The organism is Rhodococcus oryzae (genome assembly GCF_005049235.1).
In the GTDB taxonomy this organism is placed as follows: Bacteria; Actinomycetota; Actinomycetes; order Mycobacteriales; family Mycobacteriaceae; genus Rhodococcus_G; species Rhodococcus_G oryzae.
Map to the genome: position 1 here is coordinate 114,209 of NZ_SUMD01000004.1, position 55,745 is coordinate 169,953.

At 68.7% G+C, this 55,745-nt stretch carries 60 protein-coding genes (1 of these 60 cut by a window edge); 39 read left to right on the plus strand and 21 right to left on the minus strand.

Annotated elements, in window-relative coordinates; all coding sequences use genetic code 11:
- Positions 1-189: 189 nt before the first annotated feature.
- From FCG67_RS09595 to FCG67_RS09685, 19 genes are all read left to right on the plus strand, one after another.
- On the plus strand, positions 190-876 hold the full coding sequence (locus FCG67_RS09595) for a hypothetical protein (RefSeq protein ID WP_136909889.1): 687 nt from the start codon (positions 190-192) through the stop codon (positions 874-876).
- A gap of 5 nt (positions 877-881) precedes the next feature.
- Entirely contained in the window at positions 882-1,919 is a 1,038-nt protein-coding gene (locus FCG67_RS09600; protein WP_136909891.1) for an SRPBCC family protein, read from the plus strand.
- Entirely contained in the window at positions 1,916-2,290 is a 375-nt protein-coding gene (gene gvpJ / locus FCG67_RS09605; RefSeq protein ID WP_136909281.1) for a gas vesicle protein GvpJ, read from the plus strand. Before FCG67_RS09600 ends, gvpJ begins: the two co-directional genes overlap by 4 nt.
- Positions 2,290-3,078, plus strand: a complete 789-nt coding sequence (locus FCG67_RS09610; RefSeq protein WP_136909283.1) for a GvpL/GvpF family gas vesicle protein — start codon at positions 2,290-2,292, stop codon at positions 3,076-3,078. The genes gvpJ and FCG67_RS09610 overlap by 1 nt, the downstream gene beginning before the upstream one ends.
- Before the next feature lie 4 nt (positions 3,079-3,082).
- Positions 3,083-3,334 carry a gas vesicle protein GvpG gene (locus FCG67_RS09615; RefSeq protein ID WP_136909285.1) on the plus strand — a complete coding sequence of 84 codons (252 nt, stop codon included), beginning with the start codon at positions 3,083-3,085 and terminating at the stop codon, positions 3,332-3,334.
- A 7-nt stretch (positions 3,335-3,341) separates the two neighbouring features.
- Positions 3,342-3,632 (plus strand): gas vesicle protein GvpO, encoded by a 291-nt coding sequence (gene gvpO, locus FCG67_RS09620; protein ID WP_136909286.1) that lies wholly within the window; start codon positions 3,342-3,344, stop codon positions 3,630-3,632.
- Positions 3,629-4,042: a gas vesicle protein gene (locus tag FCG67_RS09625; RefSeq protein ID WP_136909288.1), complete on the plus strand. Its 414-nt coding sequence runs from the start codon at positions 3,629-3,631 to the stop codon at positions 4,040-4,042. Before gvpO ends, FCG67_RS09625 begins: the two co-directional genes overlap by 4 nt.
- Entirely contained in the window at positions 4,032-4,820 is a 789-nt protein-coding gene (locus tag FCG67_RS09630; protein ID WP_136909895.1) for a GvpL/GvpF family gas vesicle protein, read from the plus strand. The genes FCG67_RS09625 and FCG67_RS09630 overlap by 11 nt, the downstream gene beginning before the upstream one ends.
- The gene (locus tag FCG67_RS09635; RefSeq protein WP_136909290.1) at positions 4,817-5,035 is read left to right on the plus strand and encodes a gas vesicle protein; all 219 of its coding nucleotides are present in this window, start codon (positions 4,817-4,819) and stop codon (positions 5,033-5,035) included. Before FCG67_RS09630 ends, FCG67_RS09635 begins: the two co-directional genes overlap by 4 nt.
- Positions 5,028-5,369, plus strand: coding sequence for a gas vesicle protein K (locus tag FCG67_RS09640; RefSeq protein WP_246044977.1), 342 nt, complete (start codon positions 5,028-5,030; stop codon positions 5,367-5,369). The genes FCG67_RS09635 and FCG67_RS09640 overlap by 8 nt, the downstream gene beginning before the upstream one ends.
- The gene (locus FCG67_RS09645) at positions 5,366-5,680 is read left to right on the plus strand and encodes a hypothetical protein (protein WP_136909292.1); all 315 of its coding nucleotides are present in this window, start codon (positions 5,366-5,368) and stop codon (positions 5,678-5,680) included. Before FCG67_RS09640 ends, FCG67_RS09645 begins: the two co-directional genes overlap by 4 nt.
- Before the next feature lie 11 nt (positions 5,681-5,691).
- Positions 5,692-6,375 (plus strand): ribulose-phosphate 3-epimerase, encoded by a 684-nt coding sequence (rpe, locus tag FCG67_RS09650; RefSeq protein WP_097209880.1) that lies wholly within the window; start codon positions 5,692-5,694, stop codon positions 6,373-6,375.
- A gap of 58 nt (positions 6,376-6,433) precedes the next feature.
- A complete protein-coding gene (gene ribD, locus FCG67_RS09655) occupies positions 6,434-7,468 on the plus strand; it encodes a bifunctional diaminohydroxyphosphoribosylaminopyrimidine deaminase/5-amino-6-(5-phosphoribosylamino)uracil reductase RibD (RefSeq protein ID WP_425467820.1) in 1,035 nt (344 codons plus the stop codon).
- A 13-nt stretch (positions 7,469-7,481) separates the two neighbouring features.
- The gene (locus FCG67_RS09660; protein WP_136909296.1) at positions 7,482-8,093 is read left to right on the plus strand and encodes a riboflavin synthase; all 612 of its coding nucleotides are present in this window, start codon (positions 7,482-7,484) and stop codon (positions 8,091-8,093) included.
- A gap of 93 nt (positions 8,094-8,186) precedes the next feature.
- Positions 8,187-9,440, plus strand: coding sequence for a bifunctional 3,4-dihydroxy-2-butanone-4-phosphate synthase/GTP cyclohydrolase II (locus FCG67_RS09665; protein WP_136909298.1), 1,254 nt, complete (start codon positions 8,187-8,189; stop codon positions 9,438-9,440).
- The gene (ribH, locus tag FCG67_RS09670; protein WP_027499691.1) at positions 9,437-9,934 is read left to right on the plus strand and encodes a 6,7-dimethyl-8-ribityllumazine synthase; all 498 of its coding nucleotides are present in this window, start codon (positions 9,437-9,439) and stop codon (positions 9,932-9,934) included. The genes FCG67_RS09665 and ribH overlap by 4 nt, the downstream gene beginning before the upstream one ends.
- Positions 9,931-10,380, plus strand: a complete 450-nt coding sequence (locus FCG67_RS09675) for a PH domain-containing protein (RefSeq protein WP_136909300.1) — start codon at positions 9,931-9,933, stop codon at positions 10,378-10,380. Before ribH ends, FCG67_RS09675 begins: the two co-directional genes overlap by 4 nt.
- Before the next feature lie 99 nt (positions 10,381-10,479).
- The gene (locus tag FCG67_RS09680) at positions 10,480-10,680 is read left to right on the plus strand and encodes a dodecin family protein (protein WP_136909302.1); all 201 of its coding nucleotides are present in this window, start codon (positions 10,480-10,482) and stop codon (positions 10,678-10,680) included.
- 215 nt (positions 10,681-10,895) lie between these two features.
- Entirely contained in the window at positions 10,896-11,156 is a 261-nt protein-coding gene (locus tag FCG67_RS09685) for a hypothetical protein (protein ID WP_136909304.1), read from the plus strand.
- Between the two features lie 48 nt (positions 11,157-11,204).
- On the opposite strand, the gene ggt is transcribed toward FCG67_RS09685, so the two are convergent.
- Positions 11,205-13,130, minus strand: coding sequence for a gamma-glutamyltransferase (gene ggt / locus FCG67_RS09690; RefSeq protein ID WP_136909897.1), 1,926 nt, complete (start codon positions 13,128-13,130; stop codon positions 11,205-11,207).
- 132 nt (positions 13,131-13,262) lie between these two features.
- Here ggt and uvrC point away from each other — a divergent pair, with 132 nt between their 5' ends.
- From uvrC to FCG67_RS09730, 8 genes are all read left to right on the plus strand, one after another.
- Positions 13,263-15,404, plus strand: a complete 2,142-nt coding sequence (uvrC, locus tag FCG67_RS09695; protein ID WP_136909306.1) for an excinuclease ABC subunit UvrC — start codon at positions 13,263-13,265, stop codon at positions 15,402-15,404.
- 29 nt (positions 15,405-15,433) lie between these two features.
- Positions 15,434-16,300, plus strand: coding sequence for an RNase adapter RapZ (gene rapZ, locus FCG67_RS09700; protein WP_077041525.1), 867 nt, complete (start codon positions 15,434-15,436; stop codon positions 16,298-16,300).
- Positions 16,297-17,313 (plus strand): gluconeogenesis factor YvcK family protein, encoded by a 1,017-nt coding sequence (locus tag FCG67_RS09705; protein WP_136909308.1) that lies wholly within the window; start codon positions 16,297-16,299, stop codon positions 17,311-17,313. Before rapZ ends, FCG67_RS09705 begins: the two co-directional genes overlap by 4 nt.
- On the plus strand, positions 17,304-18,287 hold the full coding sequence (gene whiA / locus FCG67_RS09710; protein ID WP_077041526.1) for a DNA-binding protein WhiA: 984 nt from the start codon (positions 17,304-17,306) through the stop codon (positions 18,285-18,287). Before FCG67_RS09705 ends, whiA begins: the two co-directional genes overlap by 10 nt.
- 176 nt (positions 18,288-18,463) lie before the next feature.
- A complete protein-coding gene (gene gap / locus FCG67_RS09715; RefSeq protein ID WP_077041527.1) occupies positions 18,464-19,483 on the plus strand; it encodes a type I glyceraldehyde-3-phosphate dehydrogenase in 1,020 nt (339 codons plus the stop codon).
- A gap of 5 nt (positions 19,484-19,488) precedes the next feature.
- Complete coding sequence (locus FCG67_RS09720) at positions 19,489-20,700, plus strand: phosphoglycerate kinase (protein ID WP_136909310.1); 1,212 nt, start codon at positions 19,489-19,491, stop codon at positions 20,698-20,700.
- Between the two features lie 3 nt (positions 20,701-20,703).
- Entirely contained in the window at positions 20,704-21,489 is a 786-nt protein-coding gene (gene tpiA / locus FCG67_RS09725; RefSeq protein ID WP_097209870.1) for a triose-phosphate isomerase, read from the plus strand.
- A 148-nt stretch (positions 21,490-21,637) separates the two neighbouring features.
- Entirely contained in the window at positions 21,638-22,087 is a 450-nt protein-coding gene (locus tag FCG67_RS09730; RefSeq protein ID WP_246044978.1) for a nitroreductase family deazaflavin-dependent oxidoreductase, read from the plus strand.
- A 68-nt stretch (positions 22,088-22,155) separates the two neighbouring features.
- Here the strand turns inward: FCG67_RS09730 and FCG67_RS09735 are convergent, their stop codons facing one another.
- Positions 22,156-23,049, minus strand: a complete 894-nt coding sequence (locus FCG67_RS09735; RefSeq protein ID WP_246044979.1) for a tyrosine-protein phosphatase — start codon at positions 23,047-23,049, stop codon at positions 22,156-22,158.
- Between the two features lie 253 nt (positions 23,050-23,302).
- On the opposite strand from FCG67_RS09735, the gene secG reads away from it, so the two are divergent.
- The 3 genes from secG to FCG67_RS09750 all read left to right on the plus strand — a co-directional run bounded on the left by secG (position 23,303) and on the right by FCG67_RS09750 (position 27,075).
- A complete protein-coding gene (gene secG / locus FCG67_RS09740) occupies positions 23,303-23,536 on the plus strand; it encodes a preprotein translocase subunit SecG (protein ID WP_136909314.1) in 234 nt (77 codons plus the stop codon).
- A gap of 64 nt (positions 23,537-23,600) precedes the next feature.
- Positions 23,601-26,417, plus strand: a complete 2,817-nt coding sequence (gene ppc, locus FCG67_RS09745; protein ID WP_136909316.1) for a phosphoenolpyruvate carboxylase — start codon at positions 23,601-23,603, stop codon at positions 26,415-26,417.
- Between the two features lie 37 nt (positions 26,418-26,454).
- Positions 26,455-27,075: an isochorismatase family protein gene (locus FCG67_RS09750; protein ID WP_136909318.1), complete on the plus strand. Its 621-nt coding sequence runs from the start codon at positions 26,455-26,457 to the stop codon at positions 27,073-27,075.
- Positions 27,076-27,088: 13 nt separating this feature from the next.
- Here FCG67_RS09750 and FCG67_RS09755 read toward each other — a convergent pair whose 3' ends face one another.
- The 6 genes from FCG67_RS09755 to tkt form a co-directional block, all read right to left on the minus strand.
- Complete coding sequence (locus tag FCG67_RS09755; RefSeq protein ID WP_169310485.1) at positions 27,089-28,483, minus strand: HNH endonuclease signature motif containing protein; 1,395 nt, start codon at positions 28,481-28,483, stop codon at positions 27,089-27,091.
- 351 nt (positions 28,484-28,834) lie between these two features.
- Positions 28,835-29,584: a 6-phosphogluconolactonase gene (pgl, locus tag FCG67_RS09760; RefSeq protein ID WP_077041533.1), complete on the minus strand. Its 750-nt coding sequence runs from the start codon at positions 29,582-29,584 to the stop codon at positions 28,835-28,837.
- Complete coding sequence (gene opcA, locus FCG67_RS09765; protein WP_211243160.1) at positions 29,577-30,485, minus strand: glucose-6-phosphate dehydrogenase assembly protein OpcA; 909 nt, start codon at positions 30,483-30,485, stop codon at positions 29,577-29,579. Before opcA ends, pgl begins: the two co-directional genes overlap by 8 nt.
- On the minus strand, positions 30,482-32,086 hold the full coding sequence (zwf, locus tag FCG67_RS09770; protein WP_425467813.1) for a glucose-6-phosphate dehydrogenase: 1,605 nt from the start codon (positions 32,084-32,086) through the stop codon (positions 30,482-30,484). Before zwf ends, opcA begins: the two co-directional genes overlap by 4 nt.
- A complete protein-coding gene (gene tal / locus FCG67_RS09775) occupies positions 32,031-33,164 on the minus strand; it encodes a transaldolase (protein ID WP_136909327.1) in 1,134 nt (377 codons plus the stop codon). The genes zwf and tal overlap by 56 nt, the downstream gene beginning before the upstream one ends.
- 5 nt (positions 33,165-33,169) lie before the next feature.
- Entirely contained in the window at positions 33,170-35,272 is a 2,103-nt protein-coding gene (tkt, locus tag FCG67_RS09780) for a transketolase (RefSeq protein WP_136909328.1), read from the minus strand.
- Positions 35,273-35,536: 264 nt separating this feature from the next.
- Between tkt and FCG67_RS09785 the strand changes: the two genes are divergently transcribed.
- Positions 35,537-36,520: a heme o synthase gene (locus FCG67_RS09785; protein ID WP_097209858.1), complete on the plus strand. Its 984-nt coding sequence runs from the start codon at positions 35,537-35,539 to the stop codon at positions 36,518-36,520.
- A gap of 521 nt (positions 36,521-37,041) precedes the next feature.
- Here the strand turns inward: FCG67_RS09785 and FCG67_RS09795 are convergent.
- Positions 37,042-38,007 (minus strand): quinone oxidoreductase family protein, encoded by a 966-nt coding sequence (locus tag FCG67_RS09795; protein WP_136909330.1) that lies wholly within the window; start codon positions 38,005-38,007, stop codon positions 37,042-37,044.
- 33 nt (positions 38,008-38,040) lie between these two features.
- Here FCG67_RS09795 and FCG67_RS09800 point away from each other — a divergent pair, with 33 nt between their 5' ends.
- Positions 38,041-38,406: a hypothetical protein gene (locus tag FCG67_RS09800; RefSeq protein WP_136909332.1), complete on the plus strand. Its 366-nt coding sequence runs from the start codon at positions 38,041-38,043 to the stop codon at positions 38,404-38,406.
- Positions 38,407-38,478: 72 nt separating this feature from the next.
- Here FCG67_RS09800 and FCG67_RS09805 read toward each other — a convergent pair whose 3' ends face one another.
- The 6 genes from FCG67_RS09805 to mptB form a co-directional block, all read right to left on the minus strand.
- Entirely contained in the window at positions 38,479-38,886 is a 408-nt protein-coding gene (locus FCG67_RS09805) for a hypothetical protein (protein ID WP_246044980.1), read from the minus strand.
- Positions 38,887-38,937: 51 nt separating this feature from the next.
- Positions 38,938-39,912: a COX15/CtaA family protein gene (locus FCG67_RS09810; protein WP_136909334.1), complete on the minus strand. Its 975-nt coding sequence runs from the start codon at positions 39,910-39,912 to the stop codon at positions 38,938-38,940.
- Between the two features lie 63 nt (positions 39,913-39,975).
- A complete protein-coding gene (locus tag FCG67_RS09815) occupies positions 39,976-41,394 on the minus strand; it encodes a hypothetical protein (RefSeq protein ID WP_136909900.1) in 1,419 nt (472 codons plus the stop codon).
- Positions 41,395-41,480: 86 nt separating this feature from the next.
- The gene (locus FCG67_RS09820; RefSeq protein ID WP_136909336.1) at positions 41,481-42,272 is read right to left on the minus strand and encodes an ABC transporter permease; all 792 of its coding nucleotides are present in this window, start codon (positions 42,270-42,272) and stop codon (positions 41,481-41,483) included.
- The gene (locus FCG67_RS09825) at positions 42,269-43,213 is read right to left on the minus strand and encodes an ABC transporter ATP-binding protein (protein WP_136909338.1); all 945 of its coding nucleotides are present in this window, start codon (positions 43,211-43,213) and stop codon (positions 42,269-42,271) included. The genes FCG67_RS09820 and FCG67_RS09825 overlap by 4 nt, the downstream gene beginning before the upstream one ends.
- Positions 43,210-44,877, minus strand: coding sequence for a polyprenol phosphomannose-dependent alpha 1,6 mannosyltransferase MptB (mptB, locus tag FCG67_RS09830; RefSeq protein WP_425467821.1), 1,668 nt, complete (start codon positions 44,875-44,877; stop codon positions 43,210-43,212). Before mptB ends, FCG67_RS09825 begins: the two co-directional genes overlap by 4 nt.
- A gap of 265 nt (positions 44,878-45,142) precedes the next feature.
- Here mptB and FCG67_RS09835 point away from each other — a divergent pair, with 265 nt between their 5' ends.
- From FCG67_RS09835 to FCG67_RS09865, 7 genes are all read left to right on the plus strand, one after another.
- Positions 45,143-45,823, plus strand: a complete 681-nt coding sequence (locus tag FCG67_RS09835; RefSeq protein WP_246045007.1) for a helix-turn-helix transcriptional regulator — start codon at positions 45,143-45,145, stop codon at positions 45,821-45,823.
- 62 nt (positions 45,824-45,885) lie between these two features.
- Positions 45,886-47,343 (plus strand): Fe-S cluster assembly protein SufB, encoded by a 1,458-nt coding sequence (gene sufB, locus FCG67_RS09840; RefSeq protein WP_136909342.1) that lies wholly within the window; start codon positions 45,886-45,888, stop codon positions 47,341-47,343.
- Positions 47,343-48,542 (plus strand): Fe-S cluster assembly protein SufD, encoded by a 1,200-nt coding sequence (sufD, locus tag FCG67_RS09845; protein WP_077041546.1) that lies wholly within the window; start codon positions 47,343-47,345, stop codon positions 48,540-48,542. Before sufB ends, sufD begins: the two co-directional genes overlap by 1 nt.
- Positions 48,543-48,577: 35 nt before the next feature.
- Complete coding sequence (gene sufC / locus FCG67_RS09850; protein ID WP_097209849.1) at positions 48,578-49,369, plus strand: Fe-S cluster assembly ATPase SufC; 792 nt, start codon at positions 48,578-48,580, stop codon at positions 49,367-49,369.
- Positions 49,370-49,373: 4 nt separating this feature from the next.
- A complete protein-coding gene (locus FCG67_RS09855; RefSeq protein WP_097209848.1) occupies positions 49,374-50,669 on the plus strand; it encodes a cysteine desulfurase in 1,296 nt (431 codons plus the stop codon).
- 3 nt (positions 50,670-50,672) lie between these two features.
- Entirely contained in the window at positions 50,673-51,182 is a 510-nt protein-coding gene (gene sufU, locus FCG67_RS09860) for a Fe-S cluster assembly sulfur transfer protein SufU (protein ID WP_136909344.1), read from the plus strand.
- Positions 51,179-51,598 (plus strand): metal-sulfur cluster assembly factor, encoded by a 420-nt coding sequence (locus FCG67_RS09865; protein WP_136909346.1) that lies wholly within the window; start codon positions 51,179-51,181, stop codon positions 51,596-51,598. The genes sufU and FCG67_RS09865 overlap by 4 nt, the downstream gene beginning before the upstream one ends.
- A gap of 71 nt (positions 51,599-51,669) precedes the next feature.
- Here the strand turns inward: FCG67_RS09865 and FCG67_RS09870 are convergent, their stop codons facing one another.
- The 6 genes from FCG67_RS09870 to FCG67_RS09895 form a co-directional block, all read right to left on the minus strand.
- Positions 51,670-52,023 carry a hypothetical protein gene (locus FCG67_RS09870; protein WP_246044981.1) on the minus strand — a complete coding sequence of 118 codons (354 nt, stop codon included), beginning with the start codon at positions 52,021-52,023 and terminating at the stop codon, positions 51,670-51,672.
- Between the two features lie 270 nt (positions 52,024-52,293).
- Positions 52,294-52,677 carry a fumarate reductase subunit FrdD gene (gene frdD / locus FCG67_RS09875; protein WP_136909350.1) on the minus strand — a complete coding sequence of 128 codons (384 nt, stop codon included), beginning with the start codon at positions 52,675-52,677 and terminating at the stop codon, positions 52,294-52,296.
- Positions 52,674-53,084, minus strand: a complete 411-nt coding sequence (locus tag FCG67_RS09880) for a fumarate reductase subunit C (protein ID WP_136909352.1) — start codon at positions 53,082-53,084, stop codon at positions 52,674-52,676. Before FCG67_RS09880 ends, frdD begins: the two co-directional genes overlap by 4 nt.
- Positions 53,081-53,830: a succinate dehydrogenase/fumarate reductase iron-sulfur subunit gene (locus FCG67_RS09885; protein WP_136909354.1), complete on the minus strand. Its 750-nt coding sequence runs from the start codon at positions 53,828-53,830 to the stop codon at positions 53,081-53,083. The genes FCG67_RS09880 and FCG67_RS09885 overlap by 4 nt, the downstream gene beginning before the upstream one ends.
- Before the next feature lie 3 nt (positions 53,831-53,833).
- Complete coding sequence (gene frdA / locus FCG67_RS09890; protein ID WP_136909356.1) at positions 53,834-55,591, minus strand: fumarate reductase (quinol) flavoprotein subunit; 1,758 nt, start codon at positions 55,589-55,591, stop codon at positions 53,834-53,836.
- Positions 55,592-55,594: 3 nt separating this feature from the next.
- A protein-coding gene (locus tag FCG67_RS09895) for a hypothetical protein (protein ID WP_136909358.1) crosses the window boundary here: on the minus strand, positions 55,595-55,745 show its 3' portion. It continues 83 nt past the right edge of the window; only the last 151 of its 234 coding nucleotides appear in the window; the start codon falls outside the window, past its right edge; the stop codon is at positions 55,595-55,597.

Below are 55,745 nucleotides of genomic sequence, written 5' to 3' on the forward strand. Positions count from 1 at the left end.
CGAGGTCCTTGCTCGACGATGTTGGCCGAAAATGTGTTGTGGCGGTGGTTGAGCGTTGCCGGGTTGGGGTAGTCCGACACTGCACACGCCGACCGCGCACGGTCTTGCGACACATCACCGAAGGCCGCGACGCGCTGCCGAAGTCAGCGTGGGGTGCGTGGCGACTACTCGGGTAAAAGGGGTTCGACGATGAAGACCAAAGGTCAGGTGGCTGTGGCTGTCGGCGCGGGATATCTACTGGGCCGGACACGCAGAATGAAGATGGCGATGATGCTCGCGGCCGCGGGCGCAACCGGACGCTTCCCCGGAGGACCGCGAGATTTGCTGGAACGCGGCACGAAAATGCTGGCGCACTCCCCGGAGCTCGCGAAGATCGGCGACACGGTCCGAGGAGAATTGGTGAACGCAGCGAAGGCAGCGGCGGTCACTGCTGCCAGCCAGCGCATCGACTCGCTGAGCAACCGGCTCCAATCGGGTGGCCAGGTGGTCACGGGAACCGTCAGTGACGTCACGGACACTGTCGATGATGTCACCAAAGTGGGGAGATTCGGGCGCAAGAAGCGCGCTCGTTCGCGGGCCGACGAGGAGGCCACTGCCGACGAACAGCCGGAGAACGACTACGCGGACGAAGAAGACGAGGCCGACGACTACGAGGAGCCTGACGACGACGAGGTCGACGAGGAACCGACCCCACCCAAACGCCCTGCGGCGCGCCGCAGGAGGACAAGCGGCAGCACCCGGCCCACCAGCAAGTCGGGGACCACGAAGTCCGACGAAGACCGCGATGACGATGACGAAGCGGCTCCTGCCCGCAAACACAGGACTCGGGCCAAGGCCACGACGGACTCTGCGCCCGTCCGACGGGCACGGAGGTGATGGCGATGACGAACGCCACAAACAAGCTACGAGAGGCCGGACCAGGCGACGGGAACGGCTCGTCGAGCGTGCTGCAGGACGCGGTGCAGAGGTTGTTCGGCACTGTCGCGGACAAAGCGCTGTCCTCGGTCTCGGACAAGGTGCTGAACACCTCCGGTCGGCTCACTGAGTACGCCGAGGGCGGCGGCGGAGGTTTGCTCGCCGCGGTCACCGGTTCCGAGAAACTGGCCGAGGGCCAATCGCCGCTCAAAGCCGCACTCAATGGGGGCTGGGAGGGCACCAAGAACAAGGTCAAGGACAAGGTCAAGGACAAGGTCTCCGACGTCAAGGACGCGGTCACCGGCGGCCGCAATGGCGATGACGACGGTGGCAAGGGGAAGGGCAAGGGCAAGAAACTCAAGATCACCAACATCGTCGAATCGATCGACGTCGGTGTCCCCGTGCAACTCGCGTACGACCAATGGACGCAGTTCGCCGACTTCCCGTCATTCATGAAGAAGCTCGAACTGGTCGAGCAGGTCTCCGACGAAAAGCTGCAATGGAAGGCGCAGGTCTTCTGGTCGCACCGCACCTGGGAATCGATGATCATCGAGCAGGTCCCCGCCGAACGGATCGTCTGGCGTTCGAAGGGCGCCAAGGGATACGTCGACGGCGCCGTGACGTTCCACGAGCTGACTCCCGATCTCACCCGCATCCTCGTCGTGCTCGAGTATCACCCGCAGGGCTTCTTCGAAAAGACGGGAAACATTTGGCGAGCCCAGGGTCGGCGAATGCGATTGGAGCTGAAGAACTTCCAACGTCATGTCATGACAAGTACGGTTCTACATCCCGACGACGTCGAGGGCTGGCCCGGGGAAATCCGGGACGGTGAGGTGGTCGAGCCAGAGCAGGACGAGTACGAAATGGACACGGACGAGGACGCAGTCGAAGAGGACGAGGGCGCCGCTGAGGAGGACGAGGCGCCGCCGCCGAAACGCCGAGGCCGCCCGCGCAAGACCGCGGCCGCGCAGTCCGCCGGCTCAAAGCAAGGAGCCTCCCGATGACCACCGGTGGGCCCAGCTCGAGCAGCCTCGCCGACGTCATCGACACCATCCTCGACAAAGGCATGGTCATCGACGCGTACGTGCGGGTCTCGCTGGTCGGCATCGAGCTGCTGACGATCGACGCCCGCGTCGTCGTCGCCAGCGTCGACACGTATCTGCGATTCGCGGAGGCGGTGAACCGGCTCGAGATCGGCAGCGAGCCCAATGGCCTGACGGATCTGGTGGGGTCCGTGACCGAAGGCGGTGCCAGGTCGAAAACCAGGGGCGCGCTCGAGGCCGCCGGCGACAAACTCGGCGATCTCCTCGGCGGCGGAGACGAGGAATCCGAAGGCGAGCGAGTGCCGCGTAAATCCAGCCGAGAGGACACGTGATGTCCGCGTCCAACAAGGCCACCGATGCGTCTGCGGAGCCGCACCCCACCGGCATCTACGTCTACGGCATCGTGCCCGCGGACGTGGCGACCGAAGACGGCGCCGTCGGGGTCGACGACTCGCCGGTGATCACCATCAGACACGGCGACATCGCGGCGCTGGTCAGTGATATATCGGTGGACCGGCCGCTCGGTGAACCCGCGGACCTCCAGGCCCACGCACGCCTGCTGGACGGAACCGCACGGGTGGCACCGGTGCTTCCCCTGCGCTTCGGTGCGGTCCTGACCGACACCGACGCGGTGAAGGACGAATTACTCACCGCGCACGCCGACGAGTTCGCCGCCGCCATGGAGCAACTCGAGGGTAAAGCGCAGTTCGTCGTGAAGGGCCGATACGTCGAACAGGCCCTTCTGTGGGAAGTGATCGGTGAGAACGAGCAGGCCAGCGCACTGAGGGAGACGATCCGCGACCAGCCGGAGGCCGCCACCCGCGACGCGCGGATGGCCCTCGGCGAAATCGTGGCCAACGCCATCGTCGCGAAACGCGAGGACGACACCCGCACGGTGGTTGATGCACTCGACTCGCTGGCCGACTCGGTCAAAGTCCGCGAACCCACCCATGAAGAGGATGCCGCACACGTTGCGGTCCTCGTCGAGGTCGCCCGGCAGGACGAGCTCGAGCACGCGGTGGGAGCGTTGGCGGAGCAGTGGGACGGCAGGGTTGAGATGCGTCTACTCGGACCGCTTGCCGCCTATGACTTCGTGATGACCCAGCCCCCGGAGGGCTGAGGCGATGGGACTGCTGTCGTTCATTGTCACGCTGCCACTGGCGCCGGTGCGTGGAGTGGTCTCGCTCGCCGAGTTGATCCAGCGACAGGTCGAGGAGGAACTGCACGACCCCGCCACCGCCCGCCGCGAGCTCGAGGAGTTGGAAGATGCCCGCGCGGCGGGAGAAATCTCCACCGAGGCGGAAGAGCAAGCGCAGCAGGCCATCCTGGACCGGATGACCGCGGCAGACCCGGCCACCACCGCGGAGAAGGAGTGAGGAGGTCATGGAGCAGAAGGAGCCACCGGACATGTCGGCTCACGAAATCGGCGCCCTCGCGCTGAGGGACATCACCGAGCTCACGGGAAAGAAACCGCTCGGTGCGACGTCGGTGATGCCGACCGACGACGGGTGGACCGTCGAAGTCGAAGTTGTCGAGGATCGGCGCGTCCCTTCCTCGACGGACATGCTCGCCCTGTACGAGGTGGTGTTGGATCTGGACGGAGAGTTGCTGTCCTACCGCAGAACCCGCCGCTACAGCCGCGGTGCTGGTGACAGCGCGGGGGGGCAGCGATGACCCTCTCCCCGCGCGACAACTACGACCGCCTCCCGCAGAGCCCCGGTGCGGGGCTGGCCGGCGGACACCAGTCGACGAACCTCGGGGACATCCTCGAGCGGGTGCTGGACAAGGGTCTCGTCATTGCCGGCGACATCCAGGTCAATCTCCTCGACATCGAGCTGCTGACGATCAAGGTGCGGTTGGTCATCGCCTCGCTGGAGACGGCGAGGGAGGTGGGGATCAACTGGTGGGAGAACGATCCCTGGTTGACCGGCAAGAGCAGCGACCTCGAGCTTGAGAACCGAAAGCTCAAGGAGAAGATCGCTGCCCTCGAGTCCGACCGGTCGGTGCGTCTCGAGGTGGAGTCAGGTACGCCGATCGAGGTGGAGGGTAACCGGCGAGGCGAAGACGATGACGATGAGCGATAGTGACGGCGTGTGGCTGTATGGCATCGCGTCCGAGGGCGTCGACGATGCACAACTGGCCGGGGTGACCGGTGTGGCCGGCGAATCGGTCCGGTCGGTGACATCGGCCGGCTTGGTCGCGGTGGTGGGCTCGGTGAGTCTGAGTGAGTTCGGGGAGGGCCCGCTGCAGCGCAACCTCGAGGACCTCGACTGGCTTGCGGCGACCGCGCGAGCCCACGACGGTGTGGTGGCTGCCGTCCTGCGCTGTGGGCCCACGATTCCGCTGCGCCTAGCCACTCTGTACCTCGACGATGATCGGATTCGCGCCCTTCTCGACGAACGGCAGCAAGATTTCGCTGCCGCACTCAGGCAGGTCACCGGGCGAAGCGAATGGGGAGTCAAGGCCTACGGTGACGCGAAATTGCTCGCGCAGCCACCCGCCGAGGAGCCCGGCTCGCAGGGCGGACGCGGGAAAGGGACTGCGTACCTGCTGCGCAGGCGAGCGGAGTTGACGGCGCAACAGGACATCGAGCGCAGGGCGGCCGCCCATGCGCAGGAGATCCATTCCGCCCTCGGTCATCATGCCGTCGACTGCCGGCGCCAGCAGGTGACCGATCCGGTGATCACCGGTAAACGCGCCTGGATGATCTTCAACGGTACCTACCTGGTGGACGACAAGCTCGCCGACGAATTCGCTTCGGTCGTCGCGGCACTCGATACCGAGCATCAGGGTGTGGCACTGGAACTGACCGGACCGTGGCCTCCGTACTCCTTCTCGGGGATCGATCAGGCGAACCCATGAGCGACACGGCCCCCCCGGTCCCAGCGGACGACACTCGCCGTATCGCTCTGGTCGATCTGCTCGACCGGGTGCTGGGCGGCGGAGTCGTCATCACCGGCGAGGTCACGCTGTCGCTGGCGGACGTGGACATGGTGCGGATCTCGCTGCGCACCCTCATCGCGTCGGTCAGCGCACTGGAGCTTGCCCCGGATGCGCCGGACACCACCGATGACTGATCCAGGAAGCCAGCCCGAATCGGTCGAGCTGAATGCCCTGACCGGAGAGGGACACCGTGTTCTGCCGCAACGCATCGACGCGGACCCCGAATCGGTCGAGCGCGGCCTGGTCACCCTGGTTCTCACGCTCGTCGAATTGTTGCGTCAGCTGATGGAGCGGCAGGCACTGCGCAGGGTCGAGCACGGAGATCTCAGCGACGAGCAGATCGAGCGGATCGGGACGACACTGATGCTCCTCGAGGAACGCATGGCCGAACTGCGGGAACATTTCGGGTTGGCCCCCGAGGATCTCAACATCGACCTCGGGCCGCTGGGTCCGCTGTTGCCTCCGTGACGCCACTGACCGGCATAGGCATCAGCCGCCGCCATGCGGGCCTTGGCTTCCGCTTTTATCGCCATGCGCACCACGTCTACGGCTTCACCCGGGTCGCGCAGGGCACGGCGCTGCCACACGGCGCCGTTGCCGAGCTCGAGCTGGCGGCGCAGCAGGGTATGAACTCGGTGTCACTCGCCGAGTTCGTCCAGGTCGACCTGGAACGGGTGGATCGGCAACAGCTGATCGAACTCGTGGCCGAGGCCTGGCGGATCCGGTCATCGGCGAGGTTGCGCAAGCGCCAGGGTGAGGAGGGTTCGCGCACCAACTAGGCTGGCGACTTGTGGCTCACCCGATGATCGCTCCGTCCATTCTTTCCGCAGACTTCGCCCGGCTCGCCGAGGAGGCCGCCGCCGTGGCCGGTTCCGACTGGCTGCACGTCGATGTCATGGATGCGCACTTCGTGCCGAACCTGACGCTCGGGCTCCCGGTCGTGCAGAGCCTGCTCAAGGCGACCGACATCCCGCTCGACTGCCACCTGATGATCGACAACCCCGGCCGCTGGGCGCCGCCGTACGCGGAGGCGGGCGCACACAACGTCACCTTCCACGCCGAGGCCACCGACGATCCGATCGCCGTCGCGCGCGACATCAGGGCGGCGGGCGCGAAGGCGGGCCTCAGCGTCAAGCCCGGCACCCCGATCGAGCCCTACCTGGAGATCCTCAAGGAGTTCGACACCCTGCTCGTGATGAGCGTCGAGCCCGGCTTCGGTGGGCAGTCCTTCATGGCCGAGGTGCTGAGCAAGGCGCGCGCCGTGCGCAAGTTGGTCGATTCGGGTGAGCTGACCCTGCTGGTCGAGATCGACGGCGGGATCAACACCGACACCGTCGAGGCGGCCGCGGAGGCGGGCGTCGACTGCTTCGTCGCAGGCTCGGCCGTCTACGGGGCCTCGGACCCGGCTGAGGCCGTTCGCGCGCTGCGCGCGCAGGCCGCGTCGGCCTCGCCGCACCTGACCCTGGCCCACTAACGTGCCCGGTCCCCGTCGCGCCCCCGGGGCGGAGCCGACCGCGTCCGAGGCGGCGGCATTGCGGCTCGCCGTCGATGCCGCCGAGCGGGTGCGCGGGACCACCAGCCCCAATCCGCCGGTCGGCGCGGTGATCCTCGACGAGACCGGAGCGGTCGTCGGCGTCGGGGCGACCAGCCCGGTCGGCGGACCGCACGCCGAGGTGATGGCGCTGCGCGTCGCGGGCAGCCGGGCAAGGGGCGGCACCGCGGTGGTCACCCTCGAGCCGTGCAACCATCAGGGCCGGACCGGCCCGTGCGCGCTCGCCCTGATCGAGGCGGGGGTGTCCCGGGTGCTGTTCGCGGTGGACGATCCCCATCCGCAGGCCGCGGGCGGTGCGCAGACCCTGCGATCGGCGGGGATCGACGTGCTGCCCGGTTTCGGTGCCCAGGACGTCGAACTCGGGCCGCTGCGCGCGTGGCTGCACCGCCAACGCACCGGCCGATCCCATGTCACCTGGAAGTTCGCCGCGAGCCTCGACGGACGCAGCGCGGCGGCCGACGGCACCAGCCAGTGGATCACCGGCCCCGAGGCAAGGGCGCGGGTACACGGGGAGCGCGCCAAGCTGGACGCCATCGTGGTCGGCACAGGCACCGTCCTCGCCGACGACCCGTGGCTGACCGCCCGCAATCCGGACGGCAGCCTCGCCGGTCACCAGCCGGTGCGAGTGGTGGTGGGGGAGCGCGAGATCCCGGCCTCGGCCCGGGTGCTCGACGACGCGGCGCCGACCCTGGTGCTGCGGACCCGCAACCCCCGCGAGGTGGTCGCGGCGCTGGCCGATCTGCCCGATGTCCTGCTCGAGGGCGGACCCCGTCTGGCCGGGGCGTTCCTCGAGGCGGGATTGGTGGACCGGATCCTGGCGTTCCTCTCACCGGTACTCCTCGGCGCGGGGGCGGCCGCCGTAGAGGATGCTGGGGTCACGAACATCGCGCAGGCACTCCGGTTCCACCGGGAGTCCGTCGAGACGCTCGGGCCGGATCTGCTGCTGAGCCTGACGCCCGGCGACGGCGGTGTGCGAGCCGAGGACGAGAATGAACAGAACAGCACCAACAACTGAGGAGCGGACTGAAGTGTTCACCGGGATCGTCGAAGAACTGGGTGAGATCGTCGGCAAGGAGGACCTGGCCGATGCCGCCCGCTTCATCGTGCGTGGCGCGCTGGTGACCTCCGATGCCGGGCACGGCGACTCGATCGCGGTCAACGGCGTCTGCCTGACCGTGGTGGAGGTGCTCGGCGGCGACTCATTCACCGCCGACGTGATGGCGGAGACGCTGAACCGCTCCAGCCTCGGCGCGTTGGATGTGGGCAGCCGGGTGAACCTGGAGCGGGCCGCGGCGCTGAACAGCCGCCTCGGCGGCCACCTGGTGCAGGGACACGTCGACGCCACCGGGTCCGTCATCAGCCGGTCTCCGTCGGAGAACTGGGAGGTCGTCCGGATCTCGCTGCCCGACACGATCGCCCGCTACGTGGTGGAGAAGGGCTCGATCACCGTCGACGGCGTCTCGCTGACGGTGTCCGCCCTGGGACGGGGCGAGGACGGTGGCGAGTTCTTCGAGATCTCGCTGATCCCCACCACCCTCGAGATGACCACCCTCGGCGGTGCCGCCCCCGGCACGCCGGTGAACCTGGAGGTGGACGTGATCGCGAAGTACGTCGAGCGTCTGCAGACCGCCGGCCGGTAGCCGAATTTCGGGCCCGAGGAGTCGGGGTCGTACTGTTGAGGTGCACTTACGGGTGCACGGAGAGCTATTCATGACTTTGATGGAGCGCACCACGTGACCAGGTTCGACAGTATCGAGCGCGCAGTCGCCGATATCGCCGCAGGCAAGGCCGTCGTCGTCGTCGATGACGAGGACCGCGAGAACGAGGGCGACCTCATCTTCGCCGCCGAGAAGGCGACCCCGGAGCTGGTGGCCTTCATGGTCCGCTACACCTCCGGTTACCTCTGCGTCCCGCTCGACGGCGACGACTGCGACCGGCTCGGCCTGCCGCCGATGTTCTCCAGCAACCAGGACAAGCACGGCACCGCGTACACGGTGACGGTCGACGCCAAGGAAGGCATCGGCACCGGCATCTCGGCCTCCGACCGCGCCGCCACGATGCGCCTGCTCGCCGACCCGGACTCGGGCGCGAGCGACTTCACCCGTCCCGGCCACGTGGTGCCCTTACGCGCCAAGGAGGGCGGCGTGCTGCGCAGGCCCGGCCACACCGAGGCGGCCGTAGACCTGGCCCGGATGGCTGACCTGCGTCCCGCCGGCGTCATCTGCGAGATCGTCAGCCAGAAGGACGAGGGCCACATGGCCCAGACCGACGAGCTCCGGGTCTTCGCCGACGATCACAACCTGGCCATGATCTCGATCGCGGATCTCATCGCCTGGCGCCGCAAGCACGAGAAGCACGTGGTGCGGATCGCCGAGGCGCGGATCCCGACCAACCACGGCGAGTTCAAGGCCGTCGGCTACCAGAGCATCTACGACGAGGTCGAGCACGTGGCCCTCGTGCGCGGCGACCTGGCGGGTCCGGACGGCGACGGCAGCGACGTGCTGGTCCGCGTGCACTCGGAGTGCCTGACCGGAGACGTGTTCGGCTCGCTGCGGTGCGACTGCGGCCCGCAGCTCGACGCTGCGCTCGACATGGTCGCCCAGGAGGGTCGCGGCGTCGTCCTGTACATGCGCGGTCACGAGGGCCGGGGCATCGGCCTCATGCACAAGCTGCAGGCGTACCAGCTGCAGGACGCGGGATCCGACACCGTCGACGCGAACCTGGAACTCGGGCTGCCCGCGGATGCCCGCGACTACGGCATCGGCGCGCAGATCCTCGTCGATCTCGGCATCTCTTCCATGCGGCTGCTGACGAACAACCCGGCCAAGCGGGTCGGGCTGGACGGCTACGGCCTGCAGATCACCGAGCGGGTCCCGATGCCGTTGCGCGCCAACGCCGAGAACCTCACCTACCTGCGCACCAAGCGGGACCGGATGGGGCACGACCTGATCGGTCTCGACGACTTCGAGACCGGGGGCGCGGTATGAGCGGCGAGGGGCTGCCACAGCTCCAGCTCGACGAGGCGAAGGACCTCAAGCTCGCAATCGTTGCCGGGCAGTGGCACGCCGAGATCTCCGAGGCCCTCATCGCGGGCGCGCAGCGGGTGGCCGAGCAGGCCCAGCTCGAGGACGTCACGCTCGTCCGCGTCGCCGGTGCCATCGAGCTGCCGGTGGTGGCGCAGGCGCTGGCCCGCACCCACGACGCGGTGGTCGCGCTCGGCGTCGTGATCCGCGGCGGCACGCCGCATTTCGAGTACGTCTGCGACGCAGTCACCGCCGGCCTCACCCGGGTCTCCCTGGACGAGAGCACCCCGGTCGGCAACGGGGTGCTCACCACCGACACCGAGCAGCAGGCGAGGGATCGCTCCGGCCTCCCCGGCTCCGTCGAGGACAAGGGCGGTCAGGCCTGTGCCGCCGCGCTCGACACCGCGGTGACGCTCCGTCACCTGCGTCAGCCCTGGACCGAGCAGTCGTTCCGATGAGCGCGTGGGAGATGGACGTACGGTCCAAGCGGTCCGCCCGCTACGCGATGGCGGTCGCGGCCGTGTTCGTGCTGGTGTTCGTCGTGCTCGCGGTGCTGTTGCGCAGCTCGGCGACGGGTGTGTACTTCCGGCTGATCGATCAGCTCGCGATGGTCGGCATCGGCGGGATCCTCGCCGGCGGCGCGCTGCTGCTGACCCGCCCGCGGCTGCGCGCCAACGCCAGTGGCGTCTCGGTGCGCAATGCGTTCACCGAGCGGTTCGTCGAGTGGGATCTGGTGCGCGGCCTGACCTTCCCGGACGGGGCGGCCTGGGCGCGGATCGAGCTGCCCGACGACGAGTACATCCCGGCGATGGCGATCCAGGCGAACGACCGCGAGTACGCCGTGAACGCGGTCAGGAAGTTCCGCGAACTCGAATCGAAATACGCGCAGGCGGACGCCGAATAGATGGGCCGTGCGGGGGAACTGGGCAAGCCGTCCTGAATCTCCGCGTTTCGTGACACGATTGACCGCGCCATGATCGCTCCACCACAGAGGAGACGAACAATGTCGGTCGCGAAAGTTCTTGAGATTTCAGCTAGTTCCACCGTGAGTTCGGACGATGCGGTCAAGCAGGGCATCGCGAAGGCCGCGGAGACTGTGCACGGCATCACGGCCGCATGGGTGCAGGACACCCAGGTGGTCGTCGAGAACAGCAAGGTCACCGAGTGGCGCGTCAACCTGAAGATCACGTTCGTGCTCGAGTAGGCGCCCCGGCTCGACCACCGCGGCCCGACGTGCCAAGAGCGCGTCGGGCCGTTCTCGTATCCGAAAAGGTGTGTCCCATCCCACGTCCGGATCGGCCCGAGTTCACGCGGCCGTGACCTTTTGGTACGTCCAGCCCACTAATGTGGATCGGGTCGAGTACTTCGAATTCGAGACCGCTCGAATCGGGTGCCCGACTCAATTGCATTGGAGGTCCAGTGGAAATCCTCCTCGTCCTCGCATGCGGCCCGATCATCATGGCCGCCATCTACGTCGCGATCAGCGCGGTCTATTTCGTCGAGCTCCGCCGGCTCGACCGCGCAAGCGCCGGAATGACCGCCTCACCCCAGCCGTCCGGGTGTCAGCCGTCCCAGCGGCTGGCCGACCTCCGTCGGGCCGACGGTCGCCGCGCCCCCGCGGGGCGTGGCAACCACCCGCACGCGCCGAGTCAGCGCAAGCTGGTCTCCACCTCCGCGTAAGTCGCTGCGCCCCGGGCACTTCGACGGGCCTGTAGTAGAGGCCCGCCTCTATCCGACGACGTCGCCGGTCACCGCGCCCTCCCGGCGCGGGTCCGCGCCGCCGATCCAGCCCTCGTCGTGACGCCCCAGCACGCTCAGCCCACTCGATTGCGGTTCCGTCGAAACCTGGTGGCCCATCTCGGTCAACGCCCGCACCAGTGGGTCCGTGGCGCCGTTGTCGGCCGCTTCGATATTGGGGTGCTCGCCGCCGACGTTCGTCCTCGGTGTGTTCGCCGCGCCGAAATCGACCATGGACACGGCCTGTTGCGGATCGAGTTCCCAGTCGAGCATGCCGACCAGCGTCTTGACCACGAACTGGATGATCACCGATCCACCGGGGGACCCCACGGCCAGCAGAACCTCGCCGCGGTGCCCGTTGCCCCGCTCGAACACCAGGGTCGGGGCCATCGAACTGCGCGGCCGCTTTCCCGGCTCCACCCGGTTGGCGAGCGGCGAACCGTCCGGCGCGGTCGGCTGCGCGGAGAAGTCGGTCAACTGGTTGTTGAGCAGGAAGCCGTCGACCATGTGGAAGGAGCCGAACGCCGACTCGATGGTGGTGGTCATGGCCGCGACGTTGCCGTACCGGTCGGCCACCGTGATCTGGCTGGTGCCGTGGTCGTTGCCCGGCTGCGTACCCATGGCGACCGGGCCGAAGTCGCCGGGCTCGGCGGTGCCCATGCTCCGGCGCGGGTCGATCAGCGCCGAACGGCCGCGCAGGTAATCCGGATCGATCAGGGTGTCGGGGGAGTTGCCCGGCAGCGGCACGAAGTCCGAGTCGGCGACGTACTTGTCCCGGTCCGCGTAGGCCAGTCGCTCCGCCTCGGCGATCAGGTGCACGCCCGTGGCATCGGGTTCGCCGCCGTCCGCGTCGAGCGCCGTCGGCCGGTACGCCGACAGGTCGAAGTTGCTCAGGATCCCCAGCGTGGCGGCCACCGCGGTGCCGCCGGACGACGGGCTCGGCATCCCGCACACCTCGCGCCCTCGGTAGTCCGTACACAGCGCGGTGCGCTTCTTGGCCTGGTATCCGGCGAGGTCCGCGGTGGTCATCGCGCCGGGGGTGCGACCTCCGCTCGGGTCGTCGGTCGCCGCCACTATCGCCTCGGCAATGGGCCCCGCGTAGAACGCGTCGGCACCCTCCGCGGCGATCACCCCCAACGTCTTCGCCATCGCCGGGTTCGTCAACACGGTGCCCTCCGGTTTCGGTGACCCGTTCGGATTGAGGAAGTACGTCCGCGCGTTCTCGTCGACGGCGAGGTCGCTGGCCGAGCCCGCGATCGAGCTCGCCATCCGGGGACTGATCTCGACCCCGTTGTCCGCGAGCTCGATCGCGGGCTCGAACAGGGTGTCCCATGGCTGCTTTCCGTGCTCGCGATGGCTCATCTCCAGCATGCGCAGCACCCCGGGAACGCCGATCGAGCGGCCGCTCGCCCGCGCCGAGGGTGCCGGCTCGGTCCGGTTGGTGTCGTCGATGAAGCGCAGGTAGTTCTCGGTGGCGGCCATCGGTGCGGTCTCACGTCCGTCGTAGGCGTCGACGGTCCCGGTCGCCGCGTCGTGGTACAGCAGGAAGGCCCCGCCGCCGATGCCAGACGACTGCGGCTCGACCAGGCCGAGCACGGTCTGCGCAGCGATCAGGGCGTCCGCGGCGGTGCCGCCGTCGTCGAGTACCCGGCAGGCTGCCTCGGTGGCGACGGGGTTCGCGGTGGACACCGCGAACCTGGCCGTCGTGACCGGCGTCATCCCGGCGCGGTATCCGGTGGCGATCTCCGGATGGGTGGACAGGTTCGCGCTGGTGGGCGGCTGGGTCAGGGGTGCGGCGGCGATGGGGGTGCCGTTAGCCGCGATGGTGCACGGGCCGGCCGCGCCGTCGTCGGTGGCGGAGCATCCGACCGCCAGGGCCAGGGTCAGGACCGTCGCGGTCGCCGCCGCGAGACGCATCGCGTCGCCTGTGCTCACACCGATCACCCCAGAACGAGTGGCCTACGTGCCCCGGCTTCCGACGCTAGCAGGCGAACGGGCCCCTCGGTGCGGCTGTCCTGGGTGGTCGGTGGGGACGACTAGCCTGGTGTTGTGCCCGATCCAGCCACCTATCGCCCCGCCCCGGGAACCATTCCGGTGGCGCCCGGCGTCTACAAGTTTCGCGATCCCCACGGCCGGGTCATCTACGTCGGCAAGGCGAAGAGCCTGCGGAGCCGGTTGAGCTCCTATTTCGCGGACGTCGCGTCCCTGCATCCGCGCACCCGGCAGATGGTCACCACCGCGGGCAGCGTGGAGTGGACCGTGGTCGGCACCGAGGTCGAGGCGCTGCAGCTCGAGTACAACTGGATCAAGGAATTCGATCCACGCTTCAACGTCCGCTACCGGGACGACAAGACCTATCCGGTGCTGGCGGTGACCCTGAACGAGGAGTATCCGCGGCTTTTCGTGTACCGCGGGCCGCGCCGCAAGGGTGTGCGGTACTTCGGTCCGTACGCGCACGCCTGGGCGATCCGCGAGACGCTCGATCTGCTGCTCCGGGTGTTCCCGGCCCGCACCTGCTCGGCCGGTGTGTTCAAGCGGCACAACCAGATCGGCAGGCCCTGCCTGCTCGGCTACATCGATAAATGCTCGGCCCCGTGCATCGGTCGGGTCAGCGCCGATGAGCATCGGCGCATCGTCGAGGATTTCTGCGACTTCCTGTCCGGGCGCACCGACAAGCTGGTGCGCGAGCTCGAGGCGAAGATGCTGCGCGCTTCCGACGATCTGGACTTCGAGAGCGCAGCGCGGCTGCGCGACGATCTCGGGGCGCTGCGCAAGGCGCTGGAGAAGCAGGCCGTGGTGCTCGGCGACGGGACCGACGCCGACGTGGTGGCCTTCGCGGCCGACGAGCTCGAGGCCGCGGTCCAGGTGTTCCATGTCCGGGGCGGCCGGGTGCGCGGTCAGCGCGGCTGGGTGGTCGAGCGGTCCGGGGAGAGTGGATCCGAGGACCTGGTCGAACAGTTCCTGACCCAGTTCTACGGCGAACAGGCCGCGATGACCGATCAGCCCGGGCTGACCGCGGACAAGACGACGGTGGTGCCGCGCGAGGTGCTGGTTCCGGAGTTGCCGCCGAACGCCGAGGAACTCCAGGTCTGGCTCAGTGGCCTGCGGGGGTCGGCGGTGACCCTGCGGGTGCCGCAGCGCGGCGACAAGAAGGCCCTCGCCGAAACGGTGCAGCGCAACGCCCAGGAGTCGCTCGCGCAGCACAAGCTCCGCAGGGCGGGCGATCTCACGTCCAGATCGGCGGCGCTGCAAGGGATTCAGGAAGCGCTCGACCTCGACCAGGCGCCGCTGCGGATCGAGTGCGTGGACATCAGTCATGTCCAGGGCACCGACGTGGTCGCCTCGTTGGTGGTCTTCGAGGACGGCCTGCCCCGCAAGTCCGACTACCGGCACTACTCGATCAAAGAGGCTGCGGGGGAAGGGCGTTCGGATGACGTGGCCAGCATCGCCGAGGTCACGCGTCGACGTTTCCTGCGGCACGCAGCGGACGTGGCCGGTTCGGACGCTGCCGCCCCGGCGGACGCGGGCGACGGGGGAGACCAGGCGCCCGAAGCGGCCCTCGACCCGCAGACCGGTAGGCCGCGGCGGTTCGCCTATCCGCCGAACCTGTTCGTCGTCGACGGTGGCGCCCCACAGGTTGCGGCGGCAGCGGCCGTCCTCGACGAATTGGGGATCACCGATGTCGCCGTCGTCGGCCTCGCGAAGCGGCTCGAGGAGGTCTGGGTGCCGGGCGACGAGGACCCGGTGATCCTGCCGCGCACCAGTGAATCGCTGTACCTGCTGCAGCGGGTCCGCGACGAGGCGCACCGATTCGCGATCACCTTCCATCGGAGCAAGCGTTCGCGCCGGATGACGGCCTCGGCACTCGACTCTGTCCGTGGGCTCGGCGAGGCCAGGCGTACCGCGCTGGTCACCCATTTCGGGTCGGTGGCCAAGCTCAAGCAGGCGAGCGTGGAGGAGATCATCGAGGTGCCCGGTATCGGGGTCACCACCGCGAAGGCGGTGCTGGTCGCGCTCGGGGCCGAACCCGATCCGGCACAAGCCGCGACATCAATGGGCGCGGATGACCCGGTGGTGGACGCCGCGGTGGGGGATGATGGTCCCAGCGTGACCGCCACGACGGCGGGTGCGGGTGAGTTCGGGGGCTCCGACCAGCACGGAAACGGACTGAGGAGGGCGGGAGTCGAGTGAGTGATGCGACCGGGCAGGGGGAGTCGGACATGGAGGTGGCACTGGTCACCGGCCTGTCCGGCGCCGGAATGAGTACCGCGGCGAACGTGCTCGAGGACCTCGGGTGGTACGTCGCGGACAACCTGCCGCCCGAACTGATCTCCCGGATGGTCGACCTCGGCCTCGAACCCGGATCGCGGATCCCCAAGCTCGCCGTCGTGATCGATGTCCGGAGTCGCCGGTTCACCGGCGACCTCGTCTCGGTCATCAAAGAGGTGGAATCGAAGGCGACGCGGACCAGGGTGCTGTTCCTCGAGGCGACCGATCAGGTGCTGGTCCGACGGTTCGAGCAGGTCCGGCGCAGCCACCCGCTGCAGCAGGACGGCGTCGACGGCACCCTGATCGAGGGGATCGAGGCCGAGCGGGTGCAGCTCGCACCGGTCAAGGCCGACGCGGACCTGGTGATCGACACCTCGTCGCTGTCGGTGCACGAGCTGCGGCAGAAGATCGAGTCCGCGTTCGGCGGCGAGACGACCGGGGCGATCGCGATCACCGTGCAGTCCTTCGGTTTCAAATACGGGCTGCCGATGGATGCGGATCTCGTGTGCGACGTGCGATTCCTGCCGAATCCGCACTGGATCCCGGAACTGCGCGAACACACCGGGCGGGACGCGGCGGTGAGCGACTACGTGCTCTCCCAGGACGGTGCCAGGGACTACCTGGACACCTACCGGCATTTGTTGGAGTTGACGACCAACGGATACCGTCGGGAAGGCAAGCGTTACATGACAATTGCGGTGGGGTGCACCGGCGGGAAACATCGGAGTGTGGCAATGACTGAGGCCCTTGCGGGCATGTTGGAGCGGGAGCAGGGTGTGACCGTCAAGGTCGTGCACCGGGACTTGGGGCGCGAATGACGTCCGACTCCTTCCCGGAGGTTCCCGCCGGCCCCACGATCGTTGCCCTCGGCGGCGGTCACGGTCTCTACGCCACCCTCGGTGCCGCGAGGCGAGTGAGCTCCGACGTCACCGCGGTCGTGACGGTCGCCGACGACGGCGGTTCCTCGGGTCGACTGCGGTCCGAACTCGGCGTGATCCCGCCCGGCGACCTGCGGATGGCGCTGGCCGCGTTGGCGGCGGACACGCCCGAGGTGCAGACCTGGACGGCGACGCTGCAGCACCGTTTCGGCGGCACCGGCGCGCTCGCGGGTCACTCGGTCGGCAACCTCATCCTGGCCGGGCTGAGCGAGGTGATGGGCGGCACCGTCGCCGCCCTCGACGAGATGGGCCGGGTGCTCGGCATCCACGGTCGCGTGCTGCCGATGTCCCCGATCGCGCTCGACATCGAGGCCGACGTGGTGGGCCTGGAGTCCGACCCCCGGGTCAGTCGGTGCATCCGCGGGCAGGTGGCCGTCGCCACCACTCCCGGGAAGGTGCGGCGCGTGCGGCTGCTGCCGCCGGATCCGCCCGCCTGCCCCGAGGCGGTCGCCGCCATCGAGCAGGCCGACTTGGTCCTGCTCGGTCCCGGATCCTGGTTCTCCAGCGTCATCCCGCACGTGCTCGTGCCCGAGCTGGTGCAGGCCCTGATGGAGACCAGGGCGCGCAAGACGCTGATCCTGAACCTGGTGGCCGAGCCGGGCGAGACGACGGGTTTCTCCGCGGAGCGGCATCTGCACGTACTGTCCCAGCATGCGCCCGAGCTGACGGTCGACGACATCATCGTCGACTCGGCATCGGTGCCCGAGGGCAGCGAACGTGACTATCTTCACCGGGCCGCCCAGCTCCTGGGGGCCGAACTGACCTACGCCGACGTTGCGGACAACGGCGGTGCCACACACCACGCGGGCAAGCTCGCCGCGGTCCTCGACCGCCTCGCGGTGCCGAAGGAACGCCAGACAACCCCCGGAAGGGAGACCACTTCGTGGCAATGACAGCGGAGGTCAAGGACGAGCTGAGCCGGCTTGCGGTGACCCAGGTCTCCGCCCGCAAGGCCGAGGTCTCGTCCCTGCTTCGGTTCGCGGGCGGGCTGCACATCGTCGGTGGGCGCGTGGTGGTCGAGGCGGAGGTGGACCTCGGCAACACCGCTCGCCGGCTCCGCCGGGAGATCTTCGACCTGTACGGCTACTCCTCGGACGTGCACGTACTCGGCGCGGGCGGGCTGCGCAAGAGCTCCCGCTACATCGTGCGGGTGGCGAAGGAGGGCGAGGCCCTCGCCCGCCAGACGGGTCTGCTGGACCTGCGTGGCCGTCCGGTGCGCGGGCTGCCCGCCCAGGTCGTCGGAGGCAGCGTCGTCGACTCGGAGGCGGCGTGGCGGGGTGCGTTCCTCGCGCACGGTTCGCTGACCGAGCCCGGTCGTTCCTCGGCGCTGGAGATCAGCTGCCCCGGGCCGGAGGCGGCGCTCGCACTGGTCGGCGCGGCCCGCAGGCTCGGTGTCGCGGCCAAGGCCAGGGAGGTCCGCGGCACGGATCGGGTCGTCGTGCGCGACGGCGAGGCGATCGGCGCGCTGCTCACCCGGATGGGCGCCCAGGACACGAGGCTGACCTGGGAGGAGCGCCGGATGCGCCGGGAGGTCCGGGCCACGGCGAACCGGCTGGCGAACTTCGACGATGCGAACCTGCGGCGTTCGGCGCGGGCCGCGGTCGCCGCGGCGGCGCGGGTCGAGCGGGCCCTGGAGATCCTCGGTGACGACGTGCCCGATCATCTTGCCGCCGCGGGCAGCCTTCGGGTGCAGCACCGGCAGGCCTCGCTGGAGGAGCTCGGTCAGCTGGCCGATCCGCCGATGACGAAGGACGCGGTCGCGGGCCGGATCCGTCGCCTGCTGTCGATGGCGGACCGCAAGGCGAAGGACACGGGTATCCCGGACACGGAGTCCGCGGTGACCGCGGACCTGCTGGACGAGGCGTAGCGCAGCGGAGCCGACCATCGGTACCGAGGCGTAGCGCGACGGGTGTATCGAGGTTCACCTCGGGCGCAGTGGGTGATCCATCCCACTGGGCCACCTGTCTTTGCGTCCCGCGCGGAGCACTAGTGTGGGGCACACATCTGATCGATGAACACTGAGAATGGTCAAAGGAGCGAATTGTGACTGTCCGGGTAGGCGTGAACGGCTTCGGTCGTATCGGACGTAACTTCTTCAGGGCGGTCGATGCGCAGAAGGCGCTCGGCACCACCGACATCGAGATCGTGGCGGTCAACGACCTGACCGACAACGCGACCCTCGCCCACCTGCTCAAGTACGACTCGATCCTGGGCCGTCTGCCGTACGACGTCTCCCTCGACGGTGACGACACCATCGTCGTCGGCGATCAGCGGATCAAGGCGCTTGCGCACCGCGGCCCGCTGGACGAGCTGCCCTGGGGCGACCTGGGCGTCGACGTGGTCGTCGAGTCCACCGGCATCTTCACCGATGCGGCCAAGGCCAAGGGTCACCTCGAGGCCGGCGCCAAGAAGGTCATCATCTCCGCGCCCGCCAAGGGCGAGGACATCACCATCGTGATGGGCGTCAACGACGACAAGTACGACGGCAGCCAGAACATCATCTCCAACGCCTCGTGCACCACCAACTGCCTCGGCCCGATCGCCAAGGTCCTCGATGACGAGTTCGGCATCGTCAAGGGTCTGATGACGACGATCCACGCGTATACGCAGGACCAGAACCTGCAGGACGCCCCGCACAGCGACCTGCGTCGCGCCCGCGCGGCCGCCCTGAACATCGTTCCCACCGGCACCGGTGCGGCCAAGGCCATCGGCCTGGTCCTCCCGCAGCTGCTCGGCAAGCTCGACGGCTACGCGCTGCGGGTTCCGATCCCCACCGGCTCGGTCACCGACCTCACCGCGAACCTGCGCAAGTCGGCCACCGCCGACGAGATCAACGCCGCGATGAAGGCTGCCGCCGAGGGCCCCCTCAAGGGCATCCTCAAGTACACCGACGCGCCGATCGTGTCCTCGGACATCGTCACCGACCCGCACTCGTCGATCTTCGACTCGGGCCTGACCAAGGTGATCGACGACCAGGTCAAGATCGTCTCCTGGTACGACAACGAGTGGGGCTACTCCAACCGTCTGGCGGACCTCATCGGTCTCGTCGCGAAGTCCCTCTGATCCACGTGGCTGTTCAGACACTGAAGGATCTGCTGGACGCCGGGGTCGCGGGCCGCACCGTGCTGGTGCGCTCGGACCTCAACGTCCCGCTGGACAACGGCACCATCACCGACCCGGGCCGCATCATCGCGTCCGCGCCGACGATCCGCACGCTGGCCGAGGCCGGCGCCAAGGTCATCGTGATGGCGCACCTGGGCCGCCCGAAGGGCGAGCCCGACGCGGCGCTGTCGCTGGCCCCGGTCGCGGCCCGGCTCGGCGAGGAGCTCGGACGCAACGTGCAGCTGGCCGGCGATGTCGTCGGGCAGGATGCGCTTGCCCGTTCCGAGGGACTCACCGACGGCGACGTGCTCCTGCTGGAGAACATCCGCTTCGATCCCCGTGAGACCAGCAAGGACGACGCCGAGCGGGAAGCCCTCGCCAAGGCGCTCGTGGAGCTGGTCGACGGCGACGGCGCGTTCGTCTCCGACGGATTCGGTGTGGTGCACCGCAAGCAGGCGTCGGTCTACGACGTGGCGAAGCTGCTGCCGCACTACGCGGGCGCCCTGGTCGCCACCGAGGTCGAGGTGCTGCAGAAGCTGACCGAGGACTCCGAGCGGCCGTACGCGGTTGTGCTCGGCGGCTCGAAGGTCTCCGACAAGCTGGCCGTGATCGAGGCGTTGGCCACCAAGGCCGACACCCTGGTCATCGGCGGCGGCATGTTCTACACCTTCCTCGCCGCGCAGGGGGTGTCCGTCGGTAACTCGCTGTGCGAGGAGTCGATGATCGACACCTGCAAGTCGCTGCTCGAGCGGTACGCCGACGTCATCCACATCCCGCAGGACGTGGTGATCGCCGACTCGTTCTCCGCCGACGCGGAGTCGAAGACGGTGTCGGTGCTCGAGATCCCGGACGGCTGGATGGGCCTGGACATCGGACCGGAGTCGGTGGAGCGCTTCGCGGCGATCCTGTCCGGCGCCAAGACGGTGTTCTGGAACGGGCCGATGGGCGTGTTCGAGTTCGAGAAGTTCTCGGCAGGCACCAAGGGTGTCGCCGAGGCGATCATCGGGGCCACCGGCAGGGGTGCGTTCAGCGTCGTCGGCGGCGGCGATTCCGCGGCCGCGGTGCGGCTGCTCGGCCTGCCCGAGGACGGCTTCTCGCACATCTCGACCGGCGGCGGCGCGTCCCTGGAGTACCTCGAGGGCAAGTCCCTTCCGGGCATCGAAGCGCTGGAGGGCTGAGCGATGGCACGTAAGCCGCTCATCGCGGGCAACTGGAAGATGAACCTCAACCACTTCGAGGCCATCGCCCTGGTGCAGAAGATCGCGTTCTCGCTGCCCGCGAAGTACTTCGACAAGGTCGACGTGACGGTGATCCCGCCGTTCACGGACATCCGCAGCGTGCAGACGCTGGTCGAGGGCGACAAGCTCCTGCTCACCTACGGTGCGCAGGATGTCTCCGCGCACGATTCCGGCGCGTACACCGGTGAGATCAGCGGTGCCATGCTGGCCAAGCTGGGCTGCACCTTCGCGGTGGTGGGCCACTCGGAGCGTCGCACCCTGCACGGGGAGTCGAACGAGACGGTGCTCGCCAAGACCAAGGCAGCGCTGAAGAACGGCCTGACCCCCATCGTGTGCATCGGTGAGGGCCTGGAGATCCGCGAGGCAGGAAACCAGGTGGAGTACAACCTGGAGCAGCTGCGTGGATCCCTCGCCGGGCTTTCCGCGGACGAGATCGCCAAGGTCGTCGTCGCGTACGAGCCGGTGTGGGCCATCGGCACCGGCCGGGTGGCGACTCCGGCGGATGCGCAGGAGGTCTGCAAGGCGGTTCGCGGCGAGCTCGCGACGCTGGCGTCGGCCGAGGTCGCGGCGGGCGTTCGCGTCCTCTACGGCGGCTCGGTGAACGCGAAGAACGTCGGCGAGATCGTCGGCCAGTCGGACGTGGACGGTGCCCTCGTTGGCGGCGCCTCGCTCAAGGCTGACGAGTTCGCGACGCTCTCGGCGATCGCTGCGGGCGGTCCGCTGCCGTGAACGGCACAGTGATGCTGCCCTGATCGGGGCGGCATTGATCTGCTGCACAATTCAACGCCGGTGGGCGCGTGGTCTTCGGATCGCGCGCCCACCGGCGTTTCATGTGTCGAGAGGTAACATGTAGTTCAGTCGACAAGAGGAGCGTCCGGTGAAGTTCGAGGAGATCCCCACGGTCAAGAAGATCGGGATCCAGGTGCTGAAGGCGCATCAGTGGGTCTACGAGCGCACGAACGGTCGGATCGGCCACCGGATCCTCGGCGTGCCATGCCTGCTGCTGGACACCGTCGGCGCGAAGACCGGGCAGGCGCGGGTCAACAGCCTCACCTATGTGCAGGACGGCCGGGACTACGTGGTGGTGGCCTCCAACGGCGGCGCACCGCGATCGCCCGGCTGGTACTTCAACCTGCGGGCACGTCCGGACGCCTCGGTCCGGGTCGGCACAACCACGGTTCCGGTCACCGCCCGCCTGATCGGGCCGGACGACGCGGACTACGCGCGGCTGTTCGCCGCCGCCGACGCGAACAATGGCGGCCGCTACAGCGGCTACCAGCGGCACACCGACCGCCCGATCCCGCTGGTCGTGCTCGCACCGCGGTAGGGAACGCAGAACGCCGGTGGGCGCGTGGCTTCGAGCCGCGCGCCCACCGGCGTTTCGCGTGGGTCACATCAGCGGAGCAGCTTGGCCTTCAGCTTGCCGATGGTGGCCTGATCCAGGCCGAGGCCGTCGGTCAGGTACTTGTCGACGGTGCCGTAGTCCGCCTTGACCTGGTCCAGGCCGGCCTGCAGGTAGCTGGCCTCGACGCCGAACAGCGGATCGAAGAGCTTGGCGACCTCTTCGCCCTTGGTGGCGACGATGTAGGCGCGCGTCTTGGCGGCCCATTCCTTGTTGTACTCGTTGGTGAGCAGGTAGTCGCTCATGATGGTCGCGTCGTTGACGCCTGCGATGCTCTGCAGCAGCATCGAGGTCCAGCCGGTGCGGTCCTTGCCCGCGGTGCAGTGATAGACCTGTGCGCCGGGGGTGTTCGCCAGCTCGGTGAGCAGCTGCTTGAAGCCGTCCTTCTCGTTCGCTCCGGTGACGAACGCCTGGTTCATCTGCCGCATCATGTTGCGGGCGTCCTCGGGGGTCTTGATCAGGCCGACCATGTCGTTGATGTTGCCGGACAGGATCGGGATGCGGACGTACTCGGCGCCGGCGGGCACGCGATCGGCCTTGTCGTGGACCTCCTGGTCCGAGCGCAGGTCGTAGACCGCCGAGAGCTTCAGGCCCTCGAGGGTGGTCAGGTCGGCGTCGTTCGGCACGATCGCGTCGGCGCGGTAGAAGACACCCTTGTTGAGGTTCTTTCCGTTGGCGCCCGCGTAGCCGGCGCCGGTGCCCGCGACGTCGCGGAAGTTGGGCACGCTGGCGAGCCGGGGGGCGTCCGGTGCGGTCTGGCCCGCGCCGACGCTACCGAGGCCGGCGGACCCGGAGTTGAGCAGTTCGGCGAGCGCCGGGGGAAGGACCGGGTCGGCCTGCGCGAGCCCGGCGCCGCTGAAACCGGCGAGCAGCACTCCGCTCGTCACCAGCAGAGATCCTGCGATCCTGGAACCGTGTCGAGACATGAAGAACCTTCCGATCGGATGTGTGAGGTCTGTCGGGAGGCGAAGGTAGTCACGTGGGCGATCCGCTGTCTCGAATGACGGCCGTTCCTCCCGCTCAGCGGTCACAATTCGTGTTGGGAGGCTCACAATCCGGTCCGATACGAGTCCATGGCGGGCCAAACGGTAGGCTTGGGCGACTTGTGGCCGTATCCGTCAGCGAAGGCGTGGAGATTACATGGAACTGTTCCTGGACATCCTGCTGGTGATCACCAGCCTGCTGCTGATCGTGCTGGTGCTGCTGCACCGTGGTAAGGGCGGCGGCCTGTCCAGCCTGTTCGGTGGCGGCGTGCAGTCCAGCCTGTCCGGTTCCACGGTCGTGGAGAAGAACCTCGACCGGATCACCGTGTTCACGGCCATCGTCTGGCTGATCGCTATCCTCGGCATCGGTCTCCAGATCAAGTACAGCTGACGACACCACCGGATCTGGACGTCTTGATCCTGCCGGGACGGGGCTGAGCACCGATACTGGTTCCATGAACCCGTTGCCCGTGCACGAGGGTCCGCGTCCCCACCACCCGGCCGAGCCTCCGCGGGAGGCCACCGAACCGCTGCGCGAGGACATCCGGCTGCTCGGCGGGATTCTCGGCGAGATCATCCGCGAGCAGGCGGGCGACGAGGTCTTCGAGCTGGTCGAGCGCGCGCGAGTCGAGTCATTCAGGGTGCGCCGATCGGAGATCGATCGTGCCGAGCTGGCCGCCCTGTTCTCGAGCGTCGATGTCGGCGTCGCGATCCCGGTCATCCGCGCCTTCAGTCACTTCGCCCTGCTGGCCAACCTCGCGGAGGACCTGCACCGCGAGCGGCGCCGAGCGGTCCACGTCCGGTCGGGCGAGCCGCCGCAGGACAGCAGCCTCGCCTCGACCTACCGGAAACTCGATGCGGCGCAACTCGATCCGGCGACCGTGTCCCACGAGCTCGAGGGCGCATCGGTGGTGCCGGTGATCACCGCACACCCGACCGAGACCCGCCGCCGTACCGTCTTCGAGACCCAGCACCGGATCACCGAGCTGATGCGATTCCGCGAGCGCACGGAGCTGGACCCGGGCGAACTGGCTGGGGTCGACCGCGACCTGCACCGGCAGATCCTCATCCTGTGGCAGACCGCCCTGATCCGGCTGTCGCGGTTGCGGATCCAGGACGAGATCGAGGTGGGCCTGAGGTATTACGACGCGGCTCTGTTCGAGGTGGTCCCGAGGATCAATGCCCAGCTGCGCGCGGAACTCCGGCGCCGGTGGCCGGATGCGAACCTGCTGGCCGAGCCGATGCTCACCCTCGGATCCTGGATCGGCGGCGACCGCGACGGGAATCCCTTCGTGACGGCGGAGGTGGTGCGCCGGGCGACCCGGCGGGCCGCGGCCACCGCGCTCGAGCACCATCTCGGCGAACTCGAGCTGCTCGAGCGGGAACTGTCCATGTCGGATCGGCTGGTCGACTCCTCGGCGGCACTGCGGGCCCTCGCGGACGCGTCGGGCGACGACTCGCCGTTCCGGTCGGACGAGTCGTATCGGCGTGCGCTGCGCGGGATCCGGGGGCGGCTCACGGCGACCGCGGTCCGCATTCTCGGCGGGGCCGAGGTCGCGCTGTCGAGGTCCGCCCTTCATCAGGCGGGCCTGGAGCCGTTCGGCACGGCGGCAGAGCTGCTCGCCGACCTCGACGTGATCGACGCGTCGCTGCGCGGGCACGGCGATGAGCTGGTTGCCGAGGATCGGCTCGCGACGATGCGGGAGTCGGTGCAGGCGTTCGGGTTCCACCTGTCCGGACTGGACATGCGGCAGAACTCGGAGGTGCATGAACAGGTGATCGCGGAGCTGTTCGCCTGGGCGGGTGTGCATCCGGACTATCGGGCGCTGTCCGAGCAGGAGCGGGTCGCGTTGTTGACCGCGGAGCTCGGGATGCGGCGGCCGCTGGTGGGTCCCGGGGCCCGGTTCGGCGAGTTGACCACCTCCGAACTGGCGATCCTGGCCGCGGGGGCGGAGGCCGTCAAGAGCATCGGGGCAGGGTCGATCCCGAACTACATCATCAGCATGTGCACCTCCGTCAGCGACATGCTGGAGGCTGCGGTGCTGCTCAAGGAGGTCGGCCTGCTCGATCCGGGGGCGAACGGGTCCGCGCCGTCGTGCCCGGTCGGGATCGTGCCGCTGTTCGAGACCATCGAGGACCTGCAGGGCGGAGCGGCGACGTTGACCGCGGTGCTGGACGTGCCGGTGTACCGCGCACTGCTGACCGCCCGCGGCGGCCGGCAGGAGGTGATGCTGGGGTACTCGGACTCGAACAAGGACGGCGGATACCTCGCGGCGAACTGGGCGTTGTACCGGGCCGAGCTCGACCTGGTGGACGCGGCCCGGTCGGCGGGAATTCGGCTGCGGCTCTTCCACGGCCGCGGCGGCACCGTCGGGCGCGGTGGGGGACCGAGCTACGAGGCGATCCTCGCGCAGCCGCCGGGCGCGGTGGCGGGGTCGCTCCGTATCACCGAGCAGGGCGAGGTGATCGCCGCGAAGTACGCCGAACCCCGACTGGCGCACCGCAATCTGGAGACCCTGCTCGCGGCGACGCTCGAGTCCACGCTGCTGGATGTGGAGGGGCTCGGCACGGATGCGGAACCTGCGTACGCGGTGCTCGACGAGCTGGCCGCGGCGGCCCGGGTCGCGTACAGCGACCTGGTGCACGACACGCCTGGGTTCGTGGAGTACTTCACCACCTCGACGCCGGTCGCCGAGATCGGCGCGCTGAACATCGGCAGCCGGCCGGCCTCGCGCAAGGCCACCAAGTCGATCGCGGACCTGCGGGCGATCCCGTGGGTGTTGTCCTGGAGCCAGTCCCGCGTGATGCTGCCGGGCTGGTACGGCACGGGGACGGCGTTCGAGGAGTGGGTCGGCGGCGATCCGGAACGCCTGGCCAGGCTCACCGAGTTGTACGAGCGGTGGCCGTTCTTCCGTACCGTGCTCTCGAACATGGCGATGGTGATGTCGAAGTCGGACATGGGCCTGGCGGCGCGGTACGCGGAGCTGGTGCCGGATGTGGCGTTGCGGGAGAGGGTGTTCGGCAAGATCACCGCAGAGCACGCGCGGACGATCGCGATGTACAAGGCGATCACCGGCAACGACGACCTGCTCGCCGACAACCCGGGACTGCGGAGGTCGGTGCACAACCGGTTCCCGTACCTCGAGCCGCTGAACCACCTGCAGGTGGAGTTGCTGCGCCGGTATCGTTCCGGCGACGACAGCGACCTGGTGCGGCGCGGCATCCAGCTGACGATGAACGGACTGGCCACGGCGCTGCGCAACAGCGGGTAGCGCATCGGGGTTCCGGGGAGGGGAGGACGATCCGCCGATGGCGACCTTTGACGCGACGGTCGAGGACTACGATTCGCGCGATCTGCTCGCGATGTCCGGAGGCCCGGCGTGGACGCTCGACGTCGAGCGGTCGGCGCTGCTCGTCCACGACCTCCAGCCCTACTACGCGGATGTGCTGGCGAGCGGGGTTCGTTCGCGAGTGGTCGCCGAGACATCCAGACTTGTGGACTGGGCCGCAGCCCGGGGAGTGCCCGTGATCGGGAGCGCCCCTCGCGCGGCCACCGAGCCGAGGCAACGCGGCCTGCTCGGAGAACTGTGGGGGATGGGTCCGACGGAGTGGCAATCGGCCGAGACGGCGATCGACTCGCTCGAATCGGGCGTGACGTGGGTGAAGAAGCGCAGCTACAGCGCCTTCTTCGCAACCGACCTCGCCGAGGAGTTGCGCCGAACCGGTCGTGACCAGTTGGTCGTCGCGGGCGTCTTCGCGTCGGCGGGCATCCTCGCAACGACCTTCGACGCGTTCGCGCGCGATGTGCAGTGCTTCGTTGCGGTCGAGGCGACAGCCGACCATACGAAGGACCTGCACGCGACAGCGCTTGGACTCATTGCGGAGCTCACCGGCCGGGTGGTGTCGGTTGCGGAGATTGTCGCGAGGTGAGGGTGTCCGACGCTCAAGCGGCGAAGGTGAATCGGTTCTGCCGGTTGTGAGCCGGCCTGGGTGATCGTTGGGAGTCGATCCACCTGGGTGGGCGGAACCACGGGTGTCCGTCGTCTCCGATGAAGACTTCCCAATCGTTCTTGTGGATGAGCTGATGGTGAAATCGGCAGAGTAGTACCAGGTTCGACAGTTTGGTGTGGCCGCCGTTGGACCAATGTTTGATGTGATGCGCCTCGGTCCAGGCGGCGGGTCTGGTGCAGCCGGGGAAGGCACATCCGCCGTCGCGGGCATGGAGTGCTCGACGCATTCTCCTGTTGACGAGGCGGGTGCTGCGGCCGACATCGAGTGGGGTGCCCTCGTCGTCCATGGTGATGGGGGTGATGACGGCATCGCAGGAGATGCGGGCGGCGAGTCGCTGTGAGATCGGGCCGAGCCACGGCATCCATGCTGGCCCGCGCTTACTGGCGGCTGATCTGTGGGGTGAGTGACCGTCGGGTTCTGGCGCGTCCTCGGGGGTTCTGGAGGCGGAGGCGAGGTCGTTGGCATCGACGAATACCGTGAGATTGGGCCGTTCGCCGCCTTCGTCGGGTGCCTGGCCGGAGTTCAGATAGGCGCGAACGATGTCGGTGAGTGCCTCGGCCCGGCGTTGCGCTGGGGTGCGGTCGTCCCGGTCGCTGGCTCCGTCTCTGCTGGTGGCGCCGGGTCGCGGTTTGGAGAGCGCCGACAGCGCGGTGAGAAGGAGTTCGCCGGACTCGGCGTCCAGGGTTCCTTTGAGGTGGACGCGCCCGCCGAGAGTGGGTGAGGCGAAGAACTCGTTGAGGTCGGGGTTCTCTGCGTCTCTGGGCTTTCCTTCATCCTCGGATTCGATGATCTGCTTGAGTGCGCGGGCTCGTTTGGCGAGTACGAGTGAGTCTTCGCCGTGTGCCGCGAAGAGCAGGTACTCCGCGCACGCAGTGGCCGCGTCGACGTCGGCAGCGTTCCACGGGAGATCGGCATCGTCCGTATCTGTGCCCGTGGGGTCGTGATCAGCCGGGAACCGGTCGGCGAGATTGTCAGGAAGCGAAGCGAGAAACCCCAGTATCACGCGCACATGGTCGATATCGATCGCCCCGGCATCGAACGCGGTCGCGACGGCCGGATTCCGCACCAACTGATTCCCGAGCGTGACGACCTGATTGGCGCGACCCGGCGTCATTCCTGTGGTCCCTGCCAGCCATGCTCCGGGCGAGGACGCCCCGGCATTCTCGGCAGCACAGCGCTGATCGATCTCGTGCATCATCCGAACCCGGAGCGCCTCGCACCGCCGCATCATCAACGACAAGGCAGGAACAAGGTCCAGCAACTCGGACTCGTCGAGGCGCCAGGCCGCCACATCCTGTGGCGCATCCAGCAACTCGTTGAGTTCCATAACGCCGATTCTACTCGAATACATGTTCGAACGTCGCGGGATCTGGTTGCTGTTGTGGAGGCCTACATGTGCGCCAAACTCCATAGCTGACCTAACGGTGGAACCGCAGCGCTCGCCCCCGCGTCAAACTCCCCAACGGTCGCAAAAGGCCGAGGAGGGAGTCCCGCGATGACCGACTGCTCAGGAGCGCAGGCAGCATGGCGTGGGGGAATCGACAAGCGGTCACGTAACCGCCCCGCGATCCGCAGCGGCTGCCGATCGGCGGCGTTGCCGCGCGAGGTGTGGGGTGCGCCCGAGATACATCCGGTCCGTCCTCCCGTCGTGGAGGACGAACCGGATGAGGGCTGAGCGTCAGCTGGCGGGCAGGTCCGCGGCAGCGGCCTTGTCGAGCATCCAGATGGTCGACTCGGAACCGATCGCACCGGCCGACGGGATGTCCACGGGGCGGGCGCCGGTCAGCGCCGCGCTCACGGCTTCGGCCTTGTCCGCGCCCGCGACCAGCAGCCACACGCGCTTGGCCCGCCGCACGGCCGGAAGCGTCAGGGTGACCCGCTGCGCCGGCGGCTTGGGGGAGTCGGTGACCCCCACGACGAACCGCTTGTCCTCGCGGACGGCATCGGTGTCCGGGAACAGCGAATTGATGTGGCCCTCGCCGCCCATGCCGAGCAGGTGGACGTCGAACTCGGGGATCGAGTTCGACCCGGCGTGCGCGCTGAGCAGGTGGCTGTAGGCGACGGCCGCGGCATCGGGGTCGCCCGCGTACAGCCCGTCGCCGTACGGCATCGGGTGCAGGCGCGCAGGCGTCACCGGCACGTGGTCGAGCAGTGCCTCGTGCGCCTGGACCTCGTTGCGGTCCGGATGGCCACGGGGCAGGAATCGCTCATCGCCCCAGTAGAAGTCGACCTTGGACCAGTCGACGGCGCCCGGATTCTCCCGGACCTTGCGCAGCAGCCCGATCCCGTTCCCTCCGCCGGTGAGCACCACCGCGGCCTCGCCGCGCTCGGCCTGCGCGGCGACGATCACGTCGACGAACTGGGCGGCCGCGGCCGTCACCAGTTCATCGGAATCGGCGTAGGTCTGCACGCTCACGTTGTCACTCATAGTTCACCTTCGTCAGCCCCGAGAGCGCCGCGTGGTAGATCTCGTCCGGGTCGAGGCGGCGCAGCTCCTCGGCCAGGCAGTCGCGGGTCTCTCGGCGAGCAAGCGAGACAAGGGAATCCGGCGCCCCGAGTCTGCTCAGGGTCGCGGTCTTGCCGGTCTGCGGCCTGCTGAGCGTCACCGATCCACTCTCGCGTTCCAGCACGACCCTCAGCTCGCCCGCCACCCGTCGGACCGGCCCGTCGATGCGGCTGGCCAGCCACCCGGCGATCATGTCGACGGCGGGTTCCTCGGCGAGGCCGGACACCGTCGCCGAGACGATCCGCTCGTACGGCGGCTGATCGAGGGCGGAGGTGAGCAGCGCCCGCCAGTAGGTGATGCGACTCCACGCGAGGTCGGTGTCGCCCGCGGTGTACGACTGCAGCCGCGACTTGATGGTGGCCAGCGGGTCCCGTGCCCCGGTCGCATCCGTGATGCGGCGGATCGCCAACCGCCCCACCGGATCCTGCGCGGGGAACGGCGGGCTCTTGTCGGGCCACCACGCGACCACCGGGGTGTCCGGCAGCAGGAACGGAACGACCACGCTGCTCTCGTGGTCGGCCAGCTCGCCGTGCAGCCGCAGTACCACGACCTCCGAGGCGCCGGCGTCGCCGCCGACTCGGATCTGCGCGTCGAGCCGCGTCTCGGCCGACCGGTCGCCGCGTGCGACCACGATCACCCGACACGGATGCTCGCGACTCGCCTCGTTGGCCGCGTCGATGACGTCCTCGGCGTTCTCGCTGTCCAGGGTGCAGACGACGAGCGTCAGCACCCGACCGAGGGTCACCGCACCGCCGGTCTCGCGGACCTCGACGAGCTTCTTGTTGATCTTCTCGGTGGTCGTCGAGGGGATGTCGATGATCACGGCCTTCTCCATTCACGTCCGGTGCGACGGAGCATCTCCTGCGCCGAATCCGGACCCCAGGTGCCGGCCTCGTACGGTTCGGGCTTGCCGGACTCGGCCCAGTGCTCGAGCACCGGGTCGAGGATCTTCCAGGACAGCTCGACCTCGGCGTTGACGGGGAACAGCGACGGCTCGCCGAGCAGCACGTCGAGGATCAGGCGCTCGTAGGCCTCGGGGGAGGACTCGGTGAACGCCTGGCCGTAGCTGAAGTCCATGTTGACGTCGCGGACCTCCATGGAGGATCCGGGCACCTTGGAGCCGAACCGCATCGTCACGCCCTCGTCCGGCTGCACCCGGATCACCAGTGCGTTCTGGCCGAGCTCCTCGGTCATGGTCTTGTCGAACGGCAGGTGTGGTGCCCGCTTGAACACCACCGCGATCTCGGTGACCCTGCGGCCCAAACGTTTTCCGGTGCGGAGGTAGAACGGGACGCCCGCCCAACGGCGCGTGTCCACCTCGAGGGTGATCGCGGCGAAGGTCTCCGTGGTGGAGTCCTTCGAGAAGCCCTCCTCGTCGAGCAGGCCGACCACCCGCTGGCCGCCCTGCCACCCGCCCGCGTACTGACCGCGCGCGGTGGTCTCGTCGAGGGGCTCCGCGAGCCTGGTCGCGGAGAGCACCTTGATCTTCTCGGACTGCAGCTCGGAGGGCTCGAAGCTGACGGGCTCCTCCATCGCGGTGAAGGCGAGCAGCTGCAGCAGGTGGTTCTGGATGACGTCACGGGCGGCACCGATGCCGTCGTAGTACCCGGCCCGGCCGCCGAGTCCGATGTCCTCCGCCATGGTGATCTGCACGTGGTCGACGTAGTGCGCGTTCCAGATGGGGTCGAACAGCTGGTTTGCGAAGCGCAGCGCCAGGATGTTCTGCACCGTCTCCTTGCCGAGGTAGTGGTCGATGCGGAACACCGAGTCCTCGGGGAAGACCGTGTTGACGACCGCGTTGAGCTCCTTCGCGCTCTCCAGGTCGTGCCCGAACGGCTTCTCGATGACCACCCGTCGCCACTGGTCCTGCACCGGCTGCGCGAGCCCGGACTTGGACAGCTGCTCGCACACGGTGGGGAACGCGGCGGGCGGAATGGCCAGGTAGAACGCGTGGTTGCCGCCGGTGCCGCGCTCCTCGTCGAGATCACGCAGGGTCTTGGTCAGCTCGACGAACGCCGCATCGTCGTCGAAGCTGCCCTGCACGAACCGAATTCCCTCGGCGAGCCGCTCCCACACCTCCTCGCGGAAGGGGGTGCGGGAGTGCTGCTTGACCGCGTCGTGCACGACCTTGCCGAAGTCCTCGGCCGCCCAGTCCCTTCGCGCGAAGCCGACCAGGGCGAAGCCGGGCGGCAACAGGCCCCGGTTGGCCAGGTCGTACACGGCCGGCATCAGCTTCTTGCGCGCGAGATCGCCGGTGACCCCGAAGATCACCAGTGCGCACGGGCCCGCGATTCGCGGCAGTCGTTTGTCCCTCTCGTCCCGGAGTGGGTTGTCCCACCGCGGCGCGGAGCCCGTGCCCGGCACCGGGTCAGCCCTTGTCGGACGCGGCCGCGAGTTCCCCGGAAATGGCTTCGAGCAGCTCATTCCAGGAGACCTCGAACTTGTCGACTCCTTCGGTTTCCAGCTTCTCGAACACCTCGGGAAGCGAGACGCCGACCGCGGCAATCGCATCGAAGACCTGCTGCGAGGCGGCGGCGGTGCCGGTGATGGTGTCGCCGGTGATGACGCCGTGATCGGCCACCGCATCCATCGTCTTCTCCGGCATCGTGTTCACCGTGTTCGGTGCGACCAGCTCCGTCACGTAGAGCGTGTCGGAGTAGTCGGGGTTCTTCACGCCGGTCGAGGCCCACAGCGGACGCTGCACGCGGGCGCCCGCGGCCGCCAGTGCCGCGTAGGTGCTGCCGCCCTCGAACACCTCCTGGTAGGCCGCGTAGGCGAGGCGCGCGTTCGCGAGCCCGGCCTTGCCGCGCAGGGCCAGCGCCTCCTCGGTGCCGATGGCCTCGAGGCGGGCGTCGATCTCCGAGTCCACGCGGGAGACGAAGAACGAGGCGACCGAATGGATCTCGGAGAGGTCGTGGCCCGCGGCCTTCGCGGCCTCGAGGCCGGCCAGGTACGCGTCCATGACGGCCTTGTGCCGCTCCACCGAGAAGATCAGCGTGACGTTGACGCTGATGCCCTCCGCGATCACCCGGGTGATCGCGGGGAGCCCGGCCAGGGTGGCCGGGATCTTGATGAGCAGGTTCGGGCGGTCGACGATCTTCCACAGCTCGATCGCCTGCGCGACGGTCGCGTCCGTCTCGTGCGCCAGTCGCGGATCGACCTCGATCGAGACGCGGCCGTCCACGCCCGCGCTGGCCTCGAACTGCGGGGCCAGCACGTCGCAGGCGTCGCGGACGTCGTCGGTGGTCAGCGCGCGGACCGTGTCATCCACGTTCGCGCCCCGGCCGGCGAGTTCCTTGAGCTGGATCGTGTACTCGTGACCCTTGGTGATGGCGCCCTGGAAGATGGTCGGGTTGGTGGTGACACCGACGACGCTCTTCTCCCGGACGAGTGCCGCGAGATTGCCGGACTCGAGGCGGCCACGGGACAGGTCGTCGAGCCACACCGACACCCCGGCCTGCGACAGCGCGGCGAGATTGGCGTTCTGTACTGAATCGCTCATCGAGATCAACCCTTCACTCGGTCGAGGGTGCGGCGGGCAGCGGCGGTGACGGCCTCGGCCGTGAAACCGAACTCACGGAACAGCGTCTTGTGGTCGGCGGACGCACCGAAGTGCTCGATCGAGACGGCCTCGCCGGCGTCGCCGATGATCCGGTACCACGGCATCGCGATGCCGGCCTCGACGGAGACTCGGGCGCGGACCGCGGGCGGCAGCACCGAATCGCGGTACTCCTGGTCCTGCTCCTGGAACCAGTCCAGGCAGGGGACCGAGACGACCCGGGTGCCGATGCCCTCGGCCTCGAGCGCCTCCCTGGCCTCGACGGCCAGGTACAGCTCGGAGCCGCTGGCCAGCAGGATGACCTCCGGCGTGCCGGTGGAGGCCTCTGCGAGGACGTAGGCGCCGCGCGCCACGCCGTCGACGGATCCGGCCTTGGTGCCCTCGAGCACCGGGATGTCCTGGCGGGTCAGGGCGAGCGCGGTCGGCCCGGTCTTGTTCTCCAGGGCGGTCTTCCACGCGTGCGCCGTCTCGTTGGCGTCACCCGGACGGATCACCGCGAGGTTCGGGATCGCGCGCAGCGCGGCGAGGTGCTCGATCGGCTGGTGGGTCGGGCCGTCCTCGCCGAGTCCGATGGAATCGTGCGTCCAGACGTAGATCGAGGGCGTCTTCATCAGCGCGGCCAGTCGGACGGCCGGACGCATGTAGTCGCTGAACACCATGAAGGTGCCGCCGTACGGGCGGGTCGGGCCGTGCAGCGCGATGCCGTTGAGGATCGAGCCCATCGCGTGCTCGCGGATGCCGAAGTGCAGGGTGCGGCCGTACGGCTGCGCGGTCCAGTCCTTCGTCGAGATCGACGCCGGGCCGAAGGAATCCGAGCCGTCGATGGTGGTGTTGTTGCTGCCCGCGAGGTCGGCGGAGCCGCCCCACAGTTCGGGCAGGATCGGGCCGAGCGCGTTGAGCACCTTGGCGGAGGCCTTGCGGGTGGCGGCGCCCTTGGCGTCGGGCTCCCAGGTCGGCAGGATGTCGGTCCAGCCGGCGGGGAACTCGCCTGCCTGCAGGCGGTCGAAGAGCGCCTTGCGCTCGGGCTCGCGAGCCGCCCAGTCCGCGAACTCGGAATCCCAGGCCGCACGCGCGGCGGCACCGCGGACCGCGACCTCGCGAGCGTGGGCCAGTGCGGCCGGGTCGACCTCGAACGACTTCTCGGGATCGAAGCCGAGCGCCACCTTGACGCCCGCGACCTCGTCCGCACCGAGCGCCGCGCCGTGCACGTCGCCGGTGTTCATCTTGGTCGGGGCGGGGTAGCCGATGATGGTGCGCAGCACGATGATCGACGGCTTGTCGGTCACGGCCTGCGCGGCGGCGACGGCGTCGAGCATCGCGGAGACGTTCTCGCCGCCCTCCACGCGCTGCACGTGCCAGCCGTACGCCTCGTAGCGCTTGGCGACGTCCTCGCCGAACGCGATGGCGGTGTCGTGCTCGATGGAGATCTCGTTGTCGTCGTAGAAGACGATCAGGTTGCCGAGCTGCTGGACACCCGCGAGCGAGGAGGCCTCGGAGGTGACGCCCTCCTGCAGGTCACCGTCGGAGGCGATGACGTAGATGTTGTGGTCGAACGGGCTGGCGCCCGCGGCGGTGTCCGGGTCGAACAGCCCGCGCTCGCGGCGTGCCGCCATCGCCATGCCGACGGCCGAGGCCAGACCCTGGCCGAGCGGGCCGGTGGTCATCTCGACGCCGACGGTGTGGCCGTACTCGGGGTGGCCGGGGGTCAGCGAACCCCAGGTGCGCAGCGCCTCGATGTCGGAGAGCTCGAGGCCGTAGCCCGACAAGTAGAGCTGCAGGTACAGGGTGAGGCTGCTGTGTCCACAGGAAAGGACGAAGCGGTCACGGCCGACCCATTCGGCGTCCGACGGGTCGTGCCGCATGACGCGCTGGAACAGCGTGTACGCGAGCGGCGCGAGGCTCATCGCGGTGCCGGGGTGGCCGTTCCCCACCTTCTGCACGGCGTCGGCGGCGAGGACACGGGCGGTGTCCACGGCCTTGGTGTCTAGCTCCGTCCAGTCGGTGGGGTGCACCGGCTGGGTGAGGACGCGGATCTCGTCTGTGATCGACACGAGCAGAAGTCTCCTGACAGTGGGGGTACGGCGACGCGGTAACGCCAAGGGTAGTTCCGCGACAACACTAGTGCTCGGGCGCATCCCGGTCGATCGGTCGAAGGGCCGTGTCGAGACCGGGCGGTCGGTGCCGAACCGGCGTTAGTGCGACCTGCGGTTCGGATCTGTTCGCCGTGCCGTCTACCATCTTGTGTAGTAGTGCGAAGTCAGGCGCGCAGCGGTGCGCGACAGGATCAGGTGGTCACTCGCGTGTCGCAAGGAGAAATGGTGCGGATTGTGGAGCATGGCGGACACGGTCTCGCTGGTGGCTCCGAGCCCACCCAGGTGAAAAGGCCCGACACCCTCTGGGGCCGGGCGATCGGGAAGGTTCTCGCCTATCTCGCCCTGACCAAGCCGCGGGTGATCGAGCTGCTGCTGGTCGCGACGATCCCGGCGATGCTGCTCGCGGATCGCGGCAATGTGAACTTCCCGCTCATCCTGAGCACGCTGTTCGGCGGCTGGATGGGCGCGGCCAGCGCCAACACGCTGAACTGTGTGGTCGATGCGGACATCGACAAGGTGATGAAGCGGACCGCCCGCAGGCCACTGGCCCGCCTGGCGGTGCCGACCTCCCACGCGCTCGTCTTCGGACTCGTCCTCGGCGCAGGCTCCTTCGCCTGGCTGTGGTGGGCGACGAACCTGCTGGCGGCCGTGCTGATCGTGCTGACCATCGCGTTCTACGTGCTGGTGTACACGATGATCCTCAAGCGCCGGACCTGGCAGAACGTGATCTGGGGCGGTGCCGCCGGTTGCATGCCGGTGATGGTCGGGTGGGCCGCGGTCACCGGCTCGATCAGCTGGGAGCCGATCGTGCTGTTCCTGGTGATCTTCTTCTGGACGCCGCCGCACACCTGGGCGCTCGCCATGCGCTACAAGGAGGACTACAAGGCGGCAGGCGTGCCGATGCTCCCGGTCATCGCGACCGAGGAGCGCGTCACCAAGCAGATCCTCGTCTACACCTGGCTGACCGTGCTGACCACGCTGGCCCTGGTGCCCGCCGCAGGCGTCGTCTACGCCGCCATCGCTCTGGTCGCGGGTGCCTGGTTCCTGCTGATGGCACACCAGCTGTACGCCGGCGTGCGCCGCGGCGAGCCGGTGAAGCCGCTGCGCCTGTTCCTGCAGTCGAACAACTACCTCGCCGTGGTGTTCTGTGGACTCGCGGTGGACTCGGTGCTGGGCATGGACACGATCGGCTCCTTCTTCAGCTGATCGCGGGGCAGTCGCTTCGTCCCTTCACCTCTCCCGAGCGTCCCTGCACCCGGTGGTGCATAGGTCCACCGGCTCACTCTTGCCCGGGACGTGCGTGTACAAGGCCATATCCGTGCGCCCGAGCCGTTCACTCACCGATCGCATCGACAGACCTCAGCCATCCCGGCCTCGTCCGCCACGTCGACCGCGGGTCCGCGACGATTTCGTCCAGGGTCAGCCCTGGCTTGGGACCTGGTCCGGTTCTCGGGTCGCCGGCGGCTGGCGCCGGCCGCAGCAGCGCGATAGATCGCGCGGAATCGACCTGACCTGCAAATACACTCGCTGGCAGTGTCTCTTTACGACGTAAGGGATCGGTGCTTTACATCGTAAGGAGATTGCGAGGCCACGCGTGTCCGGGTCCCACCCCTGCGAGCACACCTTCTGACAAGAACGCACACATACGGCAGGCCCAAAGGGGGTGCGATGCTGTCACAAGGTGTGCGCCGACGGCTGGCGCCGCGTCAGTTGTGTGGCCGTCGCGCCTAGGGGACCAGCACGATCGAGCCGGTGGTGCGGCGACCCTGCAGATCGCGATGCGCCCGCTCGGCCTCGTCGAGTGGATACTGCGCGCCGATCCGGATCTTCAGGGAGCCGTCCCTGATCGCTTCGAACACCTCGCCCGAGCGCCACAGCAGCTCGTCGCGGTCGCGGGTGTAGTGCGCGAGGGTGGGTCGGGTCAGGAACACCGAGCCGGCCGGGTTCAGCCGTTGCGGATCGAACGGCGGCACCGGCCCGCTGGCCGCGCCGAAGAGGGCGAGCGTGCCCCGGATCCGGACCGACGCCAGGCTGGCCTCGAAGGTGTCGGCGCCGACCCCGTCGAACGCCGCCGCCACGCCCTCCCCGTCGGTGAGCGCCCGGACCTGCTGCGCGAGGTCGTCGGAGTAGCGCAGCACCTCCGCCGCGCCTGCCTCCCGGGACAGCAGTTCCTTCTCGTCCGAGGACACGGTGGTGATCACGCGCGCGCCCCTGGCGACCGCGAGCTGCGTCAGCACCAGACCGACCCCGCCCGCGCCCGCGTGCACGAGCACGGTGTCGCCCGGCTCGACGTAGTAGACCGAGTTCATCAGGTAGTGCGCCGTCATGCCCTGCAGGAGCACCGAGGCGGCCTCGGGGGCGCCGACGCCCTCCGGTACCGGGACAGCCACCGCGGCGGGCACCACGACCCTCTCCGCGTAGCTGCCAGGCGCCGAGGACCACGCCACGCGGTCGCCGACGCGGACGCCGGTGACGTCGGAGCCCACCGCCTCGACCACGCCGCTGCCCTCGAGCCCGGGGACGTACGGCAGGTCCACGGCATAGGCGCCGGTCCGGTAATAGGTGTCGATGTAGTTCACGCCGATTGCGTCCGTGCGGACCAGCAGGCCCGCGGCGCCAGGTGCCGGGTCGGGGATCTCGGACATTCGGAGTACATCGGGGCCGCCGAACTCGGTCACGGTGATTGCGCGCATGACCCTATTTCTACTCTCCAGTATTCTGACGCCATGACTGTGGACACCCAGGACTCCGGCGCGAGCGCCCCGGCCGTATCGCTGCCCCCGCGGACCGTCGCCGCGGTCAAGAAGTTCGTTGCCGAGCACGGCGGATCGGCCTCGGCCGTGATCCAGCCGGTCGGTCTCGACGGCGTTCGGATCACCCTCGTCGGCGCCGACGGCGTCCTCGGCGATCAGGTCGTCGACGACCTCGCGACGGCGAACGCCGTGGTGGCCGCCGTCGACAATGTCACCGTCTCCGAGTGGGAGCGCGCGATCACCAGCATCGTCACCCCGCGTGTCGGTCACTGGCGGAAGATGGCCGGCTGGGTGGCGAGCCAGACCCGCTTCCCGAAGGCGCGCAACGGCCTCGGCTGAGCACGACCGACAACGAATGCGGGCCCCGGTCATGGACCGGGGCCCGCATTCGTCGCGGACCGCGATGTCGAATCAGGGAACGAAGAAGGTCCCGAAGCCTGGTGTCGCGATCGCCTGTGGGTCGACGAACGCAACTACCTGACCAGCGCCCGGATGGATGGTCACGGGCGCAGCATTCAAGGTCGGAAACGACGCGGACCCTGATGCGCCGGTGGCGAGACTGACCCAGTGGACAACCGCGCTGTGCGGGTTTCCGCTCTCGGGAGTTCTCAGCACACTCAAGGTGGCGACGCCCGGTTGTTCGCCCACGGTCGCGGCGAGCCTGGGAGTGGGTAGCTCGACAAGTGGGATAAAGGGACTGACCTGGAACGGAATGGTGCTCGGCGCTGCTGCCGCTGGGCCCACCGCCAGCAGACCGACGGTCGAGAAGGACAGGGCTGCGGCGATGGCGACACGCTTGACTGCTCTGGATCGGGTCATGCGGGTTGACGGTACCCGCGCCCGCCAGGTCTGTCGTTTCTTCGGCCGTGACTACCGGATTGTCGACTTCATGGGCTTCTGCTCGGCCGGGGCGAGCTCGCGAACACGACCGGAGGCATAAAGCGCCGCGGTCGCGGCCGTGCAGGCGCCCGCGAGTGCGACGTGCACGGTCACCAGGACGGCGGGGACGTGGGTCCAGAACTGGACCAGGCCGACGCAGGCCTGCGCGACCACGACGCCCACCACCACCTTGAGCCGCAGGGTCACCGCGGCCCTGGCACCGACCGCGTACAAGCCGAAGCCGAGGCCCACCAGCAGCGCGAGGTAGGCGACCAGCAGTTCGGCGTGCAGGTGCACCAGATTCGTGATGTCGAGGTTCAGCCGCTCGACCGTGCGCTCGGGGTTCTTGTCGCCCGCGTGCGGTCCGGCGCCCGTCACCATGGTGCCCGCGACCAGTGTCCCGGCCAGCGCGACGCCGGACAGCGCGGTCAGCCAGCGCAGCTGCTTCGGCACGGCGATGACGTCGACGCCGTCGTCGGGCTGGTCGATCTTGTGGTACAGGATCACCGACAGCCACACCATCGCCATCGACACCAGCAGGTGTACCGCGACGGTCCACCAGAGCAGCCCGGTGAGCACGGTGATGCCGCCGATCACCGCCTGCGCGACGGTCGAGAGCGGCATCAGCCAGGCGTAGGCGAGCACCTCGCGGCGGCGGGCGGCGCGGGTCACCGCGAGCACCACGGCCGCCGCCGTCGCCACCACCAGGAATGTCAGCATCCGGTTGCCGAACTCGATGGCCTGGTGGAACCACGGCGCCGTCGCGGTCCCGGTGGGCACGAAGCTGCCCGGGTGGCACTGCGGCCAGGTGGTGCAGCCGAGGCCCGACGCGGTCACCCGGACCACGGCGCCGGTCACGGCGATACCGCCCTGGGACAGGATCACCGCGACGGCGATCCATTTCTGCACCGCCAAAGAGGGGAGCGGCAGACGGTTGACCAGGCTCAGGAACCCTCGATACAGCACGCCCCCGATGGTAGATGCCCGTCAACTACAGAGCGTCGTTGGGGGCTGGCCGCACCCGGAACCTCAGCTTCCTGAGCTCCCCGCACTGCCGAGGCTGCCGGAACCGTTCGCGCCGACCTTGAGGATGCCGGTGATGGTGCCCTGCAGGTAGTCGCCCTGCCCGGTGATGAGCGCCGACATCTGCAGGGTGTCGTTCGCCGTGGTGCCGGGGAGCCCGGTGCGCTTCAGGATCGAGCCGGTGCTCGGGTCGATGACCGCGAACGCATACCCGTCGAGCGGGCCGCCGGTGCCGTCCCGCAGCACCGTGTAGAGATGGCCGTCCGCGGTCGACAGGTGCGGCACCGCGGAGCTGCGGAGCGCGTTGTCCCACACCTGATGGCAGCCGGCCCCGTCGAGGTCGACGCGGGTCATGCCGCCGGTGAACGGGGCGGTCGCGGGCACGGCCGGTCCGGCGCCCTCGGGCACCTTCGGGTAGGGGTAGCCGTAGGTGCCCGCGATGAACACGGAGTTGCCCACGCCGATCGGGGAGTTCTCGCTGCCGGGTCCGCCGGCGCCGAGCACCGGGATCTTGCAGACCTCCTGCCCGGTGTCGGTGCGGTGCACCAGCAGGTTCACCCGGGTGTCGGCGCTGTCCACGATCGCGACGTACTCGTAGCCGTTGGTGGGACCGAAATAGGTGGGGGTGGACCCGGTGCCCCAGCTCAGCTGCCCGGGTTTGCGGGCCGAACCCCGGTCGTACTCGCGGCGCCAATCGATCTTCGGGGTGCCGTCCGCGGCGAGGCTCAGCTGGTACAGGGCATGGGTGGTGGCCACCGACGTGCCCGCCGGGGAGGTGGAGATGCTGTTCTGCACCTGCTCGCCCGCCGGTACCGCGACGGTCTTGGCGACGCCCGCCGTGTCGACGGAGCCGATCACCCCGCCGCCGGTCGCGAACCAGACGTTGCCCTGCCAGTCCGGCGCGAGGCCCGTCACCGCGTCGCCGTCGGGGATGGCCCCGGACAGGTCGACGGTCGAGTCGATGAACAGCGCGTTGTTCGCGTGGCCGACCCGCTGGAGCTTGCGGTCACCGTCGACGGCGACCAGTCGGTTCTGGTTGTCCAGGAACGCGTACACCCCGCCGAGCAGGCTGCCCTTGGTCAGCTTGAGCTGGGCGAGCGATCCACCGACCGGCACTGCCGGTGCGGCCGGATCGATCAGGTGCACGGTCGGGTCCTGGCCGAGCACCGAGGTGCACAGCGCGACCACCAGTCCGTCGGAGCCCTGCAGCACGGTCGGGCACGCGGCCAGGAGCGGGTACGAGGTCACCCCGACGGCTCCGTCGCCTGGGCCCGCCAGCGGCGTCGCGTCCGAGGATCCGGCGTCGCCGTGCATCGTCGAGGTGCCCATCGGCCCGAGGAACGGGTTCGGCGGCGCGAGCGGGCCCCAGGTGGGCTGGGCGGAGGCGAGTCCGCCGCCGAGGGTGATCGCGGAGACGGCGGCCATGCAGGCGAGGGCGCGGAGAGTTTTCGGCACGGCTTCGCATATTGCCGCCTCCCGGCGGAAATGAATACGTTTTGAAACGATCCGAATCAGGTGAATTTGAAGTAGCGGGTCGCCAGCCACGCCGCGACCGAACCCCAGACCACGAGCACCGCGACCGCGAACAGGTCGAGCGAGCCGCCGATCGCCTGTTGCAGGGCCTCGGCCAGGGCGCCGGACGGGATCAGCCGGGCGGCCGTGTGCAGCGGTCCGGGGATGTCATCGGAGAACACGACGGAGCCGATGCCCGCCATCACGAACCAGAGGACGTTCGCCAGCGCGAGCACGATCTCGGCCCGCAGGGTGCCGCCGAGCAACAGCCCGAGCGAGGCGAACGTGACGGTCCCGAGCGCGATGATCAGCGCGCCCAACAACAGGCCGGTCGGCTCGGGTCGCCAGCCGAGCGCGAAGGCGATGCCGCCCAGGATGACCGATTGCATGGCGACCACGATGATGACCGCAGCGCTCTTGCCCACGATGATCCCCCAGCGCGGGAGGGGGGTAGCACCGAGCCGCTTGAGCGCGCCGTAGCGCCGATCGAAACCGACAGCGATCGCCTGACCGGTGAACGCGGTGGACATGATCGCCACCATCATCACGGCGGGCAGGACGGTGTCGACCCGGGGGTCGCCGAGGTCGCCGATCGGGAGCAGGCACAGCCCGATCAGGAGGGTGATCGGGATGAACATGGTGAGCAGCAGCTGCTCACCGTTGCGCAGGAGCAGGGTCAGCTCGAGCCGGGTCTGGGCCGCCAGCATGGGCAGCGCGGCGCTTGGCCTGGGATCGGGGGTGAAGGTCCCCGCCTCGAACCTGTTGTCGGCGAGCCGGTCTTGCACGTTCATCCCCTCAGATCCCGTCCGGTGAGGTCGAGGAAGACGTCCTCGAGCCTGCGCTGATCGACTCGCAGTTCGGTGGCGAGCACATCGAGCTCGGCGCACCACGCGGTCACCGTCGCCAGCACCTTCGGGTCGACGATGCCCTCGACCAGATACGACCCGGGGGAGACCTCCCGTGGGGTGAATCCGGTGGGCAGGGCGGCCCGCAGCCCGCTCAGGTCGAGGTTCTCGGGCGCGAGGAACCGGAGCTGTCCGGCCGAACCGTGTCGCGTCAGCTCTGTCGGAGTGCCCTCCGCGACGATCCGGCCGTGGTCGATGATGATCAGGCGGTCGGCCAGGGCCTCCGCCTCGTCCATCAGGTGGGTGGTCAGCAGCACGGCGACGCCGTCGCGGCGCAGCGCGTCGATCAGCTCCCAGACCAGGAGCCTGGCCTGGGCATCGAGACCCGCTGTCGGTTCGTCGAGGAACACCAGTTCGGGCCGCCCGACGAGCGCGCAGGCCAGCGCGAGGCGCTGCTGCTGTCCACCGGAGAGCCGGCGGTAGGGCGTCCGTGCGGCGTCGGTGAGGCCGAGGGTCCGCAGCAGCCACGCCGGGTCGAGCGGATCGGCGGAGTACGCCGCCACCAGGTCCAGCATCTCGCCAGCCCGGGACCCCGGGTAGGCGCCGCCGCCCTGCAGCATGACTCCGACACGCGCCCGCACCGCTCCGGAATCGGCGATCGGGTCGAGGCCGAACACCCGCACGGTGCCGCTGTCGGGGCTCAGGAAGCCCTCGCACATCTCCACGGTCGTGGTCTTGCCCGCGCCGTTGGGGCCGAGCAGTGCCAGCACCTCGCCGCGGTGCAGGGACAGATCGAGGCCGTCGACGGCGGTGACGCTGCCGAAGGACTTGACCACGCCATCGAGCCGAAGAACCGGATGCGCCGTGTCGGACGCGGAAGAGCTCACGGGGCCTCAGCGTATTCGGCGGTCGATCCGTGGCCGTTCGGTGCCCCGGTCCCGGCCCGCCACGGCAGCCGGTCTCGGGTGAGGAACATCGCCAGTCCCACCACGAGGATGGTGGCGACGGCGGCCTGGACGATCATGAACGGCTGGTACTCGCCGCCGTTGGGCATCACGATCAGACTCACCGCCGACGAGAAGACGATCGCCGGGATGCGGAAGACCGGCCGGGTCGCCCACGCGGCCAGCGGGATGACCGCCCACAGCAGGTACCAGGGCTGGACTACGGGGAAGAGCAGCACCAGGACGCCGAGGGAGACGCCGAGCGCGCCCACCGGGTGAACCCGCCCGACGAGCACGGCCACCAGCATGCGCAGCGCGACGAAGGCCGCCGCGAGTGAGGCGATCGGCCGGGTCAGGTTCAGGACGGCGGTGGTGTGGTCGCCCAGTCCGAGGAACACACCGGCCAGGCCGGTGCCGAGTCCGAGCAGCGTCGGCAGCGACATCCAGCTCCGCACCTCGTTCGCGACGCCGAGGGTGCCGGGCGAGAGCCAGGCGAAGCCGAGGCCGCTCGCCAGGCTCACCACCAGGATGACCACTGCGGTCACCGCCGCCAACAGCGTCGCGGCGGCCACCACGGATCTCATGGTGCCACCCCAGCGCCGGGCCAGCGCCATGCCGATGAACCCGAGTGCGAGCAGCGACGGGATCTTCACCGTCGCGGACAGCGCGATCAGACCCGACCCGGCCAGCAGGTACATCAGGTTCCGGCCGCCCGCGGTGGCGCCGCGTATGTCGAACCGGATCGGGTCCGCGCTCTCGACGGCGCGCAGCGCCAGTTCCATGCCCGCCAGCATCAGGCCGAGCATCAGCGCCTCGTTGTGGATCCCCGCGACCAGGTGGAACAGCAGCAGCGGGTTGGCGGCGCCGAGCCAGAGCGCGGTGACGCTGGCGACGCCGCATCGGCGCGCCAGCCGGGGGAGTGCCCAGACGATCAGCGCGACGCCCGCGAGCGCGAGCAGCCGGTGCAGGAAGATGCCTGCGACGATGTTCTCGCCGGTCACCGCGGAGATGCCGCGACCGATCCAGAGGAAGAACGGCCCGTACGGCGCGGGGGTGTCGCGCCAGATGGTCGGCACGGTCCTGGTCAGCACGTGGTCGACGCCGAGGGCCTGAGCGGGCCCGATCGCGTACGGGTCCAGTCCGCGCGCGGTGATCTCGCTCTGCGCCAGGTACGAGTAGACGTCCTTGCTGAACATCGGGGGTGCGATCGTCAGCGGGATCACCCACAGCAGCAGGGTGCGGTCCAGCTGGGAGCGGGTCAGCCGCCGGGGTGCGGCGCCCTCCCCTCGGTAGCGGCCGATCGCGAACCGGCCGAGCAGCAGCCACGCCAGCACCACCATCACGCTGCCGGTCATCGTCAGCGTGAGCGCGGTCGCGCCGAGGCGCGCGGGCAGCCCGAGGATCCGCAGGCCCTGCACCGGGTTCTGCAGCACCGGCTGCGCGCCCGCACCGAGCGCGCCGATCGCCATCAGCACGGCCCCGGTCGCGCCGAAGCGCCTGATCCCCGTGAGCTGACCGGTCTCGCGCTTGTCGAGTCCGGGGGCCTCCGCCTCGTCACCGTGCAGGCTCGAGACCTCGAAGCCGTGGTGGGGGCCGTCGATTCCCAGCCCCCGCTTGGCGAGGGTCACCGCCCATTCGCGGAATCTGGTCGCCGGGCCGGCGCTGGGGGTGTCACCGGAGTCCGGTGCGTCGTCGGTCTGCGGCACATGGGGCAGCGTAGCGGTGTAATACAGGGCACCCTTGGTGGACCAGCTCCGATAATTCCGTCACACTTGTGTTGTGAAAACGGCACCGGCTCGGGACACGCGGAGTGAAGGCGCAGGTCATGCACCTGTTTCGCCTGCGCTCAGTGGTGCCCCGACCGCAACCGTGGTGGGCCACGACGGGCACACCAGGGCCGCCGTCGTCCAGCTTCTCCTCGAACAGGGCCCGATCACGGCCCCCGAGATCGGCGCGAAGCTCGGTCTGAGCGCCGCGGGTGTCCGACGTCACCTCGAGGCGCTCATCGATGCGGGCGAGGCGCGATCCTCGAACGCCGCGAGCTGGCAGCACAAGGGCCGCGGTCGCCCGGCGAAGCAGTTCCAGCTGACCGCCGCCGGCCGTTCGCGCCTCGGCCACTCCTACGACGATCTCGCAGGCGCAGCCATGCGGCACCTCCGCGAGGTCGGCGGCGAGGAGGCGATCGTGGAGTTCGCACGCCGCCGGGTCCAGACGATCGTCGCCGACATCGATCCCGTCGCCCCGCACACCCCCGGTGAGGTGGCCGACACCGCCGACGCCATCGCGGACGCGTTCACCTCGGCCGGCTTCGCCGCCACCACCCGCCCGGTGGGCAACGGCGTCCAGATCTGCCAGCACCACTGCCCGGTCTCGCACGTCGCCTCGGAGTTCCCCGAGCTGTGCGAGGCGGAGACGCAAGCCTTCGCCGAGTTGCTCGGCACCCACGTGCAGCGCCTGGCGACCATCGCCAACGGTGACTGCGCCTGCACCACTCACATACCCATCGCTCCACCGGACGAGCCCGACTCGTCGCCAGACGCATCCCCGAAGTAAGCACCACCCACGCCGATGCCCAGCCCGCACCGGCACGCAACAAGACTCCGGAAGGAGCTCGCATGACAGTCACCCAAGATCAGGCATCCGGCAGCACGGAGAAGTCGCCTGCACTGACGCAGGACGAGGCCATCGCCTCGCTCGGCCATTACGGCTACGGCTGGTCTGATTCCGACGTGGCAGGCGCCAGCGCGCAGCGCGGGCTGTCCGAGGCCGTCGTGCGGGACATCTCCGCGAAGAAGAACGAGCCCGAGTGGATGCTCGACGTCCGGCTCAAGGCGCTCAAGACCTTCGACAAGAAGCCGATGCCGCACTGGGGCTCCAACCTCGAGGGCATCCACTTCGACAACATCAAGTACTTCGTGCGCTCGAGCGAGAAGCAGGCCGAGTCCTGGGAGGACCTGCCCGAGGACATCAAGAACACCTACGACAGGCTCGGCATCCCCGAGGCGGAGAAGCAGCGCCTGGTCGCCGGTGTCGCCGCGCAGTACGAGTCCGAGGTCGTCTACCACTCGATCCGTGAGGATCTCGAGAAGCAGGGCGTGATCTTCCTCGACACGGACACCGGGCTCAAGCAGCACCCGGAGCTGTTCAAGGAGTACTTCGGTTCGGTGATCCCCGCCGGCGACAACAAGTTCTCCGCGCTGAACACCGCGGTCTGGTCGGGCGGCTCCTTCATCTACGTGCCGCCGGGCGTGCACGTCGACATCCCGCTGCAGGCCTACTTCCGGATCAACACCGAGAACATGGGCCAGTTCGAGCGCACGCTGATCATCGTCGACGAGGGCGCCTCGGTGCACTACGTCGAGGGCTGCACCGCGCCGATCTACAAGTCCGACTCGCTGCACTCCGCGGTCGTCGAGATCATCGTGAAGAAGGGCGGCCACTGCCGCTACACGACCATCCAGAACTGGTCGAACAACGTCTACAACCTGGTGACCAAGCGCACCAAGGTGGACGCGGGCGGTTCCATGGAGTGGGTCGACGGCAACATCGGATCCAAGGTCACCATGAAGTACCCGGCCGTGTGGATGATGGGCGAGCACGCGCGCGGCGAGGTCCTCTCGGTCGCGTTCGCGGGCGAGGGCCAGCACCAGGACACCGGTGCGAAGATGCTGCACCTGGCGCCGTACACCTCCTCGACCATCGTCAGCAAGTCGGTGGCCCGCGGCGGCGGACGCGCCTCCTACCGCGGCCTGGTCCAGGTCAACAAGGGTGCGCACGGCTCGAAGTCGACCGTCAAGTGTGACGCCCTGCTGGTCGACCAGATCAGCCGTTCGGACACCTACCCCTACGTGGACATCCGCGAGGACGACGTGTCGATGGGTCACGAGGCGACCGTCTCGAAGGTCAGCGAAGACCAGTTGTTCTACCTGATGAGCCGCGGCCTCACCGAGGACGAGGCAATGGCCATGGTGGTGCGCGGGTTCGTCGAGCCCATCGCCAAGGAGCTGCCGATGGAATACGCCCTCGAGCTCAACCGCCTGATCGAACTGCAGATGGAAGGGGCCGTGGGTTAGTGGCCAACGCAAACGAGGCGACGACCGGGGTCAAGGCCGCCGTCGCCGGTGAGAACATCGTGCCCGCCACCAACAAGGGCGAGGTGTTCACCTCATACGACGTCAACGCTTTCGAGGTCCCCGCGGGACGCGACGAGGCGTGGCGCTTCACGCCGCTGCGCAGGCTGCGCGGCCTGCACGACGGCACCGCGGTCCGCTCTGGCGCCGCGACCGTCGAGGTCCAGGCGGTCGAGGGTGTCAGCGTCGAGACCGTCGGCCGCGACGATGCCCGTCTCGGTCAGGCCGGTGTACCCGCCGACCGCATTGCCGCGCAGGCGTACTCCGGCTTCGAGTCGGCCACGGTGATTACCGTGGCCAAGGAGCATGAGGTCGCCGACGCCGTCAACATCGTGGTGACCGGGCCCGGCGTGGACAAGGTGGCCTACGGCCACATCCAGGTTCGGCTCGAGGCCTTCGCGAAGGCCACGGTCGTGCTGGACCAGCGTGGCAGCGGCACCTACGCGGAGAACGTCGAATTCATCGTCGGCGACAGCGCCAAGCTGACCGTGGTCGCGGTGCAGGACTGGGCCGATGACGCCGTGCACGTCGCGGCGCACCACTCGCGGCTCAGCCGTGACGCCGTCCTCCGGTACACCTCGGTGAGCCTGGGCGGCGACCTGGTGCGACTGACCCCGACCGTGAAGTACGACGGGCCCGGCGGCGACGCCGAGCTGCTCGGCCTGTACTTCGCCGACGCGGGCCAGTTCTTCGAGCAGCGCCTGTTGGTGGATCACTCGCAGCCGCACTGCAAGTCGAATGTCGTCTACAAGGGCGCGCTGCAGGGCGATCCGCACTCCGGCAAGCCGGATGCGCACACCGTCTGGGTGGGCGACGTGCTCATCCGCGCCGCGGCCGAGGGCACCGACACCTTCGAGCTCAACCGGAACCTGGTGCTCACCGACGGCGCCCGCGCCGACTCGGTGCCGAACCTCGAGATCGAGACCGGCGAGATCGTCGGCGCGGGGCACGCCAGCGCCACCGGCCGATTCGACGACGAGCAGCTGTTCTATCTGCGTTCGCGGGGCATCCCGGAGGACCAGGCCCGTCGCCTGGTGGTCCGCGGGTTCTTCCACGAGATCATCAACCGCATTGCCGTCCCGGAGGTGCGTGAGCGCCTCGAAGCAGCCATCGAGGTCGAGCTCGCCGCGGTCGGCGTCTGAGATCGCCGACACCACACTTCTCTAAGGAACATTGAATGACCACCTCTGAAAACTCGGTTCTGGAAATCAAGGACCTGCACGTCAACGTCGCCACCACCGACGAGAACGCCGAGCCGATCAACATCCTCAAGGGCGTGAACCTCACGGTCCGCTCGGGGGAGACCCACGCGATCATGGGCCCGAACGGCTCCGGCAAGTCGACTCTGTCGTATGCCATCGCAGGCCACCCCAAGTACGTGGTGACCTCCGGCAGCATCACCCTCAACGGTGAGAACGTGCTCGAGATGAGCGTCGACGAGCGGGCCCGCGCCGGCCTGTTCCTCGCCATGCAGTACCCGGTCGAGGTGCCCGGCGTCTCGATGTCGAACTTCCTGCGCACCGCGGCGACCGCGGTCCGCGGCGAGGCACCCAAGCTCCGGCACTGGGTCAAGGAGGTCAAGGAGTCCCTGACCGAGCTCGAGATCGATCCGTCGTTCAGCGAGCGCAGCGTCAACGAGGGCTTCTCCGGCGGCGAGAAGAAGCGCCACGAGATCCTTCAGCTGGGCCTGCTCAAGCCGAAGATCGCGATCCTCGACGAGACCGACTCCGGCCTCGACGTGGATGCGCTGCGCATCGTGTCCGAGGGCGTCAACCGCTACAAGGAGCGTGAGCACGGCGGCGTCCTGCTGATCACGCACTACACCCGCATCCTGCGGTACATCACCCCGGAGTTCGTGCACGTCTTCGTCGGTGGCCAGATCGTCGAGTCCGGCGGCGCGGAGCTCGCCGACGAGCTCGAGGAGAACGGCTACGTCCGATTCACGCAGGCTGCAGCGACAGGAGCCTAGTTCCATGACCACCTCGGTGAAGGAACTCGACATCACCAGGATCCGGAAGGACTTCCCGATCCTCGGCCGTACGGTGCGCGACGGTAAACCGTTGGTGTACCTGGATTCCGGGGCGACCTCGCAGCGCCCCGTCCAGGTGCTCGATGCCGAGCGGGAGTTCCTCACCACCTGCAACGCGGCCGTGCACCGCGGGGCGCACCAGCTCGCGGAGGAGGCGACCGACGCGTACGAGGGTGCGCGCGCGGCGATCGCCGACTTCGTCGGGGCCGACGCCGACGAGCTGACGTTCACCAAGAACGCCACCGAGTCGCTGAACCTGGTGACCTATGTGCTCGGCGACGAGCGCTTCGAGCGGCACCTGCGCCCGGGCGACGAGATCGTCATCACCGAGCTCGAGCACCACGCGAACCTGGTGCCGTGGCAGGAGCTGGCCCGTCGGACCGGCGCGACGCTGCGCTGGTACGGGGTGACCGAGGACGGCCGTATCGACCTGGAGTCGCTGGAGCTGACCGACGCGGTCAAGGTCGTGTCGTTCACGCACCAGTCGAACGTGACTGGTGCTGTGGCGCCGGTGGCCGAGCTGGTCCGCCGGGCCAGGGCGGTCGGCGCGTTGGTCGTGCTCGACGCGTGCCAGTCGGTGCCGCACATGCCGGTGGACTTCCATGCGCTGGACGTGGATTTCGCGGCGTTCTCCGGGCACAAGATGCTCGGGCCGTCGGGCGTCGGCGTGCTCTACGGCAAGCGTGAGCTGCTCGCGTCGATGCCGCCGTTCATCACCGGCGGCTCGATGATCGAGACCGTCACGATGGAGGCGACCACCTACGCGGCCCCGCCGCAGCGTTTCGAGGCGGGCGTCCCGATGACCTCGCAGGTCGTCGCGCTCGGTGCGGCGGTGCACTACCTGAACGAGCTCGGCATGGACTCCGTCGCCGCGCACGAACACGAGCTGACGGCGCTGGCGCTCGAACAGCTGGGTGCCATCGAGGGTGTGCGGATCATCGGTCCGACCACCCCCGAGAACCGCGGCGGCGCGGTGTCCTTCGTGGTGGACGGGATCCACGCGCACGACCTCGGTCAGATCCTCGACGACGAGGGCATCGCGATCCGGGTCGGGCACCACTGCGCCTGGCCGCTGCACCGCCACTTCGGCGTGGCGGCGACCGCGCGCGCATCGTTTGCCGTCTACAACACCGCCGACGAGGTGTACGCGCTTGCGGCGGCCATCCGTCGGGCGCAGGACTTCTTCGGTACGCATCCCTCGCCGGGTGCTACCGACGACTCGGTCGACGGGGCGTCGTAGACCATGCGGATGGAGCAGATGTACCAGGAGGTCATCCTGGATCACTACAAGCATCCGCACGGGCGGGGGCTGCGGGAGCCGTTCGGCGCCGAGGTGCACCACGTCAACCCGACCTGCGGCGACGAGGTCACGCTGCGGGTGGCGCTGACCGACGACGGCCGGGTGGGCGACATCTCGTACGACGGGCAGGGCTGCTCGATCAGCCAGGCCTCGACCTCGGTGCTCACCGACCAGGTCGTCGGGCTGAGCGTGCACGAGGCGCTCGCGACGGTCGACGCGTTCGATGCGATGATCACCAGCCGCGGCAACATCGAGGGCGACGAGGACGTGATCGGCGACGGGATCGCGTTCGCGGGCGTCTCGAAGTACCCGGCCCGCGTGAAGTGCGCGTTGCTGGGATGGATGGCATTCAAGGATGCCGTTGTTCAAATAGTCGACGGCGCCGACGCTGCGCCCACGAAGAATGTCATCGGCACCGTTGTGCCGGTCCAGACCGGAGGATCGTCATCATGACCGAGACCCAGGCAAACGCCGAGTCCACCGAGGACCAGGCCGTGCAGGAGTCCGCGCCCGCCGCCGATGAGCAGGCGGTCATCGAGCTGACCCCCGACCAGCAGGCGGTGGTGGACGAGCTCGAAGAGGCGATGCGCGACGTCGTCGACCCCGAGCTCGGGATCAACGTGGTCGACCTCGGCCTCGTCTACGGCATCAGCGTCGACGCCGAGGATGTCGCCATCGTCGACATGACCCTGACGTCCGCGGCCTGCCCGTTGACCGATGTGATCGAGGAGCAGGCGCGCGGCGCTCTGGTCAAGAGCGGCCTCGTGAACGACCTGAAGATCAACTGGGTCTGGATGCCGCCGTGGGGCCCGGACAAGATCACGGAGGACGGCCGCGATCAGCTGCGGGCGCTCGGCTTCACCGTCTGATCCGAACGCGACAGAGAAGGCGCCAGACCCGAGTGATCGGGTCTGGCGCCTTTGTCATGCGGTCATGGGGATCAGTTGACGCGCACCGTACCAGTGCAGGACGTGGTCGGGATGCTCCACAGCGCATTCCGGTTGACGGCGCTCCTGGTGATCTCGACGTCACCGGGACCGCTGTTGAGACGGAGGTAGACGGCGCTGCCCATGCCGATCGGCGTGGTCGCGGTGAGGGTGCCCCTGGCCCCGGTGGTCTTGTTGTGCCAGTCGAGGCGGGTGTCCGACAGGTAGGGCGGGGCGAAGAACCAGAGGCTCGACACGTCGGCGAGGGTGAGGTTGCCGGTGCCGGGTCCGTCCTGATTGAAGAATGCCCTGCTGGCGATGTAGGGCTGGTCGACGATGTACGGGCTCAGGCCGAAGCATGTGCTCATGGGTACGACCTGTGTTTCTGCTGCTGCTGCCGATCCGGCGCCCGCGACGAGGCCCCCCGCGATTCCGGCCGATACCGCGGCAGTGGTTGCTAGGCGTCGAAATGTGTTGCCGTTCATGTACATATCTCCCCTGTTTGTTGAAACTAACCGTTTCCGATCATGTCAGAGCCCCGCGATGATTCGGAGTGCCGACACACGAGAGTCGGGAGAAACCGACAATTCGTTACGTGCGTCCAGAAGTACTCGGGCCGAGCATCCCGGGATTGCCTCTCACGCGGTGATCAGCAGATATGCGGCCACGACGGAGCCTACGGCGGCTGCGCCGTAACACGACACCGCGAGCGGACCCCGCGCCCTGCCGAGCCGCAGGCCGTGCTGCAGGAGGAAGCGCAGGCGGTGCGCCGCGTGGACCAGCGCGAGCACGCAGAGCCCGATGAGCACCAGCACCGTGATCGGGTTGCGCAGCACGGAGTGCAGGTGCTGGTGGTCGGGCGCCGGGATCCAGCCGAGCGGTATCGCGGCGCCGAAGAGGATCAGCAGGGCGGGAGCGAGCAGGGCAGCGGCCATCCCGCCCGCGCTGAACAGCAGCCAGAACATCGGTTCGGGGGACCGCCTGGTGTTTGCCCGCACGGTCGGAGTCGGTGCCCTCGTCATCGCAGGATCACCCACACCGCGATGATCGAACACGCGATCCACAGAACGTAATGTGCGGCGACCACCGCGACCGGCGGAACGGGGCGTCCACCCACCCGGACCACCATCGCCTTGGGGGCCAGGTTGAACCAGGTCACGGCGTGCAGCAGTACGAACGCCGCCGCGATCACATTGAGAGCGAGCACCCATGGGCGCGCGCTCCAGTCGAGGAAGTCCCGATAGGACTCGGGACCGGAGCCGACCGCGACGACCAGCATCAGCGCGAACGCGACGAACCAGGCCACGAACACGCAGGACAGCTCGCGCAGCATGAACAGCAGGTAGGATCGGCGCCGCAGCCACCACAGCCGCGAGACCGGCTGACGGTACGGGCGCGCGGGAGCGAGGCCGCTACCCGTGGCGGTCATCGTGCACCCCGGGGTAGCAGGAACTCCTTGAGCGACTTCGTCGCCGCGGTCAGCTTGTAGCGCTGGATCGCGCCTGCGGGGTCGACGCCCTTGGGGCACGCCACGCTGCACTCGCCGACCAGGGTGCAGGCCCACGCGCCCTCCGCTGAGGCCAGCACATCGCGCCGGTCCTCGGCGCCCTGGTCGCGGGAATCCAGGTTGTACCGCTGACCGAGTGCGATCGCCGCGGGGCCGAGGAAGGTGGGTTCGAGGGCGTACACCGGGCAGGCCGAGTAGCAGAGCATGCAGTTGATGCACATGCTGTACCGCTGATACGCCTCCATCTCCTCGGGCGTCTGCAGGTACTCGCCGTCCTCCGGCTCGTCCTCGTCCGCGCGGATCAGCCACGGCTTGACCTTGGGCAGCTTGGACATGAAGTCACTGATGTCGACGACGAGGTCGCGGATCACCGGAAAGTTCCGCATCGGCTCGACCCGGATCGAGCCGGGGGCGTAGTCGGTCAGGAACGTCGAACAGGCCAGCTTCGGCTCGCCGTTGACCGTCATGCCGCAGCTGCCACAGATCCCCATCCGGCAGGACCATCGGTAGGACAGCGTCCCGTCCAGCCGGTCCTTGATGTGGTTGAGTCCGTCGAGGATGGTCCACTCCTTACGCAGTGGGACCCGATAGCACTGCGGCGCGGGCGCGGACTCCTGCTCCGGCCGGTACCGCGTGACCTCGACGGCGATGGTGTCCTGGTCGGCCATTGCTCACCTCCCGTATATCCGTTGCCCCGGGGGCCAGCGGGTGATCGTCACCGGCAGGTAGGAGACCCGAGCCTCGCCATCCGGTTGCCGGTGGATCAGTGAATGAGCCAGGTATCTGTCGTCGTCGCGGTCCGGGAAGTCGGTGCGCTGGTGGGCGCCACGGGATTCCTCGCGCCGCAGCGCGCTGTCGACGATGCACTCGGCGACGTCCAACATCCCCGAGAGCTCGAGAGTGGCGATCAGCTCGGTGTTGAACGTCCGGCTGTGATCGTCGATGACGGCGGCCGCGTAGCGCTGCTTCAATTCCCGGATCCGATCGATCGCCGTGCGCAGGGTGCGCTCGTCCCGGTAGATGCCGGCGCCGGACTCCATCGCCTCCTGCATCCCGGTTCGGATGTCGGCGATCCGGTCCGGCCGGGGACCACCCGCGCCGTCGTGACGAGCGAGTTCGCGTTCGAGCCGACGTTGCTCGTCGCGTCCCTGTGCCTCGATCGCCGCGGAGGGGCCGGAGACGGGAGTGGCCGCGGCATAGGTGGCGGCGGCCTGTCCGGCGCGGGCGCCGAAGACGAGCAGTTCCGGCAGGGAGTTCGAGCCGAGACGGTTGGCGCCGTTGATGCTGACGCAGGCGACCTCGCCCGCGGCGTACAGCCCGTCCAGATCGGTGGCTCCGTGCAGGTCGGTGTGGATCCCGCCCATCATGTAGTGCACGACCGGGCGTACCGGGACCAGCTCGTGGACCGGGTCGATGTTTTGGTAGCTCGCGCACAGTTCCCTGACGAACGGCAGTTTCGCGTCGATGACGTCGGCGCCGAGATGCCGCAGGTCCAGATGGACGATCGGTCCGTCGGGCGTGTCGATCGTCCTGCCCTTCTCCTGCTCGTGCACGAAGGCCTGGGAGAGCCGGTCCCGTGGCCCCAACTCCATGCTGCGCAAGACCGGGCCCGGGGTGGGTGTGCCGAGGTCGTAGTCCTGGAGGTAGCGGTACCCGTCCTTGTTGATCAGCCAGCCGCCCTCGGCCCGCGCGGCCTCGGTGATGAGGATGCCGGTGAACGGCAGTCCGGTCGGGTGGTACTGGACGAACTCCATGTCCTTCAGGCCGGCCCCGGCCCGGTAGGCCAGGGCCATCCCGTCGCCGGTCTTGATGGTGGCGTTGGTGGTGAACGGGAACACCCTGCCGCAACCGCCGGTGCAGACGATGACGGCGTCGGCGACGATCGTCTCGATCCGGCCGGTGGACAGCTCGATGGCCACCACGCCCCGCACCCGCCCGTCGTCGACGAGCAGCGTGGTGGCGAACCACTCGTCGTAGCGCACGATGTCCGGATAGGACAGCGCCTTCTGGAAGAGGGTGTGCAGCAGGTGGAATCCGGTCTTGTCGGCGGCGAACCAGGTGCGCTTCTTCTTCATCCCGCCGAACGCGCGCACGGCGATGTGCCCGTCCGGTTGCCTGCTCCACGGGCAGCCCCAGTGCTCCAGGCGGAGCAGCTCCTTCGGTGCTTCGTCGATGAATGCCTCGACGGCGTCCTGGTCGCAGAGCCAGTCACTGCCGGACACGGTGTCGTAGGCGTGCTCGTCGAGGGAGTCATCCGGGGCGATGACCGCGGCGGCGCCGCCCTCCGCGGAGACGGTGTGGCTGCGCATCGGGTAGACCTTCGACACGATCGCAACGCTGCGGTTCGGGTCGGATTCCGCGATCGAGATGGCCGCACGCAGTCCGGCGCCCCCGCCGCCGACGATGACGACAGAGTGGAATGCGGTCATCGCTCAGGCCTCGTGGTTGCCGCTGTGCTCATCCGCCAGGACCTTGCCGTCGTGCCGAATCGTCTTGATGCGCACGGATCCGTCGTGGTACTCGTGGCGGATCACGCGGCACCCGCACGCGTAGACGCGGTCGTCGATGAGCAGGCCCGCGTCG

Coding starts and splice junctions, on each gene's coding strand:
- ggt (WP_136909897.1), bottom strand. CDS start 13,130: ATGCGTCTCGCGGCGGCGACCGCGACGGTCCTGACCCTGGCCCTGGCG.
- FCG67_RS09805 (WP_246044980.1), bottom strand. CDS start 38,886: ATGACCCGATCCAGAGCAGTCAAGCGTGTCGCCATCGCCGCAGCCCTG.
- frdA (WP_136909356.1), bottom strand. CDS start 55,591: ATGACCGCATTCCACTCTGTCGTCATCGTCGGCGGCGGGGGCGCCGGA.
- FCG67_RS09855 (WP_097209848.1), top strand. CDS start 49,374: ATGACCACCTCGGTGAAGGAACTCGACATCACCAGGATCCGGAAGGAC.
- FCG67_RS09705 (WP_136909308.1), top strand. CDS start 16,297: ATGACGTCCGACTCCTTCCCGGAGGTTCCCGCCGGCCCCACGATCGTT.
- FCG67_RS09630 (WP_136909895.1), top strand. CDS start 4,032: ATGAGCGATAGTGACGGCGTGTGGCTGTATGGCATCGCGTCCGAGGGC.
- FCG67_RS09880 (WP_136909352.1), bottom strand. CDS start 53,084: ATGACCGCCACGGGTAGCGGCCTCGCTCCCGCGCGCCCGTACCGTCAG.
- FCG67_RS09680 (WP_136909302.1), top strand. CDS start 10,480: ATGTCGGTCGCGAAAGTTCTTGAGATTTCAGCTAGTTCCACCGTGAGT.
- FCG67_RS09615 (WP_136909285.1), top strand. CDS start 3,083: ATGGGACTGCTGTCGTTCATTGTCACGCTGCCACTGGCGCCGGTGCGT.
- FCG67_RS09600 (WP_136909891.1), top strand. CDS start 882: ATGACGAACGCCACAAACAAGCTACGAGAGGCCGGACCAGGCGACGGG.
- sufU (WP_136909344.1), top strand. CDS start 50,673: ATGCGGATGGAGCAGATGTACCAGGAGGTCATCCTGGATCACTACAAG.
- FCG67_RS09795 (WP_136909330.1), bottom strand. CDS start 38,007: ATGCGCGCAATCACCGTGACCGAGTTCGGCGGCCCCGATGTACTCCGA.
- FCG67_RS09640 (WP_246044977.1), top strand. CDS start 5,028: ATGACTGATCCAGGAAGCCAGCCCGAATCGGTCGAGCTGAATGCCCTG.
- FCG67_RS09820 (WP_136909336.1), bottom strand. CDS start 42,272: ATGAACGTGCAAGACCGGCTCGCCGACAACAGGTTCGAGGCGGGGACC.
- FCG67_RS09885 (WP_136909354.1), bottom strand. CDS start 53,830: ATGGCCGACCAGGACACCATCGCCGTCGAGGTCACGCGGTACCGGCCG.
- zwf (WP_425467813.1), bottom strand. CDS start 32,086: ATGAGCTGCTCGAAGCCATTTCCGGGGAACTCGCGGCCGCGTCCGACA.
- FCG67_RS09865 (WP_136909346.1), top strand. CDS start 51,179: ATGACCGAGACCCAGGCAAACGCCGAGTCCACCGAGGACCAGGCCGTG.
- FCG67_RS09870 (WP_246044981.1), bottom strand. CDS start 52,023: ATGAGCACATGCTTCGGCCTGAGCCCGTACATCGTCGACCAGCCCTAC.
- secG (WP_136909314.1), top strand. CDS start 23,303: ATGGAACTGTTCCTGGACATCCTGCTGGTGATCACCAGCCTGCTGCTG.
- FCG67_RS09595 (WP_136909889.1), top strand. CDS start 190: ATGAAGACCAAAGGTCAGGTGGCTGTGGCTGTCGGCGCGGGATATCTA.
- FCG67_RS09675 (WP_136909300.1), top strand. CDS start 9,931: ATGAGCGCGTGGGAGATGGACGTACGGTCCAAGCGGTCCGCCCGCTAC.
- sufB (WP_136909342.1), top strand. CDS start 45,886: ATGACAGTCACCCAAGATCAGGCATCCGGCAGCACGGAGAAGTCGCCT.
- FCG67_RS09635 (WP_136909290.1), top strand. CDS start 4,817: ATGAGCGACACGGCCCCCCCGGTCCCAGCGGACGACACTCGCCGTATC.
- frdD (WP_136909350.1), bottom strand. CDS start 52,677: ATGACGAGGGCACCGACTCCGACCGTGCGGGCAAACACCAGGCGGTCC.
- gvpJ (WP_136909281.1), top strand. CDS start 1,916: ATGACCACCGGTGGGCCCAGCTCGAGCAGCCTCGCCGACGTCATCGAC.
- rapZ (WP_077041525.1), top strand. CDS start 15,434: ATGGAGGTGGCACTGGTCACCGGCCTGTCCGGCGCCGGAATGAGTACC.
- ppc (WP_136909316.1), top strand. CDS start 23,601: ATGAACCCGTTGCCCGTGCACGAGGGTCCGCGTCCCCACCACCCGGCC.
- FCG67_RS09750 (WP_136909318.1), top strand. CDS start 26,455: ATGGCGACCTTTGACGCGACGGTCGAGGACTACGATTCGCGCGATCTG.
- ribH (WP_027499691.1), top strand. CDS start 9,437: ATGAGCGGCGAGGGGCTGCCACAGCTCCAGCTCGACGAGGCGAAGGAC.
- gvpO (WP_136909286.1), top strand. CDS start 3,342: ATGGAGCAGAAGGAGCCACCGGACATGTCGGCTCACGAAATCGGCGCC.
- FCG67_RS09755 (WP_169310485.1), bottom strand. CDS start 28,483: ATGGAACTCAACGAGTTGCTGGATGCGCCACAGGATGTGGCGGCCTGG.
- tal (WP_136909327.1), bottom strand. CDS start 33,164: ATGAGCGATTCAGTACAGAACGCCAATCTCGCCGCGCTGTCGCAGGCC.
- FCG67_RS09610 (WP_136909283.1), top strand. CDS start 2,290: ATGTCCGCGTCCAACAAGGCCACCGATGCGTCTGCGGAGCCGCACCCC.
- FCG67_RS09785 (WP_097209858.1), top strand. CDS start 35,537: ATGGTGCGGATTGTGGAGCATGGCGGACACGGTCTCGCTGGTGGCTCC.
- FCG67_RS09815 (WP_136909900.1), bottom strand. CDS start 41,394: ATGGCCGCCGTCTCCGCGATCACCCTCGGCGGCGGACTCGCCTCCGCC.
- tpiA (WP_097209870.1), top strand. CDS start 20,704: ATGGCACGTAAGCCGCTCATCGCGGGCAACTGGAAGATGAACCTCAAC.
- FCG67_RS09800 (WP_136909332.1), top strand. CDS start 38,041: ATGACTGTGGACACCCAGGACTCCGGCGCGAGCGCCCCGGCCGTATCG.
- FCG67_RS09625 (WP_136909288.1), top strand. CDS start 3,629: ATGACCCTCTCCCCGCGCGACAACTACGACCGCCTCCCGCAGAGCCCC.
- sufC (WP_097209849.1), top strand. CDS start 48,578: ATGACCACCTCTGAAAACTCGGTTCTGGAAATCAAGGACCTGCACGTC.
- pgl (WP_077041533.1), bottom strand. CDS start 29,584: ATGAGTGACAACGTGAGCGTGCAGACCTACGCCGATTCCGATGAACTG.